This window comes from Actinokineospora baliensis (assembly GCF_016907695.1).
Lineage (GTDB): Bacteria > Actinomycetota > Actinomycetes > Mycobacteriales > Pseudonocardiaceae > Actinokineospora > Actinokineospora baliensis.
On sequence record NZ_JAFBCK010000001.1, the window covers coordinates 7,186,042 to 7,243,712 of the forward strand.

27 protein-coding genes (1 of these 27 running past the window's edge) are annotated in these 57,671 nt (G+C 71.4%); 12 read left to right on the forward strand and 15 right to left on the reverse strand.

The annotated features are described in order from the left end of the window. Positions 1-948: the 5' portion of an ATP-grasp domain-containing protein gene (locus tag JOD54_RS31675; protein WP_307860437.1), read on the reverse strand. Its footprint begins 540 nt before the window's first position; only the first 948 of its 1,488 coding nucleotides appear in the window; the start codon lies at positions 946-948; its stop codon lies off the left edge, out of view. Positions 949-1,227: 279 nt separating this feature from the next. On the opposite strand from JOD54_RS31675, the gene JOD54_RS31680 reads away from it, so the two are divergent. Genes JOD54_RS31680 through JOD54_RS31690 form a run of 4 tightly spaced genes read left to right on the forward strand, consistent with a single transcriptional unit; the run spans position 1,228 to position 5,109 of the window. Next, positions 1,228-2,520, forward strand: coding sequence for an extracellular solute-binding protein (locus JOD54_RS31680; protein WP_204455601.1), 1,293 nt, complete (start codon positions 1,228-1,230; stop codon positions 2,518-2,520). Further along, complete coding sequence (locus tag JOD54_RS34875) at positions 2,478-3,398, forward strand: carbohydrate ABC transporter permease (RefSeq protein ID WP_372440371.1); 921 nt, start codon at positions 2,478-2,480, stop codon at positions 3,396-3,398. Before JOD54_RS31680 ends, JOD54_RS34875 begins: the two co-directional genes overlap by 43 nt. Beyond that, positions 3,350-4,177: a carbohydrate ABC transporter permease gene (locus JOD54_RS34880; protein WP_307860439.1), complete on the forward strand. Its 828-nt coding sequence runs from the start codon at positions 3,350-3,352 to the stop codon at positions 4,175-4,177. Before JOD54_RS34875 ends, JOD54_RS34880 begins: the two co-directional genes overlap by 49 nt. Next, a complete protein-coding gene (locus JOD54_RS31690; protein WP_204457037.1) occupies positions 4,174-5,109 on the forward strand; it encodes a LacI family DNA-binding transcriptional regulator in 936 nt (311 codons plus the stop codon). The genes JOD54_RS34880 and JOD54_RS31690 overlap by 4 nt, the downstream gene beginning before the upstream one ends. A 38-nt stretch (positions 5,110-5,147) precedes the next feature. Here the strand turns inward: JOD54_RS31690 and JOD54_RS31695 are convergent, their stop codons facing one another. The 5 genes from JOD54_RS31695 to JOD54_RS31715 form a co-directional block, all read right to left on the reverse strand. Continuing rightward, positions 5,148-5,345: an MbtH family protein gene (locus tag JOD54_RS31695; protein WP_204455603.1), complete on the reverse strand. Its 198-nt coding sequence runs from the start codon at positions 5,343-5,345 to the stop codon at positions 5,148-5,150. After that, a complete protein-coding gene (locus JOD54_RS31700) occupies positions 5,342-6,586 on the reverse strand; it encodes an MFS transporter (protein WP_307860440.1) in 1,245 nt (414 codons plus the stop codon). Before JOD54_RS31700 ends, JOD54_RS31695 begins: the two co-directional genes overlap by 4 nt. 826 nt (positions 6,587-7,412) lie before the next feature. Continuing rightward, complete coding sequence (locus JOD54_RS31705) at positions 7,413-26,378, reverse strand: non-ribosomal peptide synthase/polyketide synthase (protein WP_204455604.1); 18,966 nt, start codon at positions 26,376-26,378, stop codon at positions 7,413-7,415. 17 nt (positions 26,379-26,395) lie between these two features. Further along, positions 26,396-33,925: a non-ribosomal peptide synthetase gene (locus JOD54_RS31710; RefSeq protein ID WP_204455605.1), complete on the reverse strand. Its 7,530-nt coding sequence runs from the start codon at positions 33,923-33,925 to the stop codon at positions 26,396-26,398. 77 nt (positions 33,926-34,002) lie between these two features. Beyond that, positions 34,003-35,331 carry a serine hydrolase domain-containing protein gene (locus JOD54_RS31715; protein ID WP_204455606.1) on the reverse strand — a complete coding sequence of 443 codons (1,329 nt, stop codon included), beginning with the start codon at positions 35,329-35,331 and terminating at the stop codon, positions 34,003-34,005. An 868-nt stretch (positions 35,332-36,199) separates the two neighbouring features. On the opposite strand from JOD54_RS31715, the gene JOD54_RS31720 reads away from it, so the two are divergent. After that, complete coding sequence (locus JOD54_RS31720; protein ID WP_204455607.1) at positions 36,200-36,481, forward strand: early set domain-containing protein; 282 nt, start codon at positions 36,200-36,202, stop codon at positions 36,479-36,481. Positions 36,482-36,493: 12 nt separating this feature from the next. On the opposite strand, the gene JOD54_RS31725 is transcribed toward JOD54_RS31720, so the two are convergent. Further along, a complete protein-coding gene (locus JOD54_RS31725) occupies positions 36,494-37,663 on the reverse strand; it encodes an MFS transporter (protein ID WP_204455608.1) in 1,170 nt (389 codons plus the stop codon). Positions 37,664-37,739: 76 nt separating this feature from the next. On the opposite strand from JOD54_RS31725, the gene JOD54_RS31730 reads away from it, so the two are divergent. Beyond that, on the forward strand, positions 37,740-38,057 hold the full coding sequence (locus JOD54_RS31730; protein ID WP_204455609.1) for an ArsR/SmtB family transcription factor: 318 nt from the start codon (positions 37,740-37,742) through the stop codon (positions 38,055-38,057). Between the two features lie 33 nt (positions 38,058-38,090). Here the strand turns inward: JOD54_RS31730 and JOD54_RS31735 are convergent, their stop codons facing one another. Beyond that, complete coding sequence (locus JOD54_RS31735) at positions 38,091-39,359, reverse strand: GTPase (protein ID WP_204455610.1); 1,269 nt, start codon at positions 39,357-39,359, stop codon at positions 38,091-38,093. Positions 39,360-39,654: 295 nt separating this feature from the next. On the opposite strand from JOD54_RS31735, the gene JOD54_RS31740 reads away from it, so the two are divergent. Further along, positions 39,655-40,983, forward strand: coding sequence for a hypothetical protein (locus JOD54_RS31740; protein ID WP_204455611.1), 1,329 nt, complete (start codon positions 39,655-39,657; stop codon positions 40,981-40,983). A gap of 635 nt (positions 40,984-41,618) precedes the next feature. Here the strand turns inward: JOD54_RS31740 and JOD54_RS31745 are convergent. Beyond that, complete coding sequence (locus JOD54_RS31745) at positions 41,619-42,317, reverse strand: Crp/Fnr family transcriptional regulator (RefSeq protein WP_204455612.1); 699 nt, start codon at positions 42,315-42,317, stop codon at positions 41,619-41,621. A gap of 234 nt (positions 42,318-42,551) precedes the next feature. Between JOD54_RS31745 and JOD54_RS31750 the strand changes: the two genes are divergently transcribed. Both JOD54_RS31750 and JOD54_RS31755 read left to right on the forward strand, forming a co-directional pair. Then, positions 42,552-42,977, forward strand: a complete 426-nt coding sequence (locus JOD54_RS31750) for a MarR family winged helix-turn-helix transcriptional regulator (RefSeq protein WP_204455613.1) — start codon at positions 42,552-42,554, stop codon at positions 42,975-42,977. Further along, entirely contained in the window at positions 42,974-44,545 is a 1,572-nt protein-coding gene (locus JOD54_RS31755) for an MFS transporter (RefSeq protein ID WP_307860441.1), read from the forward strand. The genes JOD54_RS31750 and JOD54_RS31755 overlap by 4 nt, the downstream gene beginning before the upstream one ends. Before the next feature lie 69 nt (positions 44,546-44,614). On the opposite strand, the gene JOD54_RS31760 is transcribed toward JOD54_RS31755, so the two are convergent. Both JOD54_RS31760 and JOD54_RS31765 read right to left on the reverse strand, forming a co-directional pair. Continuing rightward, positions 44,615-45,841: a S8 family peptidase gene (locus tag JOD54_RS31760; protein ID WP_307860443.1), complete on the reverse strand. Its 1,227-nt coding sequence runs from the start codon at positions 45,839-45,841 to the stop codon at positions 44,615-44,617. 126 nt (positions 45,842-45,967) lie between these two features. Then, a complete protein-coding gene (locus JOD54_RS31765; RefSeq protein WP_204455615.1) occupies positions 45,968-49,186 on the reverse strand; it encodes a S8 family serine peptidase in 3,219 nt (1,072 codons plus the stop codon). Between the two features lie 211 nt (positions 49,187-49,397). On the opposite strand from JOD54_RS31765, the gene JOD54_RS31770 reads away from it, so the two are divergent. Further along, complete coding sequence (locus JOD54_RS31770) at positions 49,398-50,078, forward strand: hypothetical protein (protein WP_204455616.1); 681 nt, start codon at positions 49,398-49,400, stop codon at positions 50,076-50,078. Here JOD54_RS31770 and JOD54_RS31775 read toward each other — a convergent pair. The 4 genes from JOD54_RS31775 to JOD54_RS31790 all read right to left on the reverse strand — a co-directional run bounded on the left by JOD54_RS31775 (position 50,047) and on the right by JOD54_RS31790 (position 56,540). Continuing rightward, positions 50,047-51,765, reverse strand: coding sequence for a cytochrome c oxidase assembly protein (locus JOD54_RS31775; protein ID WP_204455617.1), 1,719 nt, complete (start codon positions 51,763-51,765; stop codon positions 50,047-50,049). The genes JOD54_RS31770 and JOD54_RS31775 overlap by 32 nt on opposite strands. A gap of 13 nt (positions 51,766-51,778) precedes the next feature. Then, positions 51,779-52,222, reverse strand: a complete 444-nt coding sequence (locus tag JOD54_RS31780) for an MTB12 C-terminal domain-containing protein (protein ID WP_204455618.1) — start codon at positions 52,220-52,222, stop codon at positions 51,779-51,781. Continuing rightward, a complete protein-coding gene (locus JOD54_RS31785) occupies positions 52,222-55,566 on the reverse strand; it encodes a fibronectin type III domain-containing protein (RefSeq protein ID WP_204455619.1) in 3,345 nt (1,114 codons plus the stop codon). Before JOD54_RS31785 ends, JOD54_RS31780 begins: the two co-directional genes overlap by 1 nt. 215 nt (positions 55,567-55,781) lie before the next feature. Beyond that, positions 55,782-56,540 (reverse strand): hypothetical protein, encoded by a 759-nt coding sequence (locus JOD54_RS31790; protein WP_204455620.1) that lies wholly within the window; start codon positions 56,538-56,540, stop codon positions 55,782-55,784. 188 nt (positions 56,541-56,728) lie between these two features. Between JOD54_RS31790 and JOD54_RS31795 the strand changes: the two genes are divergently transcribed. Together JOD54_RS31795 and JOD54_RS31800 are read left to right on the forward strand one after the other, a co-directional pair. Then, positions 56,729-56,983 (forward strand): hypothetical protein, encoded by a 255-nt coding sequence (locus tag JOD54_RS31795; protein WP_204455621.1) that lies wholly within the window; start codon positions 56,729-56,731, stop codon positions 56,981-56,983. Further along, the gene (locus tag JOD54_RS31800; RefSeq protein WP_204455622.1) at positions 56,980-57,342 is read left to right on the forward strand and encodes a hypothetical protein; all 363 of its coding nucleotides are present in this window, start codon (positions 56,980-56,982) and stop codon (positions 57,340-57,342) included. The genes JOD54_RS31795 and JOD54_RS31800 overlap by 4 nt, the downstream gene beginning before the upstream one ends. The last annotated feature ends 329 nt before the right edge of the window (positions 57,343-57,671 follow it).

Sequence of the window (57,671 nt, forward strand, 5' to 3'; positions counted from 1 at the left end):
GAAGATCTGCCCGTCGAGCACCTGGTCGTGCGTGGTGAGGACACCGACGTCGCCACCGGCGCCCATCACCACCTGCGCCGATGGCGAGGTGACCTCGTCGCCCTCCACCAACCGCTCCACGACCGCGCCCATGGCCTCGACCTGGGTCAGGTAGTTGTCCCACTCGTCCGGCGGGGTGGCGAACTCCGCGCGGCGCGGCAGTTCCCGGCGGATCCACTCCCGCAGACCGGACACCGGTGCGCCGTCGAAGGAGAAGATGACGTTGCCGCCCGCGCCGAAGCTCTCGTTGAGCTTGATGATCGCGCGCGCCATCGTCGGATCCGCGCCCCGCAAGGACTCCAGCGCGCCGACGACGTCATCGAGGTCCCGCAGGCCCTCCGCGCCGTCGGCGACCGGCACCCCAGCGGACCGGAAGAGCCTGCGGGAGCCGGATTTCGTGCCCAACTCCGCCTGATCGGGGTCCGGCGCGTAGAGCGGAACGCCGAGCCGGACGGCCAGGGTGCGCTCGAGACCGGAGCTGGTGAAGGTCACCAAAACCGCGTCCTCGCGGGAAAGCGCGCGCAGCCGGGCCAGGACACCGGGGTGGCGCAGGATCTTCGCGGTCAGCGGGATCGGGTCGCGGCTGCCGCAGTCGAGCATCGTCAAGCGGGACTTGGCGTGCGCGCGCGGCAGCGACGGCACGAGGTCCAGCGCGTACTCGACCACTTCCGGCGCGACCGGCTCGCTGGTCACGTACACCACGCGCGTCCCGGGTTCGCGCAGCAGCTGCAGGGTGAACAGCAGCCGCTCCTCGTAGTGCTCGATGCCGGGGATCTTGACCAGCCCGGCGCTGTCCATGCTCAGGCTGGGCACCACGACCACGGTGCGCGGTGGACCCGTCCCGGCGAACAGGTCGGGGACCCGCCGCTGGGCCCGTCGGAAAGCCGTCCGCTCCAACGTGTCGTCCACCCTCGGCCCCCTTCCCCGCACGGACCCGCCGCCCTCGGCCGCGGGGCCCGCCCGCCCATGGTGGGTGCCTGCCCGACCGGCGAGCAACCTCCGGCGGCCGAACTGTAAACGAGTGGTCTAGAGCACCAACCCCCCGTAGTCGGGAGCGTTCCCAACGGTTTTCCTTTGCCCACAAGGATTTCCCGAGATCTTGACACCGATGTGTAACCCAGGCCACACTGATCACCAGCTCCGCTGTGGGAGCGCTCCCAAACCCCGACTCGACCGCTGAGGGGTCCCGTGCGCCGTCAACCGTGGAGGGTCCGCGCCCTCGCCATCGCCACCGCAACCGCCCTCATCGCCACACCGTCCGCCTGCGGCACCGGGATCGTCGCGCACGACCCGGGCGCCCCGCTGGAACTGACCATCGCCACGTTCACCGAGTTCGGCTACGAGGACCTGCTCATCGAGTACCAGCAGACCCACCCCGGGATCAAGGTCCGACACCTGCGAACGGGGCAAGGAGGCCCCTACCACCAACAATTGTTCACCCGCTTGGGTGCGGGATCCGGGCTCGCGGACGTGGTCGCGATCGAGGAGGGCTACCTCTCCGACGCGCTCGCCGCGTCCCGCCGCTTCCACGACCTGGCCGCGATCGGGCCGCGCGAGGTGACCGGTGACCGGTGGCTGGACTGGAAGTACGCCGCCGCCAAGGCCAAGGACGGCTCGCTCATCGGCTATGGAACCGACATCGGGCCGCTGGCGATGTGCTACCGGGTCGACCTGCTCGCCGCGGCGGGCCTGCCGACCGCGCCGGAGGCGGTCAAGCCGCTGTTCGCCACCTGGGAGGCCTACTTCGCCGCGGGTGACGACTACGTGGCGCGCACCGGCAAGCCGTGGTTCGACTCGACCGCGCAGATCTTCAACGCCATGCACAACCAGTTGCCCACCGGGTACTTCGACACCGACGACACGCTGGTGGTGGCGTCGAACCCGGGCATCAAGCGCAACTGGGACGCGGTGACCGCCGCGGGCGCGCGCGGCCAGTCCGCCGGGCTGACCGCGTTCTCCGCCGAGTGGGAGGCCGGGTTCCGGGCGGCGGCGTTCGCCACCAAGACGTGCCCGTCGTGGATGTTGGGCGTGATCAAGGCCCAGGCGGGCCCGCGCGGTGCGGGGCTGTGGGCGGTGACCGACGCGTTCCCCGGTGGCGGCGGCAACTGGGGCGGGTCGTACCTGGCGGTGCCCAAGCAGAGCGCCCACCCCAGGGAGGCCGCCGCGCTCGCGGCCTGGCTGACCGCGCCGGAGCAGCAGCTCAAGGCCTTCGCCAGCACCGGGAACTTCCCCAGCCAGGTCGCCGCGCTCACCTCGTCGCGGCTGGTCGGCACCGTCGACGACTACTTCGGCGGCGCCCGCACGGGTGAGCTGTTCGCCGCGCAGGCCCGCAAGGTGTCGGCCCCGCAGTACAAGGGGCCCGGCGACGGGCGCATCCAGGAGAACGTGGCGACCCCGGCGCTGCGGGCGGTGGAGCAGGGCACCGACCCGGAGCAGGGGTGGCGGCGGCTGGTCGAAGGCGCCGGGAAGATCACCAGGTGAGGTTCACGCCCTACCTGTTCATCGCGCCGTTCTTCCTGCTGTTCGTGGTCACCGGGCTGTTCCCGTTGCTCTACACGGGTTACGTCTCGCTGTTCTCCTGGGGCCTGGTCGACGACGCGCCCAGCTTCGTCGGCCTGGCCAACTACGCGGAGCTGCTCGGCGACGAGCGGCTGGGGTCCGCGGCGGTCAACACCCTGAGCATCTTCCTGCTCGCCACCGGCCCGCAGCTGGTGGCGGCGGTGGTCCTCGCGGCGCTGCTGGACGCGGCGCCGCGGGGGGCCACCGGGTGGCGGGTGGCGGTGCTGGCGCCGACGGCGATGAGCGCGGTGGCGGTGGGGGTGGTGTTCGCCAACCTGTTCGGGCCGCGCTACGGGCTGGTCAACGAGGTGCTCGGCGCGCTGGGGCTGGGCGCGGTGGACTGGCAGGCCAACCGGTTCGGCAGCCACCTGGTGGTCGCGGCCATGGTGAACTGGCGATGGACCGGGTACAACGCGCTCGTGGTGCTCGCCGCGATGCGGGCCATCCCGCCGTCGGTGCACGAAGCGGCCATTGTGGACGGTGCGGGTCGGCTGCGCCGGTTCTGGCACGTGACGCTGCCGATGCTGCGGCCGACGCTGCTGTTCGTCGTGGTCACCTCGACCATCGGCGGGCTGCAGGTGTTCACCGAGCCCAAGCTGCTCGACCCGCAACCGGGGTCGGCCAACGGCGGCGCGTCGGGGCAGTTCCAGACGGTCGCGCTCTACCTGTACCAGTCGGCGTTCGAGACGCAGCGGCTCGGCTACGCCTCGGCCGTGGCCTGGGTCCTGCTGGTCGCGGTCGGCGCGCTGGCGTGGGCGAACTACCGGCTGACCCGGCGGCTGGCGGGCCCCGACCGGTGAGGACGTGGGTGTACGGGCTGCTGGTCGCGTTCGTCGCCGGGTCGCTGTTCCCGTTCTGCTGGGCGGTGCTGGTCGGCGACCAGGCGGCGGTGTCGGCGGTGCCGCTGGCCCCCGGCGGGCACTTCCTGGCCAACGCCCGGCGGGTTTTCGACACCGTGCCCTTCTGGCGCGCTCTCGGCAATAGCGCACTCGTGGCGGGCACCGTTACCGTGTCGACGGTGCTGTTCGCCAGCCTCGCCGGGTTCGCCTTCGCGCGGGTGCGCTTCCCCGGCCGCGACCGGCTCTTCGCGTTCGTGGTGGCGACGATGGCGGTGCCGACGCAACTCGGGGTCATCCCGCTGTACCTGGCGATGGCGGAACTGGGCTGGGCTGGTGGGCCGCAAGCGGTGATCGTGCCGAACCTGGTGACCGCGCTCGGGGTGTTCTGGATGCGGCAGTACACGGTCGCGGCGGTCCCCGCCGAACTGGTCGACGCGGCCAGGGTGGACGGCTGTTCGCTGCCGCGGGTCTACTGGCACGTCTGCCTGCCCGCGGTGCGGCCCGCGCTGGCGTCGCTGGGCATGTTCACGTTCATGGCCAGCTGGAACGACTTCCTGTGGCCGCTGGTGGTGCTCGACGCCGACCACCCGACTGTGCAACTTGCACTGGAGCGGCTGCAATCGGGGCACTACGTGGACTACCCACTCGTGCTCGCGGGCGCCACACTGGCCACTGTGCCGGTACTCGTGGTGTTCGCCGTGCTCGGTCGGCGCTCGGTCGACGGGGTCGCGCTGGGGTGAACCTGGAAGCGGTCGCCCGGTTGGCCGGTGTGTCCCGGTCGACGGTCTCGCGCGTCCTCAACGGCTCGCCCGGGGTCAGCCCGCGGACCAGGGCCGCGGTGCTGGCGGCGGTGTCGGCGCTGCGGTACCGGCGCAACCAGGCCGCGCGGTCGTTGGCCAGCACCACGACCGACACCGTGGCGGTGGTGATCTCCGAGGACCCCGACCGCACCTTCGACGACGCGTTCCTGGCGGGGGTGCTGCGCGGCATCACCGCGGGACTGGCCGGTCGGCGGGTGGTGGTCGCGATGAACCCGTTCGAAGTGTCCGACGTGGACGGTGCGATAGTGCTGAGCCTCAGCGGCCACGACCCGCTACCGGGACGGCTGCCGATCCCGGTGGTCCTGGTCGGCCGCCCACTCGGCCCCGGTGTGTCCTATGTAGATTCAGACAACCTCGGCGGCGGGGCGCTGGCAGGAGCGCACCTGGTGGCACGGGGCCGTTCGCGAGTAGGCGTACTGGCCGGTCCCCCCGACGTCGCGGCCTGCGTCGACCGGGTGGCGGGCCTGCGCCGAGCCCTCGGGTCTGCGGTGCCCGCTGGGGTGGTGCCGTGCGCCCTGACAACCGAAGCAGGCGCGGCGGCGATGGCAGGCCTCCTGGCGACGACCCCGGACCTGGACGGCGTGTTCTGCGCCTCCGACACCATCGCGATCGGTGCCCTCCGCTACCTGCGGTCAGTGGGCACGGCAGTCCCCGAATCCCTCTCGGTGGTGAGCTTCGACGACACAGCCCTGGCCCAGGTGTGCACCCCAACCCTGACCACGGTCCGCCACTCCCCCGAAAACCTCGGCAGCACAGCGGCCTGGCGGCTGGCGGCGCAACTGGCGGGAGAGCAGGACCTGCCCCAGTCGATCGTGCTCCCCACGGAACTGGTGGTTCGCGAATCGAGCTAGCCCCTGGCGGCGGCCGGGTGGCCGCCGCCAGGTGTGGGTCAGGCCTGGTCCATGGCTTCGCGCAGGGACTTGGGGCGCATGTCGGTCCACACCTTGTCGACGTGGGCGGAGCACTCTTCTTTGGTGCCGGTGGTGCCCTCGGCGCGCCAGCCCGCGGGGATGTCGCGGTGGGCGGGCCACAGGGAGTACTGGTCCTCGTCGTTGACCAGGACCTGGTAGGCGATGTCGTCCCTCACTGTGCTTCCTCTCTCTTCCCTGGATACCGACGCAGCGTCGGGTTGACTGTCACGAGCAGGGTCACCGCCGCCATCCCCGCCGCGGCCACCAGCACCGCGGTGTCCGGGGACACGACTTCGACGAGCACCCCGCCCAAAGCGGGCCCCAGCGCCGCAGCGCCGCCGACGACGACGCTCATCACCCCGCTGAGCCGCCCGCGCAGGGCGTCCGGGGTGAGCAGGAGCTGGTGGGTGGTGATCGTGGTGTTCGCGGTCGGCGCGAACAGCGCCATCCCGGCGAACAGGGCGCCGAGCAGCAGGCCGCTGTCGATGAGCACGGCCAGCGGGGCGAGCAGGGTGAGCGCCCAGAACACCCCGGCGATGGACACGTACGGCGAGAGCACCCGGTGCAGGTACGGCGCCACCAACGACCCGGCGATCCCCCCGACCCCGAGCATGGCCGCCATGATCCCGATCTCGGCCGCCCCCACCCCCGCCCGCTCCGCCAACACGATGACGACGAGGTAGTACGCGCTGAAGAACAGGTTGAGCGCCAACGCGCACACGGCCGTGACCCGAACCTCGCGGTGCGCCCACACCCACCGCATACCAGCCAGGATCTCGCGCCCGAGGTGCGTCTCCTCCCGGGGAGCCGGTGGGCGGCGGGGGACGCGGATGAAGGAGATCGCGACGAGCGAGATGAAGTGGGTGATGAGGTCCAGCAGGAACGGCACCCACCTGCCCACCGCGAACAACACCCCACCCAGCGCGTTCCCCGCCATCTGCCCGATCGACGACCGAGCCGCGTTCATCGAAACGGCCGTCGCCAACTGCTCATCGGGCACCAGCGCGGGCAGGCTCGCATCCTCAGCGGGCTCAAACAACGCGCGGCAGACCCCAAGCACCACAGCCACCGCGACCATGTGCGGGATAGTAGCCACCCCAACCACAACAGCGCCCACCAACGACCCCAGCGCCACAATGTTGGCGGCCTCGCAGGCGAGCATCACCTTCCGCCGATCCCACCGGTCCACCAAAGCCCCAGCGGGCAGCCCCACCGCGAGCTGCGCAACAGCATCAGCCGCCAGCACCAGCCCAGACGCCGCCGCCGAGCCGGTCAGCGCCAGGACCAGCAGCGGGAAGGCGATCATCGAGGCACTGAACCCGACCTCGGCACACGCCTGCCCCACCCAGAGCAGCGTGTAGTTGCGATTGCGCGACAACGGCACCACCGCCGTGTCGACCTCGCGCTCAACGGTCACCGCACACCCCCGCAGACCAATCCAAGGAGCTGGCCGCCTGAGCCACCCACCCGACCCTTAACCCAGCCACCGCCCCCCGGAAGCAACGGTGCCACCCCAACCACCCGAGCCAACCCAGCTAGCCAGCCACCGCTCCCGGAAGCCGCGGTGCCAACCCAGCCCACCGAGCCGACCCAGCTAGCCAGCCACCGCCCCCGGAAGCAACGGTGCCACCCCAACCCCACCGAGCCAACCCCGCCAACCCGACCACCCGAGCCAACCCAGCTAGCCAGCCACCGCTCCCCGAAGCAACGGTGCCACCCCAGCCGCCCTACCCCGACGCCAAAAACAACCACTGGACACTCGGAAGTCGCTGGTGCCAACTGCTCGATGGGGTGGACCTGTTTTGCGTGGGGGGACGCCAGCCGTAGCGTTGTGCGCTGCAGGGCCATGCTTTTCGGCCCCAGCTTTGCGGTCCTGCCACGGGTGGCGTAGGGGCCCTGCGCAAAACAGGTCCACCGCATCGAGCTTTCGCCTTGTCGCGGATCCAGCGCAATGCCGAAGGCGAGCCGTCGATCCGACGGCGAAGCCGAAACCCGTGACCCGCGCACCAAGATCACCCGATTCACGAGCCCCCGAATGCACAGCCTACCGACGCCCACCGACAGAACCGGCGCAACGAAGGGAGCCTGTGGACGACCAGACCCGTTGTGGACAAGCCACTCGTCACCCACATGATCATCTACCCCAGCAGCCCCCGATTTCCATCCTACCGAGGCACCCCGACAATCCGACCGCACCGAACGCACCCCGTGGACAGCCAAAGCCGTTGTGGACAGCTCGCCGCTCATCGTGCGCAGTCCTGTGCGATCGCCAGCAGCGCCGACTCGAACTCCCGTGCCACCGCTTCCACCGTCCCCCGCTCAAACTGATCCGCAGCGAAGTACCACACGAACGTCATCCGCCCATCCGAGGTCTCGCCAACGATGTCGATCAAATGCCCCGTCCGATCAGCCGGATCATGATCAGCCCCGATCGCGCCCAACGTCTCCCCGAACAAGCTCTCCGACTCCGAAGCGGCTCGCGAATCGAACTGCCCCAGGTAGTTGAACGACACCGAAGGCGACACATCCGACGACAGTGAGCCCAGGTAGCGCAGCGCGCTGTACCCGAATCCGTTCCCCGGCAGTTTCCGCAACTGCTTGCGGACGTCCTTCACCACCGTCCGCCAGTTGCCCTCCGGCACGTCCAGCACCACCGGGAACATGGTCGTGAACCAACCAACGGTGCGCGAGAGGTCCACATCGGACAGAACATCCTCGCGTCCGTGTCCCTCGAGGTGCACTCCCACCCGCGAACGCCCGGTCCACCGACCCAATGACCTGGCCAGCGCGGCCAGCAGCACGTCGTTGATCCGGGTCCGATAGGCAGTCGGCGCCCCGCGCAGCAACGCGTCCGTCACCGAGGCGTCCAGTGACACCGACACCGCGTCAACCGCCGCTGTCCCAGCGGGACGGTCGACGGGGAGGGAGACGTCGCAGGATAGGGATTCCCAGTACGGGAGTTCGTCGTCGAGGCCGCCGGAGGCGACGAGGGCGGTGAGGCGGGAGGACCAGTCTTGGAACGAGGTGGTCTTGGCGCCCAGGTCGATCTCGCCGTGCAGGGCTTGGTGGTAGGCGGTGTCGAGGTCATCGAGGATGATTCGCCAGGAGACGCCATCGATTACCAGGTGGTGGGCTACTAGGAGGAGGCGGTGGCGGTCGGGGAAGGCGAGGAGAACAGCTCGGAGCAGCGGGCCGGTTTCGAGGGTGAAACCGGCGTGGATGGAGTCGGCGACCTTCTCCGCTTCGGCTTCGGAGGCCACCGGCACAACGTCCAAGATGGACTCGTTGGACACCTCCGCGTTCCACTGGCGCCAGCCTTCGGCGTCGTGGGCGTACCGCAGGCGAAGGGCGTCGTGGTGCGACATCAGGGCCGACAGGGCCGAGCGGAGGGCGTCGACGTCTGGGGCGGCGGTCAGTTCGACGTAGTGGGCCTGGTTGAAGTGTTGGTGCGCGGCGCGCGGCGACGAGAGGAACCAGCGCTGGATGGGCGTCAGTTCAACCGGGCCGGTCACCGGGGCACGATCGGTCACAATGTCTACAAAGGTCACCACGGGGGCCAGGTCGGCGATGGTCTGGTGGAGGAAGAGGTCCTTGGTGGCGACCTTCAAGCCCGCCTGACGGGCGCGAGCGGCGACCTGGATGCTCAGGATCGAGTCGCCGCCGAGGGCGAAGAAGTTGTCCGCCAAGCCCACGCGGTCCATGCCGAGGACGTCCGCCCAGACCTTGGCAAGGGCTTGCTCCACGGGGGTTGTCGGCTCGACGTAGGCGGTCGTGCTGGTGGCGAGATCGGGAGCGGGCAGCGCCTTGCGGTCGACCTTTCCGTTGGGGGAAACGGGGAGCGCGTCCATGAGAACGAAGGCCGTGGGGATCAGGTGGTCAGGCTGGGTCTCGGCCAGGAAGTCGCGCAACGCCGAGCTGTCTGGAAGGGACGGTCCAGCCGCGTAACCGACCAAGCGCTTGTGACCTGCCGGGTCGGTGTGCACGGCGGCGGCCGCGTCGAGCACCAGCGGGTGGGCGCGCAGAGCGGACTCGACCTCGCCGAGTTCGATGCGGAACCCGCGTACCTTCACCTGGTCATCAGCACGGCCGACAAACACCAACTCACCGTCGACCGTCCACCGAACCACATCACCAGTGCGGTACATCCGACCACCATCAAACGGATTCGCCACAAACCGCGACGCCGTCAACCCAGGCCGACCCAGGTACCCCCGAGCCAACCCCGCTCCTGCCACGTAAAGCTCGCCGGGCACGCCAACCGGAACCGGCCACAGGTCCGCGTCAAGAACGTACGCCCGCGTGTTCTCGATCGGGCGGCCGATCGGCGGGACCCCGCCCGGCACCAGCGGCGCACTCCAGGTGGCGACCACAGTGGACTCGGTCGGCCCGTAGGCGTTGATCATCGACCGGCCCGGCGCCCAGCGGGCCACCAGCTCCGCCGAGCACGCGTCGCCGCCGACGATCAGGGTGCGCAGGTCGGGCAGGTCGATGTCCGGGACGGTGGCCAGCGCGACCGGCGGGATCAGGGTATGCGAGATGCGCTGCTCGGCCAGGACGGCGCCGAGCTGCTCCCCCAGCAGCGGTCCTGGCGGCGGCACCACGATCGCCGCGCCCCCGCCGAGGGCCATGCCCAGTTCCAGCACCGACGCGTCGAAGCTGGGTGATGAAAAGGCCAGCACCCGGTCGTCGGGGCGCACGTCGAACCGGCGAACCTCTGCAGCGGCGAAGCTCGCCAGGCCGTAGTGGGTGACCACGACGCCCTTGGGCCGCCCGGTGGAGCCGGACGTGTAGATCACGTACGCCGGGTTGGTCAGCCCGGGTTCCACCAGCTCGCCCGAGTCGGACTCGGGCAGGTGGCCGTCGAGCACCAGAACCGGTGCGGCGTCCTCGAGCATGTAGGCGATGCGGTCGGCGGGGTAGTTGGGGTCGATCGGCAGGAACGCCGCCCCGGCCTTGGTGATCGCGAGTTCGGCGATGATCAGCTCCGGCGACCGTCCCAACCGGACGGCCACAACCTTCTCCGGCCCCGCACCCCCGGCCACGAGTGCCCGCGCGACCCGGTCGGTCCGCGCGTCGAGCTCACCCCAGCTGATCACCTTGTCACCGCTGATGATCGCGGGCGCGTCTGGCCGCAGGGATGCCTGACGGCGCACCAGCGCGGGCAACGTCCGGGGCTCGGTGAGGACGACGGTGTCGTTCCAGGTGACGAGCACCTGCTCCCGCTCGGCCTCGGTCAGCACCGGCAGCGTCCCCACCGGCGCACCGGGTCGAGCACCGGCCGCTTCGAGGAGCGTGTCCAGTCCGGCCACGAGCCTGCGGGCGGTCACCTCGTCGAACAGGTCGGTGTTGTAGTCCAGCGTGGCGTGCAGCCCGCCGTCCTCGGTCTCGTGGAACTCCACGGTGACGTCGTAGGCGGCGGTCACCACGGGGAAGCTGACGTCCGACGCCTCGACCCCCGGTAGGCCGGAGCCTCGGCCGACGGCGTTCTGCAGCACCACCATCGCCTGGAACAGCGGCGTGCGACTGGTGTCGCGCTCGGGCGCCACCGCGTCCACGACCCGCTCGAATGGCACATCCTGGTTGGCGAACGCGTCGAGCACGGTCGAGCGGACCCGGCCGACGAACCCGCTGAACGGTTCCGCCGAGTCCACAGTGGAGCGCAGGACCAGCGTGTTGACGAAGAAGCCGACCAGGTTGTGCAGGTCCGGGTGGTCGCGACCGGCGGTGACCGTGCCGACCGCGATGTCGTCCTGCCCGGTGAACCGGTGCAGCAGCGTCTGCGTGGCAGCGACCAGAACCATGAACAGCGTGGCGTCCTGCTCGCGCGCCACCTCGCGCAGCCGCTCGGCGACCGCGGCGGGCACGGTGAACGGCACCTGGGCGCCCGTAGTGGTGTGGACGGCGGGCCGCGGTCGGTCGGTCGGCAGTTCCAGCGCGGGAACGCCTGCCAGCGTTGACTTCCAGTGCGCCAACTGGGTGGCCAGCACCTCTGTGCGCCCCCGCTGCCAGGCGGCGAAGTCGCGGTAGCGCACCGGGAGTTCGGGCAGGTCGGCCTCGTCGCCGTCGACCTCGGCGCGGTAGAGCTCGGCGAGGTCGGCCATGAGCACGCCTGCCGACCAGCCGTCGGTGACGATGTGGTGCATGGTCAGCGCCAGCACGTGGTCCTCGGCGCCGACGCGGAACACCACCGGCCGTACCAGTGGACCGGCGGCCAGGTCGAACGGCTCGGTGGCGACCCGGTCCAGCGCGGCGACCAGCCCGTCCTCGGCGATGTCCACCACCGGCACGGCGATCTCGGTCGGCGGGTGCACGACCTGGGTGCCCTGCCCGTCGACACCGTGGAAGGTGGTCCGCAGGGACTCGTGCCTGGCGGTCAGCGCGGTCATCGCCGCACCCAGCGCGCCCAGGTCCAGCGCGCCGCGCAGGCGCACCGCGAGCGGCGTGACGTACTCGGTGCTGCCCGGGTCGAACTCCTGCAGGAACCACAAGCGCTGCTGCGCGAACGAAAGCGGCGACTCGGCGGCGTCGGCCAGCACTGGGATCGACTCGGCGGCAGGTGCGCCGCCGAGCGCACCGGCGAGCCCTTCCACGGTCGGGTTGTCGAACAGCACCCGCGGCGAGACGTCCGTCCCGAGCGCATCGCGCAGTCGCGCCACGACCCGGATGCTGAGGATCGAGTCGCCGCCCAGCGCGAAGAAGTTGTCCGTGGCACCAACCGCAGCGATCCCCAGCACGTCACCCCATGCGGCGGCCACGACGCGCTCAGCCTCGGTGCGCGGCGCCACGAACCCGACCGCCTCTGTCCACTCAGGAACAGGAAGTGCACTCCGGTCCAGTTTCCCGTTCGCGGTCAACGGAAGTGCGTCGAGCTCGACGAACGCAGCGGGAACCATGTGCTCGGGCAGCGCCGTCAGGAGCGCGTCGCGCAGGCCACTGGTCGACCCCACGACGTAGGCGACCAACCGCTTGACGCCGGGCTCATCCTCCCGGACCACAACAGCGACAGCGGACACCTCGTCCCGAGCCCCGATCACCGACTCGATCTCGCCGAGTTCGATACGGAAGCCACGCACCTTGACCTGGTCATCCGCCCGGCCTACGAACACCAACTCACCGTCAGCGGTCCACCGCACCACATCACCAGTGCGGTACATCCGACCACCATCAAACGGATTCGCCACAAACCTCGACGCCGTCAACCCAGGCCGGCCCAAATACCCACGAGCCAAACCAACACCCGCCACGTAGAGCTCGCCAGGGACACCGGGCGGCACCGGCAGCAGGTCTTCATCGAGCACGTACGCGCGGGTGTTCGGCAGCGGCCGCCCGATGGGCGGGGCACCGGCAGCAGGAGACAACGGCTCGGTCCACGTGGCGACCACGGTCACCTCGGTCGGCCCGTACGCGTTGATCAGCCCCGTGCGCGGCGCCCACCGCCGGACCAGGTCCGCTGACGTCGTGTCCCCACCGACGATCAGCGTCCGCAGGTGCGGCAGCTCGATCTCGGGCACGGTCGCCAGCGCGACCGGCGGGATCAGGGTGTGGGTGATCCGCAGGTCCCGCAGCGCGGCCCCCAGCGGCTCCCCCACCAGCGGACCGGCGGGCGGCACGACCAGCGTGGCCCCGGCGGGCAGAGCCATGCACAGCTCCAGCACCGAGGCGTCGAAGCTGGGCGAGGAGAACGCCAGCACCCGATCCCCAGCGCGCACGTCGAACCGCTCCACCTCGGCGGTGGCGAAGTTCGCCAGCCCCCGGTGGGTCACCACGACGCCCTTGGGCCGCCCGGTGGACCCGGACGTGTAGATCACGTACGCGGGCGAGTCGACCGCGATGTCCACCGCGGGCTCGGAGTCGGGGAAACCGGTCGCGTCGGGCAGCCGGTCGAGGGTGATCACCGGTTGGGCGTCGTCGAGCATGAACGCGATCCGCTCGGCCGGGTAGTTCGGGTCGACCGGCAGGTACGCGGCACCGGACTTGAGCACGGCCAGCTGCGCCACCACCAGGTCCACCGACCGGGGCAACCGCAGCGCGACGATCCGCTCCGGCCCGGCGCCCAGCGACACCAGCAGGTTCGCCACCCGGTTCGCTGCGGCGTCCAGCTCGGCGTACGTGAGCGCATGCCCGCCCTGTTCGACCGCGACCGCCTCAGGAGAGCCGCTCACGAGCCGAGAGAACACCGCGGGCTCGACCGCTGCGGCGGTGTCGTTCCACGACCGGACAACGAGATCCCGCTCGGCGGGCGTCAGCCACGGGAGCTCGGCCAGATCCTGTTCCGGCTGGTGGGTGAGCGCGTCGACCAAGGCGACGAGCCGGTCGACCAGCGTCTGGGCGGTGGTGTCGTCGAACAGCGCCGGGTCGTAGCCCAGTTCGAGCCGCAGCCGGTCGCCGTCGAGGTGCGCGGCGAGGCTGAGGGCGAGGGTGGTCGCCTCCGCCCCGTCCACGGTCTCCACGTCCGGCGCGCCTTCGGTCTCGGCGCCGTCGGGGAAGTTCTCGAACGCGACGACGCTGTCGAACAGCGAGCCGACCCCGCTCCAGGCCTGCGTCTGGGCCAGCGACACGTAGTCGAAGCGCCGTGACTCGGCCTGCGCGGTCTGGAGTCCCCGCAGCCACGCCAAAGCGCTGCCGCGGCCTTCGACGAGGACCCGGCTGGGCACGGTGTTGATGAACATGCCGACCATGTCCTCGACCCCGGGCAGGTCGGCGGGCCGACCGGACACGGTGGTGCCGAAGACGACGTCGCGTTCACCGCTGTAGCGGGCCAGCAGCAGCGCCCATGCGCCCTGGACGACAGTGTTGAGCGTCAGCCCGTGCCCGCCCACATCGCCGACCGGGAGGGCGGCGCGCACGTGGGAGCTGGACTGGGTGCGGTGGGCGTCGACCGGCGGCCGGTCGTAGGGCAGCGGTGTCGGTCCTTCGACGCCGTCGAGCACGGCCCGCCAGTGCCGCTCGGCGGCGGCCACGTCCTGCGAGGCCAGCCATGCGAGGTAGTCGCGGAAGGGCCTGCGCGCGGGCGGGGTGCTGCCCGCGTACCGGGCGAGGACGTCGGCGAACACCTGGGCGGTGCTCCACCCGTCGAGCAGCAGGTGGTGCGAGACCCACAGCAGGTCGACGACACCGGGTTCGACCTTGTCGATGATCACCCTGGTCAGCGGACCGGTGGCCAGGTCGATGCCGGTCTCGGCGGCGGTCCCGTACTCGACCGACACCTGCGACCGCTGGTGCACGACCTGCACGGGCTCCGAAACGCCCTGCCACACGACGCTGCTGCGCAGGACCGGGTTGTGCTCGGCGACCTCGTGCCAGGCCTGCCCGAGCCGCCGCACGTCCGCCACCCCGCGCAGCCGGACCTGGGTGCGGTTGACGTAGGCGTCGGCGTCGAGGAGACCGTGGAACAGCATCCCGGACTGCAGCGGGGTCAGCGGGTACACGTCGGCCACCGTCGATCCGTCGCCGACCAGCGTGTCCACTTCGGACTGGGTAAGCCGGGCGAGCGGGTAGTCCGACGGGGTACGACCGCCTGCGCCAGCTTGGGCGCAGTGGTCGACGATCTCGCTCAGCGCGGCCACCATCCTGTCGGCAACCGCGCGCACGGTCGTCTCGTCGTGCACCCCGGGCGCGTACTCCCAGTCCAGGGTCAGCACGCCGTCGGTGACCGCGGCGGTGACGTCGAGCAGGTGGCTGCGCGGCATCACCGGTCCGCCGCTCGCGGGCTCGGCGACCTGCTCCCGCAGGATCGAGCCGGACTCGTCCCCGGCGTCCCAGCGGCCCAGGTAGTTGAAGGCGATCTGCGGTTCGGGGGTGTGGTCGAGGCTGCCCTTGATGTAGCGCAGGGCCTCGTAGCCCAAGCCCTTGTGCGGGATCGCGCGCAGGGCTTCCTTGACGGACTTCAATGTCGAGGACCACTCCGCCGCGACGGGCAGCGCCACCGGGAACTGGCTGGTGAACCACCCGACCGTGCCGCCGGTGTCGAGACCCTCGATGATCTCCTCGCGGCCGTGGCCCTCCAGGGTGACCAGGGCGTGCTGGTGCCCGGTCCACTCGGTGACCGCGCGGGCCAGCGCGGCGAGCAGCACGTCGTTGATCTGCGTGCGGTAGGCGTCCGGCACCTGGTGGAGCAGCGCGTCGGTGGTCGCGGCGTCCAGTGAGACGCTGAGTCCGGCGGCGGCGTTGGCGTCGCCGGATCCGTCGACCGGGAGTGCGGGGGTCGCCGGGATCGCCTGCCAGTGCGGGAGATCGGCGTCGAACCCGCCGCCGAGGGTGAAGTCGGCGAGCCGGTGCGCCCAGTGTCCGAACGGGACGGTCGGGGACAGGAACTCGCCGCGGTAGGCGCGTTCCACGTCGGACAGCACGACCCGCCACGACACGGCGTCGATCACCAGGTGGTGCACCCGCAGGTGCAGGTGCCCGTCAGCGATGACCGCGCGGACCATGTGCCCAGCGTCGATCTTGATCTCGTCGGCGACGCCGGTGTCGGTGGCTTCCTGGGTCCAACCCGTGGCGGTCTCGACGAACCGGGTGCTCAGGGCGGCGTGGTGGCGCACGACCCGGTCGACCGCGGCCAGCAACGTGGAGTGGTCGACATCAGGCGCCAGCGCGAACGACATGGCCATCGTGAAGTGGTTGCGCTGCTCGGGCGTGTGGGTGGCGAAGAACCAGTGCTGGATGGGGGTCAGCGGCGCGGGCCCGGTGATCACCGGTTCCTCGGCGGCCGCGGTGGGGGCGGTGGCGACGGTGGCCAACTCGGCGACGGTCTGGCGGACGAACACGTCCTTGGAGGTGATCGCCAGCCCGGCCGCCCTGGCCCGGGACACGACCTGCATGCTCAGGATCGAGTCGCCGCCGAGGGCGAAGAAGTTGTCCGTCGCCCCCACCTCGGGCAGGCCGAGGACCTCGGCCCAGATCCCGGCGAGCGCGGTCTCGGTGCCCGGCCGCGGCGGCACGTGGTCGCTCGGGGCCGCGGTCGGCTCGGGCAGGGCCCGGTGGTCGAGCTTGCCGTTGTGGGTGACCGGGAGCCGGTCGAGCCGCACGAACGCCGACGGCACCATGTAGTCCGGCAGCGACTGCCGCAGGAAGGCCGCGAAGTCGGCGTCCTCGCCGACGACGTAGCCGACCAGCCGCAGGTGACCGCCGTGCGGGCGGGCGACGACGGCCGCGTCCCGCACGCCGTCGTGGCGCAGCAGGGCGGCGGTGACCTCGCCCGGTTCGACCCGGTGGCCGCGGATCTTGACCTGGTCGTCGGCGCGGCCGAGGTACTCCAGCGTGCCGTCGGCGAGCCAGCGCGCCCGGTCGCCCGTGCGGTACATGCGGGTGCCCGCCGCGCCGAAGGGGTCGGCGGTGAACCGGTCGGCGGTCAGGCCGGGGCGCCCGAGGTAGCCGCGGCTGACCTGCGGGCCCGCCAGGAACAGCTCCCCCGGCACGCCGATCGGCTGCTCGCGCAGGTCCTCGTCGAGGACGTGGGCGCGGGTGGTGGACAGGGGGCGGCCGATGGTGGCGCGGTCGCCGGTGATCGTGGCCCAGGTCGCGTCCACGGTGACCTCGGTCGGGCCATAGAGGTTGACCGCGAGCAGGTCGGCGGCCGCCAGGTCCCGCCACAGCGCCGGGTCGATGGCCTCGCCGCCGAGGGTGAGCGCGCGCAGACCGGCGTCGAGCAGGCCGGACTCGACCAGGCGGCGGGCGTGCGCGGGGGTCACGTCCAGCACGTCGAGGTGCGCCGAGGCGTAGTCGACCAGGGCGTGCGGGTCGAGCCGGGTGTCGTCGTCGAGCACGTGCAGGGTGTGGCCCGCGGCGAGGAACAGCAGGCCCTCGACGGCGGTGTCGAAGGAGAACACCGAGGTCTGGCCGTAGTTGAGGCCGGGGCCCAGTGGGGCGATCAGCTCGGTGTGCTGGTGGGCGGCGAGCGCGGCGAGGTTGCCGCGGTCGACGACGACGCCCTTGGGGGTGCCGGTCGAGCCGGAGGTGTGGATGACGTAGGCCGCCGAGCGGGGGTGCGGGTCGACGCCGAGGTCGGAGTCGTCCCGGCCGCGCAGGTCCGGCCAGGTGTCGAGCACGACCGTCGGTGCGGCGTCGTCGAGCAGGAAGTCGATCCGCTCGCGCGGCAGGGTGGTGTCGACCGGCAGGTAGGCGGCGCCGGACTTGAGCACGGCCAGGATCGCGACGACCACGTCCGCCGATCGGGGCAGGGCCAGCGCGACCACCCGCTCCGGGCCCGCCCCCTGCTCGACCAGGTACCGGGCCAACTGATTCGCGGTGGCCTCGACCTGGGCGAACGTGCGCCGGTCCGACCCGAAGACGACGGCGGTCGCGTCCGGGGTGCTCGCGGCGCGGTCGGCCACCAGGCCGGTGATCGGCTGGAAGCCCGCCGAGCGGGTGCCCTGCCAGGACTCGATCCGGCGGCGCTCGGCCGGGTGCCGCGGGTCGATGTCGCCCGCAACCTGGGTCGGGTCCGCCGCGACGGTGGTGAGCAGGGCGGACAGGTGCTCGACGAGCCGTTCGACGGTCGTCTGGTCGAACAGGTCGGGGTTGTACTCAACCGCGCCGCGCAGGCCGCCGGTCGACTCCTGGAACTCCAGGGTGAGGTCGTTGGTCGAGGTGGTGACCGGGATGTCGACCTCGGTGACGGTCAACCCCGGGATGACCGGGACCTCGTCGGGGGTGTTCTGCAGCAGCACCATGACGTCGAACAGCGGGCTCCGGCTGGTGTCGCGCTGGGGTGCGACGGCGTCGACGACCCGCTCGAAGGGGACGTCCTGGTGGGCGAAGGCTTCCAGCGCGGTGGCCCGCGCCCCGGCCACCAGGTCGGTGAAGGGCGACCGGAGGTCCACTGTGGAGCGCAGGACGACGGTGTTGACGAAGAACCCGACGACCCGCTCGACCTCGGACCGCTCACGGCCGGAGGCCACGGTCCCCAGGGCGATGTCGGACTGGCCGCTGTAGCGGGCGAACAGGACCTGGCAGGCGGCGAGCAGCGTGGTGAACAGGGTGCCGTCAGCGCGGCGACCCACCTCGCGCAGTGCGTCGAGGGTGGCTGCGGGCAGGGTGAACTCGTGCTTGGCACCGGAGGTGGTCCGCACGGCGGGCCGGGGCCGGTCGGTCGGCAGGTCCAGCGGTTCGACCCCGGCGAGCGCGGCCTTCCAGAAGTCGAGGTCGACGGCCTGGTCGCGCTGCCACAGGGTGAAGTCGGTGTAGCGGACGGGCAGCTCGGGCAGGTCCGCATCCACTCCGGACAGTTCCGCGCGGTAGAGGGCGGCGAGGTCCTCGGTGAGGACGGCGGTGGACCAGCCGTCGGTGATGATGTGGTGCAGGGTCAGCACGAGGACGTGCGAGGTGGCCGACTCGCGCACCAACGTGGTGCGCAGCAGCGGGCCTCGGCGCAGGTCGAAGGGCTGCGCGCTCTCCGACGCGACGACCTGCTCCGCGTCGCCATCAACGACGATGAGCTCGGCGGCGTAAGGCTCACGCACGATCTGCACGGCCTCGCCGTCGACCTCGTCGAAGGTGGTGCGCAGCGAGTCGTGCCTGGCGATGAGCGCGGTCAGAGCGGAGGTGAGCGCTGCGGTGTCGAGCGGGCCGGTCAACCGCAGCGCGGTCGGGCTGACGTACTCGGTGTCGCCGGGTTCGAACTGGTCGAGGAACCACAACCTGCGCTGCGCAAACGATTGCGGGACAGGTCCACTGTGGTCGACCACGGGAATCGCGTCGGTCCGCTCCCCCGGCACCGCGCGCGCCAGGGCCGCGACGGTCGGGTGGTCGAACACGACGCGCGGGGAGATCTGGGTGCCGAACGCCGTGCGCAGCCGCGACACGACCTGGATGCTGAGGATCGAGTCGCCGCCGAGGGCGAAGAAGTTGTCCTGCGCGCCGACCTTCGGCACACCGAGCACCTCTGCCCACGCTGCGGCCACAACCCGCTCCGCCTCGGTGCGCGGCTCAACGTGCGCGGCCGAGGCCGCGAACTCGGGGGTGGGCAGGGCGCGGCGGTCGAGCTTGCCGCTGGAGTTCACCGGGAGCACCGGCAGCACCATGACCGCGGCCGGGACCATGTAGTCCGGCAGTTCGCGCGCCAACTCGGCACGCAGGTCGCCGACCGGCTCACCCACCACGTAGGCGACGAGGCGCGTGCCGGTGGCGTCGGTGAACGGGACCACGGCGGCATCGCTGACGCCCGCCTGTTCCCGCAGCACGGCGGCGATCTCGCCGGGTTCGATGCGGAAGCCGCGGATCTTGACCTGGTCGTCGGCGCGGCCGAGGTAGTCCAGCATGCCGTTCTCGGTCCACCGGACGCGGTCGCCGGTTCGGTAGAGGCGGGTCCCGGCCGGGCCGTACGGGTCGGCGATGAACCGGGCGGCGGTCAGGCCCGCGCGGTCGAGGTAGCCGCGGGCCACCTGGACACCCGCGAGGTAGAGCTCGCCGGGGACGCCGGGCGGCAGCGGATCGAGGTTCTCGTCGAGCACGTACGCCTGGGTGTTGCGCAGCGGCCGACCGATGAGCGGGCGTTCGGCGTCACCGGAGAAGCAGACCGTCGCGTCCACTGTGGTCTCGGTGGGGCCGTAGTAGTTGACCACTCGCAGACCCTTGGCCTGCGCGTCCCGCCACAGCTTCTCCGGCAGGGCCTCACCGCCCAGCATCAGGACCTTCAGGCCGCTGTCGAGCAGTCCGGCGGCGGCGAGGTGCGCGGCGTGCGTGGGGGTGAGGTCGACGTACTCGATGCCGTTGCGGGAGACGTAGTCGACGAACGCGGCGGGGTCGATCCGCAGGTCCTCGCTGATGACGTGGACCTCGTGGCCGTCGACGAGGAAAAGCAGGCCCTCCAACGACGTGTCGAAGGAGAAGGTCGCGGTCAACGCGAACCGGGTGCGGTCGACGCCGGTGATGTCGACGCGGTGGTCCTGGTGCAGCGCGGACAGGTTGCCCTGGCTGATGACCACGCCCTTGGGGCGGCCGGTGGACCCGGAGGTGTAGATGACGTACGCGGCCTGGTCGGCGTAGATCCGCCTGCCGGGGCTGGTGTCCGGGAACCCGGCGGTGTCGGTGGTGCCGTCGAGGACCAGGACCGGCTTGGCGTCGTCGAGCAAGTAGGCGATGCGCTCGGCGGGCAGGGTCGGGTCGACCGGCAGGAAGGCCGCGCCCGCCTTGCCGACGGCGAGGATCGCGATCACGGTGTCGGCTGAACGGGGCATCGTCAGCGCGACCACGCTCTCCCGATCCGCGCCGTCGGCGATCAGCTTGTGCGCCAAGCGGTTCGCGGCGGCCTCGACCTCGGCGAAGGTCAGCGCGCGGTCGCCGAACACCAGTGCGGTCGCGTCCGGGGTGCGTGCGGCCTGCCGCTCGAACACCTCGGTCAGCGGTTCGAAGGGCAGCGGGTGGTCGGTGTCGTTGAACCCGGTGAGCACCCGGGCTCGGTCCTCTGTGGACACCCAGGGCAGGGCGCCGATGGGCCGGTCCTGGTCCTCGACCAGCTCGGTCACCAGCGTGTGCAGCCACCCCGCGACCCGCTCGGCGGTGGCCCGGTCCAGCAGGGCCGGGTCGTAGCCGAGGTCGAGGTGGACCCGGTCGTCGACGTGCGCCGAGAGGGTCAGCGGCAGGTTGGTCGTGTCGATCGCGGTGACCTCGGCGACCCGCAAGCCGCCCTCGCGGGAGGCGTCTTCGAAGGGGTAATTCTCGAACACCACGACGCTGTCGAACAACGCCGCCCCCGGGGCGACCGCGCTGTGCGACTGGATGCGCGGCAGAGCCAGGTAGTCGAAGCCGCGAGATTCACTCTGCCCGGCCTGGATCTCCCGCAACCACGCGCCCGCGGGCTGGTCGGGGTCGGCCAGCACCCGGGTCGGGACGGTGTTGATGAACATGCCGACCATCGACTCGACCCCGGCGAGCTCCGGCGGTCGGCCGGACACCGTGGTGCCGAACACGACGTCGGTGGTGCCCGCCCAGCGGGCCAGCAACAGCGCCCAGGCGCCCTGCACGACGGTATTGACGGTGAGCCCGGCGCGCTGCGCGGCTTGGCGGAGGCGCTCGGTCTCGGTGTGGTCGAGGTCGGCTCGCACCGACGCGCTCGACTCGGTGCGGTGCGCCTGCGCGGGCGCGTGGTCCCACGGCACGGCGACCGGGTCGGCGAACCCGCCGAGCACACCGGCCCAGTGCGCGTCGGCGGCCGAACCGTCCTGTTCGGACAGCCAGCGCAGGTAGTCGCGGAACGGCCTGCGCGCGGGCGCCGACGGCGTCCGGCGCTCGACCAGGTCGGTGTAGCGCTCGACGACCTCGCCGAAGACCTGCGCGGTGCTCCACCCGTCCAGCAGCACGTGGTGCGACGACCACACCAGCACGACGCGGTCGTCGGTGACCCGCAGCACGGCGACGCGCAGCAGCGGCGCTGTGTCGAGGGTGAACGCCCGGGCGCGGTCCTCGGCGAGCAGGTGGCCCATGGCCTTGTCGCGGTCGCGGTCGGACAGGTCGCGCCAGTCGCGGATGTCGGCGTCGAGCCGCACCGAGCGGCGCACGACCTGCACCGGTTCGGAGACGTCCTCCCACACCACGGCGGTGCGCAGCACCGGGGTGCGGTCGACGACGGCTTGGAACGCGGCCACCAGCGCGTTCGGGTCGCTCACCCCGTCGAGGACGAGGCGGACCTGGTCGACGTAGGCACCGCCGTCGGGGTCGACCAGGCTGTGGAAGACCATGCCGGATTGCAGCGGCGTCAACGGGTAGACGTCCTCCACCGAATCGTCGAAGGCCGCCCCGTCGCCGCCGCCCACCAGTCGGTCCACTTGGGACTGGGTGAGCCGCGCGAGCGGGAAGTCCGACGGCGTGCGGCCGCCGGAGCCTGCCGCGGTGCAGTGCTTGGCGATCTCGCGCAGCGCGGCCAGCATCGCGTCGGCGAGCCTGCGCACGGTCGCTTCGTGGTGCAGCGCGGTCGAGTACTCCCAGGTGAGCACGAGCTCGTCGGACTCGACCAGACCGATGACCTCGAGGACGAAGTCGCGCTCGGCGCTCGGGTCCACCTCGGGCCCGGCCTCGTGGCGGCCGCTGAGCAGACCGGCGGCGTCATCGGTGTCGAAGCGGCCGTGGTAGTTGAACCCGATCTGCGGCAGCGGCCGACCGGCCAGCGGGCTGTCCTGGCCCAGGTAGCGCAGCGCCTCGTAGCTCAAGCCGTTGTGCGGGACCGCGCGCAGCCGCTCCTTGACCGACTTGAGCACCTCGCCCCAGTCGCCGCCGGGCACGTCGAGCACGACCGGGAACTGGGTGGTGAACCAGCCGACGGTGCGGGTGAGGTCGGCGCCGTCGACGACGTCCTCGCGGCCGTGGCCCTCCAGGGTGATGGCGGCGGTGTCGGTCCCCGTCCACCGGGCCAAGACCCGGCCGAGGGCGCTGAGCAGGACGTCGTTGACCCGGGTGCGGTAGCGGTCGGGGACCGCCCGCAGCACCGCGTCGGTCGTGGCGGGATCGAGCCGCACGGTGATCGACGCGGTGCTCCCCGCGGTGTTGCTCCCGGTCCGGTCGACCGGCAGCGGCGCGGGGTCGGGCACCGAGGTCCAGTGCTCGAGGGCGGGGTCGAGGTCGCCACCGGCGACGAGGTCACCGAGCCGGTGGGCCCAGTCGGCGTAGGTGGTGCCGACGGGGGGCAGGTCGACGGGGCGCTGGCCGCGCAGCCGGGTGTAGGCGGTGACCAGGTCGTCGAGCAGGATGCGCCAGGAGACGCCGTCCATCACCAGGTGGTGGACGGTGAGGAAGAGCCTGCCGTCGTCGAGCAGCAGCGCTCGCAGCAGCGGGCCGTCGGCCAGGTCGATCTCGGCGCGCGCGGCTTCGATGCCGCCGCCGCGGGCGAGGGTTACCGCGACGTCGGCCGGTTCCTGCCGCCACTGGCCCTCGACCTGGCGGAACCGGGTACGCAGCGCGGCGTGGTGGTCGACGACAGCCCGCAGAGCGCCTTCCAGCGCACCCAGGTCGACGTTCTCGGCGAGGTCGAACAGCACGGACATCGTGAAGTGCGCGCGCGGGCCGTGGGCGGCGAAGAACCAGCGCTGGATCGGGGTCAGCGGGGCGGGACCTTCTGGCACGGCCCGCTCGGTCGGCGCGGTCTCGGCGGTGACGACAAGTGCGAGCTCGGCGATCGTCTGGTTGACGAACACGTCGCGGGAGGTCAGCCGCAGCCCGGCTTGGCGGGCGCGGGAGACGATCTGGATGCTGAGGATCGAGTCGCCGCCGAGGGCGAAGAAGTTGTCGGTGACCCCGACCCGGTCGGCGCCCAGGGCGTCGGCCCACAGCTGGGCCAGCAGCCGCTCGGTCTCGGTGCGCGGGGCGACGAACTCGGCTTCGGCGGCCGCGCTGAACTCGGGCGCGGGCAGGGCCTTCTTGTCGAGCTTGCCGTTGCGGGTCATGGGGAGCCGGTCGAGCTGGACGAACGCGGCGGGCACCATGTAGTCGGGCAGGGTCGCCTTCAACCCGGCGCGCAGGTCCGCGGCGTCGACCGCGTCCGCCACGAGGTAGGCGACGAGCCGCTTGTGGCCGCCGTCCTCCCTGGCGACGACGGCCGCTTCCCGGATCCCGGGGCGCCCCAGCAGCGCGGCCTCGATCTCGCCCGGCTCGATCCGGAAACCGCGGATCTTGACCTGGTCGTCGGTGCGACCCAGGTAGTCGACGGTGCCTTCGGCGGTCCAGCAGGCCAGGTCGCCGGTGCGGTACATGCGGGACCCGGGCGGGCCGAACGGGTCGGGGAGGAACCGGTCGGCGGTCAGGCCGGGGCGGTGCAGGTAGCCGCGCGCGAGCTGCGCACCGGCGATGAACAGCTCCCCGGGGACGCCGACGGGCAGCGGGCGCAGGTCGGTGTCGAGGATGTAGGCCTTGAGGTTGCGCAGCGGGCGGCCGATGGTCGGCCGATCCCCTTCGACCACAGTGGACAGTGCGTCGATGGTGGTCTCGGTGGGGCCGTAGAAGTTGTGCACGGTGGTGTCGGGCAACGCGCCCAGCTCGCGCCACAGGTCGTCGCCGAGCGCCTCGCCGCCGAGCATCAGCACGGCTGGCCGGTGGTCGGGGTGCGCCAGCAGACCGGCGGGCAGGAGTTTGCGCAGGTACGACGGGGTGAGGTCGAGGAAGTCGATCCGGTTGGCGACCACGTAGTCGACCAGCGCGTCCGGGTCGAGGCGCACGTCGTCGCCGAGCAGGTGCAGCTCGTGGCCGCCCGCCATGAGGACGGGCCCTTCGAGCGAGGTGTCGAAGGAGAACACCGCCGACAGGGCGACCCGCATCCGATCACCGCCCGCGAAGTCGGCGAGGTGGCTGCGCAGGAGGTTCACCAGCGCGCGGTGCTCGACGGCGACGCCCTTGGGCTTGCCGGTGGAGCCCGAGGTGTAGATGACGTACGCGGTGTTGTCCGGGCGCAGCCCCACCTCGGGGTTGGTGTCCGGGCCGGTGAGCGGCAGATCCCCGTCCAGGACCAGGACGGCGCCGGAGTCCTCGACCAGGGTCGCGCGGCGCTCGGCGGGCAACGCCGGGTCAACCGGAAGGTAGACCGCTCCAGCCTTGAACACCGCGAGCTGCGCGACCACGGCCTCGACCGAGCGCGGCAGCGAAACGGCCACCACCTGCTCGCGTTGGACACCCTGGCCGATCAGGTGGTGCGCGACCCGGTTGGCCCTGGCGTTGAGGTCGGCGTAGGTCAGCGACTCGCCCGCGAACACCAGCGCGGTCGCGTCGGGGGTGCGCCGGGTCTGCTCCTCGAACACGGCCGGGAAGGTGGCCGCCTCCACGGGCAGACCTGTGGCGTTCCACCCCTCGGTGACGGCGCGCAGTTCGGCACCGGTCAGCCACGGCAGCTCGGCCATCGGGCGGTCGGGGGTGGCGGCGACCGACTCGAGCAGGGTCAGCAGGTGCCCGGCGAAGCGGTCGATGGTCCCGGCGTCGAACAGGTCGGTGCTGTACTCCAGCACGCAAGCCAGCTCGCCGGTGTCGCCGCGCTCGCTGAACTCCACGCTGAGGTCGAAGTTGGCGGCCCAGCGGCGCAGGTCCACCTCCTCGACGGCGAGACCGGGGAACTCCGGCAGGCCCTTGGCGGCGTTCTGCAGCATCACCAGGACGTCGAACAGCGGGTTGCGACTCGGGTCGCGCGGCGCGCCGACGACCTCGACCAGCCGGTCGAAGGGCACCTCGTCGTGGCTGAACGCGTCGAGGGCGGTGCCGTTGACCGCGCGCAGGAACTCGGTGAAGGAGGTCCGCTGGTCCACAGTGGAGCGAAGTACGACCGTGTTGACGAAGAACCCGATGACCCGGCTCAGTTCGGCCCGGCCCCGACCCGCGGTGACCGTGCCGAGCGCGACGTCGTCGACACCGCTGTAGCGCGCGACCAGCAGCTTGCAGGCGGCCATCAGGGTGGTGAACAGCGTGGTGTCGTTGGCGCGCGCCAAAGTGGCGAGCCGGGCGGTGAGCGCGGCGGGCACGGTGATGTGGCGCGCCGCGCCCGCCGGGGTCCGAACCGGCGGGCGCGGGCGGTCGGTGGGCAGGTCCAGCGGCTCGGTCCCGGCCAGGGCGGTCCGCCAGTAGGCGAGGTGCTTGTCCATCGACGGGCCGGTGAGCCGGTTCTGCTGCCAGACGGCGATGTCGGCGTAGTGCAGGGTCGGCGCGGGCAGGTCGCGACCGGCGTAGAGCTCGGCCAGTTCCTCGGCGAGCACACCGAGCGACCAGCCGTCGACGGCGATGTGGTGCACGGTCAGCAGCAAGACGTGCTCGCGGTCGCCCAGCCGCAACAGCAGCGCGCGCAGCAGCGGCCCCTGGCGCAGGTCGAACGCCTGGGAGAACTCGGACTGAAGGGTGTCGGCAAGCGTGTCCGGCGCGCAATCGACGACCGGGACGGAGACGTCGACGTGATCGTGGACGTGCTGGACCGGGCGGCCGTCGACCTCGCTGAACGTGCTGCGCAGCGACTCGTGCCTGGCGACGAGCGCCTGGACGCCCGCGATCAGCGCCGGGGCGTCGAGCTCACCGGTGAAGCGCAGCGCGGTACCGGAGTTGTAGTCGTTGCCGCCGGGGTTGAACTCGCTGAGGAACCACAGGCGTTGCTGCGCCGAGGACAGCGGCAAGGCGCCGTCGCGGGGAGCGGCCGGGATCGCCTCGGCCTTGGCGGGCGCGCCCGCCTTGCCCGCGAGCCGCTTCTCCAACTGGGCGCGCAGGTGGGCGGGGAGGGCGTCGAGGCGGCTTCTGCGGGAGTCTGAGGTGGTCATGTCGTTCTCCTCGGGGCTCAGTGGGTCTCGCCCGCGAGGGCTTCGAGTTCGCGCAGCACGTGGTCCTCGACCACGTCCGCGAGTGCGCGCACGGTGCGGGCGGTCAGCACGTCGCGCGGGGTGAGTTCGACCGCGAACGCCTCGTTGGCGCGGGCGGTCACGTGCAGGCTCAGGATCGAGTCGCCGCCGAGGTCGAAGAAGCTGTCGGTGACCCCGACCTTGGGCACGCCGAGGACCTCGGCCCAGATCTCGGCGAGGACCTCTTCGGTGCCGGTCTCGGGTTCGACGTAACCGCCCGCCTGGCTGAAGTCCGGGTCCGGCAGCGAGCGCCGGTCGAGCTTGCCGGACGGGGTGAGCGGGAGCGAGTCCAGCGCGACCAGTGCCGCGGGCACCATGTGCTCCGGCAGTTCCCGGCCAAGAGCGTCGCGCAGGACCTGGGTATCCACATCGGACGGTGTGAGGTACCCGACGAGCCTGCCGTCGCGGGCGATCACCGCGGCCGAGGTGACCTCGGCGCGGGCGGTGAGCGCGGCCTCGACCTCACCCGGCTCGACCCGCATGCCGCGGATCTTGACCTGCTGGTCCGTGCGACCCAGGTACTCGACCGCCCCGGACCGGGTCCAGCGAACGAGGTCGCCGGTGCGGTACATCCGGGCACCCGGCGCGCCGTACGGGTCGGCGACGAACCGGTCGGCGGTCAGACCGGGGCGGTCGAGGTAGCCCCGGGCGAGCTGCACCCCGGCCAGGTACAGCTCACCGGGCGCGCCGACCGGCACAGGGTTCAGGTCGGCGTCGAGGACGTAGAGGCGGGTGTTCCACACGGGCCGCCCGATCGGGACGGTCGTCTCACCCGGCGAGCACGCCCAGTGCGTGACGTCGACGGCGGCTTCCGTTGGCCCGTAGAGGTTGTGCAGCTGCGCGCCGAGGTGCTCGTGGAACTGTTCCGCGAGCTCCGCGGGAAGGGCTTCGCCGCTGCACAGCACCCGCCGCAGGTGGTCGAGGCCGGTCAGGTCGGCGTGGGTGAGAAACGCGCGCAGCATGGACGGGACGAAGTGGACTGTCGTGACGCGCTCGGCGCGGATCAGCTCTGCCAGGTAAGCCGGGTCGCGGTGGCCGTCGGGCTTGGCGACCACGAGGGTCGAGCCGACGGTCAGCGGCCAGAAGAACTCCCACACCGACACGTCGAAGCTCGCCGGGGTCTTCTGCAGCACCCGGTCGTCGGCGCCGAGGTCGAACCGCGCCTGCGTCCACAGCAGGCGGTTGACGATCGCCTCGTGCTCGACGACCACTCCCTTGGGCCGCCCGGTCGAGCCGGACGTGTAGATGACGTACGCGGCGTTCCTCGGCGTGATCACCACCTCTGGCGCGGCCGCGGGCTGGTCCAGGGTGTCCGGCAGGGAGTCGAGCAGCAGGACGGCATCGGTGTCGGAGACGAGGAACTTGGCCCGGTCTTGGGGCAGTTCCGGGTCGACCGGCAGGTACGCGGCGCCCGCGCGCAGGACGGCGTGCAGGGCGATGACCAGGTCCGCCGAACGCGGCAGGGACACGGCGACGATCCGCTCCGGACCGGCTCCGTGGTGGATCAGCCAGTGCGCCAAGCGGTTCACGTCGACGTCGAACTCGGCGTAGGTCCACCGGCGGTCGCCGTCCACCAAGGCGGGCGCGTGCGGGGTGCGGGCCGCCTGCTCGACCAGCAGCGCGGTCAGCGTCGTGTCGGGCACCTCGACAGCGGTGTCGTTCCAGTCGACGAGCACCTGGTCGCGGTCGGCGCCGGTCACCGCCGGGATGTCGACGACCTGGCGGTCGGGGTCGGCGACCAGGTCGTCGAGGAGCCCGCTCAGGTGCGCGGCGAGCCGGTCGACCGTCTCGGCGTCGAACAGACCGGGTTCGTAGCCGAACAGCAGCCGCAGCCGAGCGCCCGGGTAGACGGTGACGCTGAGCGGGAAGGTGGTGCTCTCGACCGCCGTCAGCTCGCTCAGCCGCGGACCGTCGGCCGGGTAGTTCTCGAAGATCACGGCGCTGTCGAACAGGTCGACACCACCGGGAACCGCGCTGTAGCCGTGCATCCGGGTGAGCGGGGTGTGCTCGTGGGCACGGGACTCGACCTGCGACCGCTGCACACCCGCCAGCCAGTCGGCGACCGTTCCGTCCACTGTGGTCACCACGGGCAGCGTGTTGACGAACATGCCGGTGATGGACTCGACCTGCGGGATCTCCGCCGGGCGCCCGGAGACGGTGGCGCCGAAGCAGATCTGCTCTTCGCGGAAACCGCTGTGCTGGGCCAATAGCAGCGCCCAGGCGCCCTGAACGACGGTGCCGAGGGTGAGCCGCTGCTCCTTGGCGAACCTGGTCAGCCGCTCGGTGGCCTCGGCGCTCAGCGTCACCTCGGTGCGAGCGGAGGTGGTCGGCTGGTCGACCGATGACCGCGGCCGGTCGAACGGCAGCGGGGTGGGCGACTGGAGGTCGCCGAGCACGCCCCGCCAGTAGTCCTCGGCCGCGCTCGGCTCCTGGCGGGACAGCCACCGGTGGTACTCGGCGAAGTCCGGGCGGTCCGGCAGCGGGCGACCGGCGTATGCCTCGGTGACGTCGGAGAGCACCCCGAAGATGCTCCAGCCGTCGAGCAGCACGTGGTGGAAGGTCCACAGCACCTGGACCCGGCCGCCACCCAGATCGGCCAGGGCCAACCGCATCAGCGGCGGGGCGGCGAGGTCGAACCCGGCGCGCTGGTCGCGCCCGAGCAGGACCGACAGCAACTTCTCGCGGTCACCTCCGCGCCAGTCGAGCAGCGTGACGGGCAGGTCGACGTGCTTGTGCACCAGCGAAACCGGCTCCGGCACGCCCTCCCAGACGACCGACGACCGCAGGATCGCCGCCCGGTCCACCACCTGCCGCCACGCCGAGGCGAACCGGTCCAGGTCGTGGATGTCCTCCAGCACGAACGCGGTCTGCTGGAAGTAGGCACCCTGCCCGGCCTGCGCGAGGCCGTGGAAGATCATCCCGGCCTGCATCGGGGTCAGCGGGAGGATGTCCTCGATGTCCACAGTGGCCAGCCGGTCCACGGCGGGCTGGGTCAGGCGCACCAGCGGGAAGTCCGACGGGGTGCGCCCGCGGCCGCCCTCGGCGCAGTGGCCGATGATCTGGCGCAGCGCGTCGGCGATCGAGTCGGCGAAGGTGGCCGCCGTGGTCGAGCGGTGCAGGTTCTCGCTGTAGTACACGGTGATCTCGAGCTGGTCCCGCCGCACCTGCCCGACCACGTCGAGCACGTGCGGGCGGTGGGCATCCGGGTGCGCGTCGAGGGCGAGTTCCGCGGTGCCGTCGAACCGGCCGAGGTAGTTGAACGACACCTCGGCCGCGCCACCGAGATCGGCGCCGACCAGGTACCGCAGGGCTCCGTAGCCGATGCCTCGGCGCGGGATGGCCCGCAGGGTCTCCTTGACCGACTTGAGGGCGGTGCCCCAGTCATGCGAGCCGGGCAGCACCACCGGGAACAGGGTGGTGAACCAACCGACCGTGCGGGACAGGTCGACACCGTCGAACAGGTCCTCGCGACCGTGACCTTCCAGGTGCACAAGGGTTTCGCCGCGACCGGTCCACCGGGCGAGCGCCGCCCCGAACGCGGTCAACAGCACGTCGTTGACCTGCGTGCGGTAAGCATCCGGCACGTCCCGCAGCAGCGCGGCGGTCTCGGCCTCGGTCAGGGTCACCGTGACGGACCGCTCGGACGCGGTCACATTGGCGCCCGCGTGGTCGCGGGGGATCCTGGTCTCGGCGCGCAGGTCTGCCCAGTGCCGGAGTTCGTCGGCGAACCCGCCGGACACGGCGTGCTCGGCGAGCCGGGTCGCCCACTCGCGGAACGAGGTCGTGCGGCGCAGCAGCACCACCGGCTCCCCCGCGACGGCCTGCCGGTGCGCGGTCCGCAGGTCCTCCGCGATCACCCGCCACGACACGCCGTCGACGACGAGGTGGTGGGCCCGCAGCAGGACGGTGGTCTCGCCGTGCAGCTCGACCAGGAAGATCGGGCCGTGCTCGCCGACCCCGCCCGACTCGCCGACGGGCGCGTTCTCCTGGTGCCAGTCGGCGGCCTTCGTGAACCGCATCCGCAGCGCGTCGTGGTGTTCCAACAGCGCGAACATGGCCGTGGCCAAGGCATCCGGGTGCACCGGCTCGCCGAGGTCGGCCACGTAGGTCTGGTCGAAGTGGTGCGGGTGGGCGGTGTGGTTGTCGAAGAACCAGCGCTGGATCGGGGTCAGCGGCAAGGAGCCCGACTCCGGGCCGCGCTCGGGTCGGCTCTCGGCGGCGACCTCGGTGACGTGCGGGGCGAGCTCGGCGACGGTCTGGTGCACGAACACGTCGCGCGCGGTCAGCACCAGCCCGGCCGCCCTGGCCGCCGTGACGACCTGGATGCTGAGGATCGAGTCGCCGCCCAGGGCGAAGAAGTTGTCCCGGACACCGACCCGCGGCGCGCCGAGGACCTGCGCGAACACCGCGGCCAGGGTCGCCTCGACCGGCGTGCGCGGCGCGAGGTAGCGGTTGGGCTCGGCGGTGCGGGGCTGCGGGATCGTGGTGACCGGCCCCTCGGGGAGGTCGGCCAGGATGCCGAGTGCGGTGTCCGGGCGGGTGGCGACCAGCCGCAGCAGCGCGGTCAACTCGGCGGCCAGCGCGGCGATCCGGCCCGCGTCGAACAGGGCGGTGTCGTACTCCAGCACCATCCGCAGGCCGTCGTGGGTCGGCCAGAACTCCACGACCAGGTCGAAGCGGGCGGCCGGGCGGGGCAGCGGCTCGTCGGTCCAGCGCAGACCGGCGGCGTGCTCGGTGGCGACCAGCGGCTGCTGCAGCGCGACGACGGCCTGCACCAGCGGGGTGCGGCTGGGGTCGCGGAGCAGGGCGAGCTGGTCGGCGAGGCGGTCGAACGGGACCTCGTCGTGGTCGAAGGCGTCGAGCACGGTCTCCCGCACCGCGGTCAAGAAGTCGCTGAACGGCAGCGTCGGGTCGATCCGGGAGCGCAGCACCAGGGTGTTGACGAAGAACCCGGCGACCGCGTCGAGCTCGGCGACCGGCCTGCCCGCGCGGACGGCGCCGACGGCGATGTCGCGGGTGCGCCCGTGCGCGGCGAGCAGCACCTGGACGGCGGCGGTGAGGGTCATGAACAGCGTCGCCTCGTGCGCGGCGCCCAGGGTGGCGAGGCCCTCGACCAGGTCGGCGGGCAGTTCGTGGCGGTGCACCCCGCCGGAACCGACCCGGACCGGCGGCCGCGGCCGGTCGGTGGGCAGGTCCAGCGGCAGCAGGCCGTCGAGGCGGGCGCGCCAGTGGTCGGTGTCGACCTCCGGGCGCTTGAGCTGCCAAGCGGCGTAGTCCGGGTACTGCGCGGGCAGTTCCGGCAGGTCGGCGGCCGGGCCGCCGGTTTCCTCGGTGTAGAGCGCGGTCAGCTCTACGACCAGGACCGCGGCGGACCAACCATCGGTGACGATGTGGTGCTGGGCGATGACCAGGACGTGCTCGTCGATGCCGACGGCGAGCAGGCTGGCCCGGGTCAGCGGCCCGGCCGCGAGGTCGTAGGGCGCGGCGACCAGCTCGGTGAGAGTCGCGTCGAGGTCGGTCGGGTTCAGCTCGGTGAGCGGCAGCGTGGCGCTCGCGGCAACGACCTGGTGCTCACCGTCCACTGTGGTGCGCAGTGCGTCGTGCCTGGCAGTGAGCCGGTCCAGGGCCCGGAGCAGCGCGTCACGGTCGAGGGAACCGTTGAGGCGCAACGCGAATCCGGTGTTGTTCACCGGCCCGACCGAGGTCTGCTCCTCCAGCCAGAGCCTGCGCTGGGCCGGGGACAACGGCAGCGGCTGGTCCCGGTCGACCGCCGGGATCAGGGCACCGGCAGCGGGCTGCTCGGGCAGCAGGGCGGCGATACCAGCCACGGTGCGGGCGTCGAACAGCGCCCGACCGGACAGCGTCGTGCCGAACGCGGAGGCGATCCTGGTCTGCGCGCGCACGGCAAGGATCGAGTCGCCGCCGAGGGCGAAGAAGTCATCGGCGACGCCGATCGAGTCCAGCCCCAGGACTCCGGCGATGATGTCGGCGACCCGGCGCTCCCGCTCGTCGCGCGGGGCGAGGTGGTCCTGGGCGGCGATGCCGACGGTGGGCGCGGGCAGCGCGTCGCGGTCGAGCTTCCCGTTGGGGGTCAACGGGAACGCGTCGAGCACGACGATCGCGGCGGGCACCATGTGCGCGGGGAGCCGCTCGACGAGCAGCTCGCGCAGGGCGTGCGGCTCGGGGTGGCCGTCGCCGGGGACGACGTAGGCCACCAGCCGCTTGAGGCCGGTGTCCTCGCGCGGGACGACGACCGCGCGGCCGACCGTGGGGTCCTTGGCCAGCTCGGCCTCGATCTCGCCCGGCTCGATCCGGAAGCCGCGGATCTTGACCTGGTGGTCGGCGCGGCCGACGAACTCCAGGTTGCCGTCGGCACCGAGGCGCACCACGTCCCCGGTGCGGTACATGCGTTCGCCGTCGGGGGCGGCGAGGAAGCGCTGCGCGGTCAGGCCGGGGCGGTCGAGGTAGCCGCGGGCGACGCCGACCCCGGTGACGTACAGCTCGCCCGCGGTGCCGTCGGGGACCGGCCGCAGGTCGTCGTCGAGCACGTGCACCCGGGTGCCGGTGATCGGGCGGCCGATCACCGGCGAGTCCGGGGAGGGCACCAGCGGGTCGCTCCACGAGGTGACCACAGTGGACTCGGTCGGCCCGTAGGCGTTGATCATGTCGCGGCCGGGGGCCCAGCGGCGCACCAGGTCGGCGGAGCAGGCGTCGCCGCCGACCACCAGCGTGCGGAAGTCGGGGAGCTCAACCCCCTCGGGCACCGTGGCCAGCGCGACCGGCGGGATCAGCGCGTGGGTGACGCGCTGGTCGAGCAGGACCTGGGCGAGCTGCTCGCCCAGCAGCGGCCCCGGCGGCGGGACGACCAGCGCGGCACCACCCGCGTAAGCCATGCACAGCTCCAGCACCGAGGCGTCGAAGCTCGGCGAGGAGAACTGCAGCACCCGATCGCCGGGCCGCACGTCGAACCGCTCGACCTCGGCGAGCGCGAACGTCGCCAGGCCGCGGTGGGTGACCACGACGCCCTTGGGCCGCCCGGTGGAGCCCGACGTGTAGATCACGTACGCCGGTTGGTCCTCGTGCGGGCGGCCCGGCAGCTCGACACCGTCACCCCCGCCGTCCACTTCGGACAAGTCGGTGAGCACCAGCAGCGGCTTGGCGTCGGCGATCATGTCGGCGATGCGCTCGACCGGGTACGCGGGGTCGACCGGCAGGTAGGCCGCCCCCGCCTTGAGCACCGCCAACTGCGCCACCGCGATGTCCACCGACCGCGGCATGCGCAGCGCCACCAACCGCTCCGGTCCCGCGCCGCGCGCCACCAGGGCCCTGGCCACCCGGTCCGACCACCGGTCCACCTCGCCGTAGAAGATCTCGCGCTCGGCCGAGCGCAGGGCCGGGGCTTCGGGGTCGCGGGCGACCTGCGCGGCGAAGAGGTCCAACAGCGTCGGGTTCGCTAGCCGGGCGGACATCGGGAACCTTTCTTGAGCACGGGGACGACACGTGCGGGGGGACGGCCGCACGCTGGGGGGAGTTCGGGGGGTCGTGCTCAGGCGGCCGCGACGGCGACCGTGGTCTTGCGGGCGAGCCTGCCGCCGACCTGGAGCCAGGCGGGCGCGCCGGAGCCGTCGGCGAGGAAGCGGCCGACCTGGTCGGTCTCGCCGGTGTCGCTGTCGCGCATCGCGAACCGCAGGTCCGACATCGGGGTGAGGTCGGCGAAAGGCTCGCCGTCGACGGTCAGCCGCAGCCCCTCCGGGTGGTGCGCGACGGTGTAGACGGTGTCGCCGTTGGCGTAGTCACCCGCGCAGCCCGCTGGCGCGGGGACGGGGTCGACGACGTCGGGCACCGGGTTGAACCCGGCGACCGGGATCCCCAGGTCGGCGAGGTCGTCGGCCAGGGTGCGCCACAGGGCGAACCCGGAGCCGGAGTTGGCGGTGAAGGCGACGACCGTGCCGGTGGACGGGTGCATCCGCAGGTGCGCGGAGGTCCCGTCGCCGGTGCCGTCGTGACCGACCACGGCCCGCTCGCCCCGCCCGTAGACGGCCAGGCCCAGCCCCCAGCCGTCGGCCATGCCGAAGGGCAGCGCGTCGGGGACGGCACCGCGCATGTCCTTGAGCGAACCGGGGTCGAGCAGGTCGTTGCCCTCGGAGCCCGCGAGCGCGCGTCCCAGTCGGACCAGCTGCCATGCGCTCGTGGCGAGCGCGCCCGCTGGGGCCTCCAGCGGGGTCAGCGACTGCTCGACCGGTCGGACCAGACCGCGCGAGCGGTTGACGGTGTGCCCGGTCACCACGTCCGTCGACGCGTGGGGACCGACCACGAAGCGGGTGTCCACGCCGAGCGGGCCGAGTGCGATGGCCGTGACGGCCTCGGCCCAGTCCATCCCGGTGATCGACTCGATGGCGTGGCCGAGCAGCAGGTAGCCCACGTTGGAGTAGGAGAACGCGGTGCCGGGGGCGGCGATCGGGGTCAGCGCGGGCGCCGAGTCGTGCAGCAGCCTGCGCAGGGTGCCCGCCGAGGTCAGCGCGCTCTCCCGGGTGTCGGACGGGAGACCGGCGGTGTGGCTGAGCAGGTGCCGGGGGGTGATCCCGCCGAACGCGCCGAGCCCGGAGAGCTGCTCGGCGAGCGACTCGTCGAGTTCGAGGTCGCCGTCGGCGGCCAGGGCGAGCGCGGTGGCGGCGGTCACCACCTTGGTGATCGAACCGATCGGCACCGCGTCGTCGTCGGTCATCGACCGACCCGACCCGTGCCTGGTCTCCCCCGTGGACCAGGACCAGGTGTGCTCGTCGTGGTGGATGGCCAACTGCGCGCCGGGAACCGCGTGCTGCGCGACCAGCTCGGCGAGCCTGGTCGCGACGCGGGTTCTCGCTGATGCGTCCATGGGTCCTCAATGGTCGGTGCCGGTGGGCACGGTGGGACCACGCGCCAAAGGGTGGTCGGGCGTGGCTTGGTGGTGGGCCGTCGACCCGGGAATGAATGCCCCCGCCGGGCACTGCGACCCGCGTTGGACGTTCCCCGAGTTCGCCGCATTCAATCGTCGAACCTAATCAATGTTGACCAGCGGGGAAGCGGGCCAGCTACCGCCGAACGGAGCAATCGGCCCCCTATAGATAGAGGTCAGGGGATTACCCCAGAGCGCTCGGCGAAATCCCGACAAACTTGTTTGAACGCCCAGGCGACGCTTTTGTAAAACGGATTCGCAACCCAACGACGGGATTGCACGGCCGTTTCTGTGACCCCGGTCACAGGATTTCGGGAGCGATTCCACCGTCCACTATGGCCCATCGTCGATCCCTTTGGTACAAACATAGTCGCACGTCACCGTTAAAACGTGAACGTCGTGCGCGTTGGCCGATAAACGTACCGGACGGTAACTTGCACGTGCATCCGAAAGGGCGTATTACAGTCTCGACGATCCAGTAACAGCAGTGCGAATAAAATGGGAACACCGGACTCCGGGTAACACCCGCGAAAAAGACCGGCGAGATGCGCACCACAATCTCCCCGAGTGGACCAGCATCTGGGAAACGCGAATACCCGAATGTGGTCGAGGTCTCAGTAACCAATCCCCGGATGTCCCGTTCCGCCGGGTTCGCATTCAGCCCTGGATTGACCGCCGAACGCAGCAGGCGGACACGTCCGGGTGACGGTGGTGGTGTCGTGGGCCCCGGCCGGGCAGGCTGCGTGCTCGACGTGCGCGACCCCGGCGGTGGGTCGACGGCCGAGGACGAAACGAGGAACCGGTTCGGATGGTCAGCACCAAGGCCCTGCCCTTCGCCAAGGTGAGGGTCACCTTCACCCTCGACCGCGACACCCCGCCGGGGTCGACGAGCGTGGTCGGCTGCTTCAACGGCTGGACCCCCGGCGCGCACGTGCTGCGCGGCCGCTCGAACGGCAAGCGCTCCACATCCGTGGTGGTACCCGCAGGCAGCTCGGTGTCCTTTCGGTACCTCACCGAGGGCGGCCTGTGGTCCGACGACCCCGCCGTCCCAGGCCGCGACCCCGACGGCAACCCGCACATCACCGTCTAGCCGGGCGCGGGTCTACACCCGGACAGGTACCGCGGCGGCCACCGCCGCGTCCTTGCGGCCCGCCAGCACGAGGAGCACAAAGGACAGCGAGGCCACGGCCGCGGCGACCGGTGGGAGCGCGACCACACCCCAGCCGTCGATCACCAGCCCGCCGACCACCCCGGAGAGGCCGACGCCGAGGTAGATCGCCGACGCGTTGATCGACAGCAGCAGGCCGCTGGTGGTGGGCGCCAACTCGATCAGCCAGTTCTGGATCGGCGGGTTCACCGACCAGGTCGACAGGCCCCACAGGAAGAACACCACCCCGGCCGACACCGCGGTCACCGCGGTCAGCGGCAGCGTCGCCAGGATGGCGACGAACGCGGTGAACGACCACAGCAGTGGACGCCTGCTGCCGAAGCGGTCGGTCATCCGGCCACCGAGGGCGTTGCCGATCGCGCCGCCGACCCCGTAGCACAGCAGCAGGACGCTGATCGTCCCGCCGCGCACGCCCGCGGTGTGCGCCAACAACGGTGCGACGTAGGTGAAAACGGCGAAAGCGGACAGGCAGCCCAGCACGGTCATCCCCAGCACCATCCGCACCCGGCCGTCGGCCAGCACCGCGAACCGCTCCCGCACCCCCACTGCGGGCGGCGGCGCCACCTTGGGCAGCCCGAGCACACTGACCACCGCCGCGACCGCGGTGATCGCGGCCACGAGCGCGAACACCCCGTGGTACCCCAGCGGCGCCCCGAGCAGGCTGCCCGCGGGCACCCCGACGACCAGCGCGGTCGTGAGCCCGCCGAATACAACCGCCACCGCCCTGCCCCGCCGCTGCGGTGGGTTGATCTCCGTGGCGATGGCGGTGGCCACCGGGGTGAACACCGCCGCGCCCAGCGCCGCCACCACCCGCGAGGCCAGCAGCAACTCGAACGTCGGCGCCACCGCGGACAACGCGTTGCCCACCGCGCTGGTGACCAGGGCGGCGATCACCAGCCGCTTGCGCTCCCACCGCCCGGTGACCGCCGCCAGCACGGGCGAGGCGATGGCGTAGGCGATGGCGAACGCGGTCACGAGTTGTCCTGCCGCCGATGTGGAGACGTGCAGCTCGCGGCTCACCTCGGGCAGCAGCCCGGAGATGATGTAGCCGCTGGTTCCCACCGTGAACGCGCCCGCCGCGAGCAGGTACGTGCGTGGTGACATGCGCTCCCCCTCGGTCCGCTGTAGTACGACCCACATCGTAGTACGGCAGTACTCGAACTACGAAGCCTCTCGTACTATGGACCGCATGCCAGAGGACCTCCCGCACCCCAGCCTCGACGAGATCCGGATCGAGAGGGTCCTGCACGCCCTGGCCGACCCCGTCCGCCTGCACCTGGTCCGCGAGCTCGCCCGCCTCGACACCGGCGTGGCCTGCGGCGCCATCGACCTGCCGATCACCAAGTCGACCCGCACCCACCACCTACGCACCCTGCGGGAGGCGGGCGTGGTGACCATCCGCCCCTCGGGCACCTCGCGGATCACCACCCTGCGCCGGGCCGATCTCGACGCCCTGTACCCCGGCCTGCTCGACGGCGTCCTCAACGCGCCTCACTAGCTCTACCCCGATCGGGCCCGGCTACACCGGCGACTAGTGGGCGTTGCGCAGTGCCGCGTTGATCGTGCCCGCCAGGGCGGTCGCCGCGCGGGCGAGGGTGTACCAGTCGACGCCCGGGTCGGTCGTGGCGGGCTGGGCGGCCTCCCAGGCGGCCTGCTTCTCGGCCAGGTCGGTGAACAGCGGCTCGTAGGCCGACGCCAGCAACCGCCAGATCTGGTTGATCAGGATCGCGGTGCACCCCTCGACGGCCTTGGGCAGGCCTGCGGCCCGCTCGGGCAGCGGCACCACGGTCGAGTCGGTGGGGGTGGTGATCGTGGCCAGGCTGCTGGGCGTAGGCGGGGTGTCCACCCGCAGGACGAGGGTGCGCGGCGGGTGCCATGGCGGCGAGTCGGGCAGTTGGCCCGCCAGCCACCGCGCGTCGGTGGCGATGCCGGTGAGGATGTGGTGCTCGGCGCGCACCGCCTGGTCCATCAGCTCCGCGCGCAGCCGCCCCGGCAGCTCCGACCGCCACCACGTCCCGGCGTCGCCCGAGCGCGACAGGTCCGACGCCAGCCGCGCCGACACCGCCGCCCGGTCCGACCGCAGGTGCTCGCCAATGCGGCCGATCAGCGCCAGTTGCCGGTCCGAGAGCTGAACCCGCAGCAGCTCCCAGGTCCGCGCCCGGCTCGACCGCTCGTCGATCGACTGTCCACTGTGCACCCTGCGGGCGTCGGCGATGGTCTCTCCCGCGCTGGTGGCCATCGCGGTGCACTGGTCGGCCAACCGCGCCGCGATGCGCCGCGCGCGCAACTCGGCTCGCGCGGGCACCGGGGCGGAGTCGGCGAGGAACGCGCGCACCGCGGCCCGCGACGGGTCCTCCTCCGCCGCACCGGGACCGGACAGGACCACCACCCGGCCCACCCGCGCGCTGGTGTAGGTGAGCACCCGTCCGCGTTCGGCCGCGGTGAGCCGGTCCAGCATGGTGACCACCACCGCGACCGAGGTGACGTGCGTGGCGAGCGCGTCCTCGAGCAGCCGCGACTGCGCCGCGCCCCACACCCCGGTGGCGGGCACGGCCAGCAGCACGCCGTCGGTGTCGGTCACCGCCGCCAGCGGTGCCCCGCCGGGCTGCCAGTGCGCCTCGACCACCTCCACCCCGGGCAGCCCCTCCCGCCCGAGCACCCGGTTGACCAGCGTCGACTTGCCCACCCCCGGCTCGCCGACCACGGTCACCCGCCAGGACTGCCGTTCCCGGCCCGCGGCCAGCCGCTCGATCGCCGCGGCCGTGCGGCCGCGGCCGTGCTCGGTGGCCAGCAGTGCCACCTCGCGCAGCCACCGCGGTGTCAGCGTGATGATCTCGCGGCTGTCTATGGTGCCCGCTCCCTCGCGATCGCTGCCACTGCGCGGACATCATGGGCCGCCGCGCGCGTGCAGATGCCATCAGCGGAGGGGATTGCGCGAACTGCCCGCGATCCGGGCGCCCCAGCGGTCCACAGTGGAGGGTTCGGTGGCGGGAAACGGCCACCAGCGGCCCCAACCGTGGTTCCCGATGCCCCGTATGGCATTGTTGATGGTCGCGAACGGGGCTGCTGATAAGGGGTTCGGCGCTGATATGATCATGGGCAGACCCGGGGGGCGCGGCGCCTCCCCCACCCTGCTCGTCGCCGTCGGCGCGATAGCCGAGTTCGGGCCGCTGCGCGATGTCGTGCACCCCGTCGAGATCGCCCCCGACGTGACCGTCCGCTGGAGCGCCGTCGGCGGGGCACCCGCGGTGGAACAGGTGCTGCGCGCGGCCGGGGTGCCGTCCGTGCCGTGGTCGCGCACCGAGGGCTTCGACCTGGTCCTGGCCCGCCACACCACCGGCGAGATCGCGGGCCTCGTCGTGACCGTCACCGACGCCGACGACATCCCGGTCGCCGTGGGCGTGTCGGTGGCCGCCGACCGCGCGGCCGCCGAGGCCACCATCCCCGGGGCCGTGGGCCGCACCTTCGTGATGGGCGACCCGACGTGGTCGCGGGTCCTGGCCGTCGCCCACCGCCGCGCCGAGTTCCGGGCCTTCCTCGACGTACCGGAGCGGGCCCGCCTGGTCGGCGTCGCCTGCGCCCGCCCGGACGTCGCCGCGCGCGTGCTGTCGCGCCTGCCCTTCGACGAGTTCCGCGTGGTCAGCCTCGTCCCCGGCGCGGCGACCGACTTCGGCGGCCTGATCGCCCTGTCCCCCGATTCCGACTGGACCGCCGCCCTGATCGCCTGCGACATCGTCGTCGGCGACCCCGGCCCCCTCACCGGGTACGCCGCCGCCCTCGGCCGAGCCGTCCTCCCCGACAACGCCGTCGACGTCGACTTCCTGACCGCCGCCCGCGCCACATCGTCCACATCGGACATCCCCCGCGCGCTCCCCGCCCCCGCACACCTGCTGCGCGACAAGGTCTACGACCTCCTGGGCCTAGACCCCCCGGTCCTGTCCGCGGCGCAGCGTCCCTTCGGTCCGCTCACCCTCAACACCCACCCCGCCACCGCCTTCGCCGTCTCCACAACCCTGGAACTGGGCGCCATCACCGTCACCCGGTTCCCCTTCCCGCCCAGCCGCCGAGCAGGCGAAGACCTCCTCCTCATCGACGACGCGGAGCCGGACCCCACCCTGCGGGCCAACGCCGAGATCATCACCCGCCCCCACACCGAGGACGCCCCCACCTGGCTGGCCCAGACCATCCGCCAATCCCACTGCGCCCTGGCCGCCACCACGACGAGCACCACCCCGGATTCCCACTTCACCTGGTACACCGGCGAACACTGGACCGCCAACCTCCCCGACAACCTCCCCCTCCCCACCGCAGCCGCCGCCGTCTACCACCACCTGGTGGAACACGACCCCATCACCACCAACACCACAATCCCCATCCGCCTAGCCGACCGCGTAGAACGCCTGATCCTCCACCCGGTCACCTAAGCCCCGCCAGCCTCACCATCTCGGTGGGCTGGGTTGGCACCAGGGACTTCAGGGGTCGGCTCGCCTGCGGCATTGCGCTGGATCGTGGTGGGTGGGGTGTGCTCGATGGGGCGAACTTGGTTTGCGCGGGGCCCCTGCGCCAGCCGTGGCAGGACCGCAAAGCTGGGGCCGAAAAGCATGGCCCTGCAGCGCACAACGCTACGGATACCGCCACCCCACACAAACCAAGTCCGCCCCATCGAGCAGTGGGCGGGCGGCTTCCTAGGAGCGGTAGTCGGCTTGGGTGGGACGGCTCGGGGGGGTTGCTCTGGCACCACCGCTCACGGAACCAGCCCACCCAAACCCAACCCACCGAGCCAGCCCCGCCAGCCCAATCACCCGACTCCGACCGCATTGCCAGCCACTGGACACTCGGAAGCCGCCCGCACACTGCTCGATGGGGTGGACCTGTTTTGGGTGGGGTGGCGGCAGTCGTAGCGTTGTGCGCTGCAGGGCCATGCTTTTCGGCCCCAGCTTTGCGGTCCTGCCACGGCTGGCGCAGGGGCCCCGCGCAAAACAGGTTCGCCCCATCGAGCCCACCCGCACCACAACGGGTCCGGGTCGCGAGGTCGCCGCCAGGCGACGAGCCAGACCGATCACCACACACACTCCACCCCCACCACATCCCCCGCCACCCGCTCCACCCCCACCACATCCACCACCACCACCCGCCGATACCGCGTCTCCACCAACCCCATCCCCCGAAACTCCCGCAACACCCGCTGCACCGACGGCACCGAAGTCCCCGACAACGCAGCCAACTCCGCCTGGCTCAGCCGTACCGGAATCCCCCCATCCGGATGCCGCAAGTCCTTCTCCACCAACTCCGCCAGCACACAAGCAACCCTCCGCTGCACCGCATACCCCGCGAAATCCAGCCGCCGCGCAACCCACCGGTGCTTGGCCGACACAGCGCGCAACACCGCGCGCAACGCCGACCCGTGACAGGTGAGGAAGACGAGGAAGTCCTCGCGCTCGATCCGCCGCACGACCCCGGGTCCGCACGCGCGCACCGATACCGCCCTCGGCCGTCCTTCGAACGCGGCCAGCTCCCCGACGAGGTCGCCGCCGGAGCGGACGGCGATCAGGGCCTCGTCTCCGCTTGGTCGGTTGGCGTGCACCTTGAACCAGCCCAGCAGCAGCAGGTACACGTGGGTGGCGGGGTCCCCGGCCCGCAGCAGCCGGTCCCCGTCGCGCACCCGCACCGGTTGACCGAGCCCGAGCAGCTCCCGCCGCACCCGGTCGTCCAGACCACCGAGCAGACTCGCCCGCGGCCACCGGCTCGCAATGGTCATCGGTCCACCGTTCTGTGGTCGGACACCGGCGCAGGGCCCCACTGTCCCACCCGCGTCCCCCCTGCGGCCCCGAACGACCGACCGTCGCCTGATCGGCCGACAGTCCACATGCGCTTTCCGCGCCGCTGCGGAAAGTCCACAGCGCACCCGGTCGTGAGCCGCACCACCTTATAGTTGCGTTCTACAACCAACCTCCTTATAGTTGGCCATCCCAACCACCACCAGGAGGCGGCCATGATCGCCGGGGACACCGCGACCGGGCTCATCGAGGCGTTCCGGGCGGTCGTGCGGAGTGGGAAGGCGCTCAAGCAGGACGACCACCAGTCGGCGGCGGCGGTGCTGGCCGGGTTGAGCCGGGGTGGCGAGCAGCGGCTGGGGCGGCTGGCGTGCGGCCTGTCGGTCGACCCGTCGGTGATCAGCAGGCAGGTGGCCGCGCTGACCAGGGCCGGGCTGGTCGGGCGCAGGCCCGATCCCGAGGACGGCAGGGCCGGGCTGCTCTCGCTCACCGCGGCGGGCGCCCGGTGGCTGGCCGAACACCGGCGACGGGAGGCCGACCGGCTGGTCGGCGTGCTCGCCGGGTGGTCGGAGGACGACGCGCGGTGCCTGCTGGGGCACCTGCGCAAGCTCGAGGACGACATCAGCGAGGAGACACACCGTTGACCACCCCAGTACCGTCCGCGGAAGAAAGCGGGCGGATGGACCACAAGCACGTGATCGAGGCGCTGACCGGGCTGCTGTTGGCGATGCTGACCGCGTTCCTGTCCTCGACCATCGTGTCCAACGCGCTGCCGACGATCATCCGCGACCTGCACGGGTCGCAGCGCCAGTACACCTGGGTGATCACCGCGGCGCTGCTCGCCTCGACCGCCAGCACGCCGATCTGGGGCAAGCTCTCGGACCTGGTCAGCAAGAAGCTGCTGGTGCAACTGGCCATCGGCGTGTTCACCGCGGGCTCCGTGCTGGCCGGGCTCGCAGGCTCGGTCGACATGCTGATCGTGTGGCGGGTGCTGCAGGGCCTTGGCCTCGGCGGGCTCCAGTCGCTGGTGGTGATCGTGATCGCCGCGATGATCAGCCCCCGCGAGCGCGGCAGGTACTCCGGGCCGATCGCGGCGGTGATGTCGGTGGCCACGGTCGCCGGGCCGCTGCTGGGCGGGGTCATCGTGGACACCAGCTGGCTCGGGTGGCGGTGGTGCTTCTTCGTGTGCGTGCCGCTGGCGGTCGTGTCGGCGCTGGTGGTGCAGCGGACCCTGAACCTGCCGGTGGTCAAGCGGAAGGTGCGCATCGACTACCTCGGCGCCGCGCTGATCACCGCGGGCGTGAGCGACCTGCTGATCTGGGTGACGCTCGCGGGCAGTGAGTTCGGTTGGGGCTCCGGCACCTCCTACGCGCTGGCCGCGACCGGGGTCGTGCTGCTGGCGCTGGCCGTGTGGGTCGAGTCGCGGGCGGCGGAACCGATGATCCCGCTGCGGCTGTTCCGCGACCGGACCACCGCGCTGGCCACGGTGGCCAGCATCGCGGTCGGCACGGCGCTGTTCGGCGGCGCGGTGTTCCTCGGCCAGTACTTCCAGATCGCCCGCGGCTACTCCCCGACCGCGGCGGGCCTGCTGACCCTGCCGATGATCGTCGGGTCGGTGCTGTCGTCGACGCTGTCCGGGGTGCTGATCACCCGGCTCGGCCGCTGGAAGGCGTTCCTGGTGGTCGGTTCCGCGCTGATGGTGGCCGGGTTCGGTCTACTCGGGACGATCGACCACACGACGGACATGGTGCTGATGGGCGTGTTCCTGTTCGTCCTCGGGCTCGGCATGGGCATGACGATGCAGAACCTGGTACTGGCGGTGCAGAACACGGTCGCGCCGTCGGACCTGGGCGCAGCGAGTTCCACCGTCGCGTTCTTCCGGTCCCTGGGCGGCACGGTCGGCGTGTCCGTGCTCGGCGCGATCCTGGCCAGTCGGGTCACCACGCTGACCACCCAGGGCCTGGCTGACGCCGGGATCCAGGCGACCCCGGGCGGAGCGGGTATCGGCTCGCTCGACCAACTCCCCCCGTTCGTGGCCGACATCGTCCGCGCCGCCTACGGCGACGCGACGGCGACGATCCTGTTGGTCGCCGCGGTGCTGTCGCTGGTGACGGTGGCGGCGATCGTGGCGATCAAGGAGGTCCCGCTGCGCACCCAGTCCGGCATGCAGCGCCAAGCGGCCGAGCGCGAGGCCGAGACCGTCGCGGGGTAGGCACGCCTGACGGCCCCGGGACCGGGGTCCCGGGGCCGCGTCCTCTGTGGATCAGACGGCGATGCCGATCTAGACGGGGATGTGGTTGGCGAACAGCAGCAGGTTGGGCGATCCGGCACCCTGCAGCGTCACCACGTTGGGCGTGGCGTTGCCGGTGAGCGAGGTCGCCGTCTGCCAGGAGGTGTCACCGGGGAAGCGCTGCCGCCACAGGGCGGCGGTGCCGGTGACGTGCGGCGCGGCCATGGAGGTGCCGCTCAGCGTCGTGTAGGAGTTGTCGGCCGTGTGGTAGGCGGAGTAGATGTTGTGGCCGGGGGCGAACAGGTCGACGCAGGTGCCGATGTTGGAGAGGGGCCAGCGCTGGTCGTTGGCCTGGGTGGCCGCCACGGTCGTCGCGGCCGGGGTGCTGGCCGGGGAGTACCCGCAAGCGTTGGCGTTGGAGTTGCCCGCCGCGACCGAGTAGTGCACGTTGGCCGCGATCGAGTTGGTGACGGCGGTGTTGAGCGGCGCGTAGTTCAGGCCGCCGAGGCTCATGTTCGCGACACCCTTGCGGTTGTTGAGGATGGCGTCGTTGGTGACCCAGTCGACGCCCGCGATCACGCTGCCGCCGGTGCCGATGCCCGCACAGTTGAGCACGCGCACCGAGACCAGCTGGACCTGCTTGGCCACGCCGACGGTCGTGCCGCCGACGGTGCCCGCGACGTGCGTGCCGTGGCCGTTGCAGTCGTTGCCGGGCGGGAAAACGCCGCCGATGGTGTCGATGCCGTAGAACGCGCGACCGCCGAACTCCTGGTGGGTGTAGCGGATGCCGGTGTCGATGATGTAGGCGTAGACGTTCGGCGCGGTCTGCGGGTAGTGGTACTTGGTGTCCAGCGGCAGGGACCGCTGGTCGATCCGGTTGAGCCCCCACGACGGCGGCGCGTTCTGCACGCCGAGCGCCTGGGTCTTGTACTCCTGGTCCTGCGCGACGTACTGGTAGGCGGTGTCGGTGGACAGCTGCCTCGCCTGCTCCTCGGACGCCTTGACCAGGAAGCCCCGGATCGCGGTGTAGAACTGCGACTGCACCGTGACCCCGTACTTCGACGAGGCCTCGGCCGCGCGCCGCTTGACCACGTCCGGGGACGCCTGCTGGTCGGCGAGCACGGCGATGTAGGCGTCGGGGACCGCGTTCGCGGTGTCGGCGTAGAGGATCGCGGCCGGTTTGGTCGCCGCGGCGGGTGCCGCGGCCACCGGGACGGCACCGCCGAACCCGGCGACCGCGACGACGACGCCTGCCAGCAGCGCCGTTCTCCTGGACACCTTACGGAACCTGGCGTTCATGCGTTGGGCCTCCACTGAACTGGGACTAACAGGGAAGCCGAGCACATCGCACCGTGGTTGTGGATCGGTTGCGGATCGCTTGCAACGCCTTTCGGCGCAACGGGTTCATCCGCCGTAGGCGCGGATCACTGTCTGTTCCACCTCGTTGCCGTCGCGGTCAACCGCTTTGCCGCGCAGAGACACGAACGCAGTACCCGAAGGGTGCGTGACCGTCGCCGTTCCGTCAACAACCGGTACGTCCACCCAGGTGACACCGTCGTTGAAAGACGCGGAAAGGAGCAACTGCGTCAACGGCACCGCGGGCAGTTGCGGCTGCTTGCCAACGGAGACCGCGACCTTCGTGGTCCGACCGACCGCGTGGTTGCGCTGGTCGAGCCCGATCGGCGCGAAGCGCAGAGCCATCAGCGGCAGGATGGCCCCACCTTTGGCGCGCGGCTGGGGTCGAACGGAGGTGAACGCCCAAGAGGTCAACACCCGAGCCGACAGCGGCGCGGAGCGCTCGACCTTGGCGTCGAGGCGGTACCTCGCGGTGGCCTCCGGCACGTCCCACGTGCCCTGACCAGGCTCGGTCGAGGTCCCGACCAGCTCGCCCTCGCGGTAGAGCGAGGTCTCCGCTGTGTCCACAAGGGACGACGACCCGGTCCGGTCGGCCGAGTCGACGAGCATCGGTACGCCGACCGAGATGGTGTCGTTCACCCGAACGGCCAGCCCGTCCCTGGGCAGCGCGGGCCCGAACACCGCAGTGTTCCAGTCCTCGCGGTAGGTCTGCCCTGGCGCGTGCCGCACCACCTCGCCCGTGCTGACCGACTCGGTGACGACCTGCCCCTTGACCACGCGCCACTGCTGGAACTCCGCGGACCACTGCTCGCCGTTGGCGCCGTGGAACTCGGTCCTGGTCAGCGGTAGGGTGATGGGCAGGCCGTAGCCGGAGCCGGTCTGGAACACCGGGTCGGTGACCAGCCACAACTTCGTGCCGCTGCGCTTGGTCTGGACCTGCCGGTAGGTCGTGTCGACCCTGGCGAGGTCGGCGTCGGCGACCTGCTTGGCGAACCCGTTCGGCAGGGTTCCGCCTTGGAACCAGGCCACGTTGTAGGTCACCGGCGCGCTCTCGACCCCGCCCGCCGCGTCGGGCACGAAGAACGCGCCACCGACATCGGCGACCACGTCCTCGATGGGGCCGCCGTGCTGGACGGCGAAGATGCGTTCGAAGGTGTCGCCGAGGATGCCCGCGTAGAGCGTTCCCCAGGGCAGCCTGCGGCCGTAACCGGTGCCGACCGCACGGGACCGCACGCCTGGTCGGTCGAAGGTGACCGCGATCGGTTTGGCGTCGACGGCGTTGAGCTCCACCGTCGTGTCCGCTGCCACCTGCACGTTCGGCTGCACGACCTTCCGCGAGGTCGTCCGCCCGTCCGGCGTCGGCGCGGAGATCACCGTGTCGAGGTGGTAGGTCCCCTTGCGCACGCGGACCTTGCCCTCGCCGCCGACTGTCCAGATCGGACGGTACTGGTTCCTGCTGACGCCGAACACCAGCGTGAAGTTGCTGTCCGAGCGGTCGCCGGACGCCGTGTTGGTGTGCACGGTGAGGTCGTAGCTCTCCGGCTCCCGGTCGACCGCGACCGGTGTGGTGATCCGCTCCACCCCGCCTTCGGCGGTGATCCACGCGCTGTGCACTGATTCGGTGGCGTCGATCTTCGTGTCGACGGTGACCTCGACGTCGGCCCGGCCGCGCGCGGGCACGATGATCTCCTGCGCCGAGAGCCGGAACATGCCTGCGGGCGGGTCGCCCGCGAGCGAGAGCCGAAGCACCAGCGGGACGGCCGCAGTGTTCACATAGGACAGTTTCTTGGTCACCGGCTGGTCGTCGTCGTGCGGCCACGGCTGCCGCCCGATCGAGACCACGGGCGGATCCGTGACGCCGACCTGGTTGACGGCCCTGGCGACGTCGACCCGCCCGGCGCCCTGGTCGAACGCGGTGGCGTCGTCGAGCCGCTTGGCGGAACCGATCAGCGCGGCCTTGAGCTGCTTCGGCGTCCAGTCCGGGTGCCGTTGCACCAGCAGCGCGGCGGACCCGGCGACGTGCGGGGTGGCCATGGAGGTGCCGCTGAGGTTGGTGTACTTGTCCTTCTTGGTGCCCAGGCGCGAGTACTTCGACCTGGCGGCGACGATCCCGACACCGGGAGCGGAGATCTCCGGCTTGAGCGCGGCGTCGCCGATTCGGGGACCGCGCGAGGAGAAGCCCGCGAACCGGTCGGACTTGTCCACCGCGCCGACGGCCAACGCGGCGTCGGCGCTCGCGGGCGAGGACACGGTTTCCGCGCCGTAGCCGCCGTCATTGCCCGCCGCGATGACGAACAGCGCGCGCTCGCTGAGCCGGTTCACCGCGGCCTCCAGCGGGTCCTCGGCCGCGGTGTCGGTGCCGCCGAGGCTGAGGTTGACGACCTTGGCCCCGGAGGCCACCGCCCACTCCATGCCCGCCAGGATCGACGACTCCGAACACCCCCACCCGCCGCACACCTTGCCGACGAGCAGCTTCGCCTCGGGCGCGACGCCGACGTACTTGCCAGCCGATGCGGACCCGGTGCCCGCCACGGTCGAGGCGACGTGCGTGCCGTGGCCGTCGGAGTCGGCCAGTTCGCCGCCCTCACCGGTGAAGTCGCGGCTGCCCAGGATGCTCTTGCGCAGATCGGGGTGCGTGGCGTCGACACCGGTGTCGAGGACCGCCACCGGCACGCCCTTGCCCGTCCAGCCCGCCGCCCACGCGCTGGGCGCGCCGATCTGCCGAACACTGACATCCAGGCTCGGCTTGCGCCGCCCGTCGAGCCAGACCTTGCCCACCACCCGACTTTGGCTCAACTGAGCCCAATACGCCGCCGCGTCCGACTTGCGCACCTTGACCGCCTTGGCGTCCACACTGGACAATGCGAGACCGGCGCCTGGCGCTGCGGCCGGTGCGATCAGCGGGAGGTCGTCGCGCTCCTCATCGCCGTAGCCCTCCCGCAACAGGGTGGCGACGTCGAACAGCCGGGGATCCAGCCTGCCTGCTTGCAGCGCGGTGAGCGCGTCCGACGGGACGACGGTCATCGCGTCGCCGGTTCCGGAGGTGGCGAACTGGATGCCCTCCCGCCCCGGCCCAGGGTCGACCGCCGGTACGAGACGCCCGCCGGTCCTGCGCAGGGTGACGTGGTCACCGGTGAGGAGCGTGAGCGAGCCGAGGTAATCGGGCGGGCTCACCGCCGCCGCAGGCGGATTCGCGTTCGCGGCGGGGATCGTAAGACCGATCAGCGCGGTCGCGGTGACGGTCAGCAGGGCCAATGCTGGGCGCATCAGTTCAACCAACTCGACGCCCGCCAGCAACGTCTAGGGTCCGTTCGTAGGCAGCCATTCCCAGTCACGGCCGGTCACAGAGCTGACAGGCCTCTAAGGGGGCGTGGGTAACACTGCCCGCATGCTTCGGGGAATCTGGCGCAGCGCGCGCCCGGTGGAGCGGTGGTCCTACGCGGTGGGGGCCGCTCTCTTCGCGAGTGGCGTGGTCCACGTGGTGGTGCTGTTGGTGACAGGGTGGACGTGGATGGGTCCGCTGTCGTTGCGGAAAGCCGCGACGTTCGGGCTGTCGTTCGGCCTTACGCTCGCCACGGTGGCTTGGGCGACCTCGTTCGCCACTATCCGCGCGCGCAGGCTGCTGTTGGGCCTGTTCGCGGGTGCGAGCGTTGTCGAGGTTGTGCTGGTCAGCGTGCAGGCTTGGCGTGGTGTGCCGTCGCACTTCAACTTCGAGACGGCACTGGACACCGGGGTCTCGATGACTCTGGCCGCGGGCGGCGGGGTTCTCATCCTCACCACGGTCGCCTTCACTGTGGCGGCGGTGGTAGGAACCAGACAATCCACGCGGACTATGCGCGTTGCCATACGCTTCGGTCTTATCGCTTTATTGGCGGCCTTGGGGGCTGGCGCCGCGATGATCGCGCGAGGTGTTGTCGAGGCCCGTACCGGCGACCCACAGATCGCCTACACCACTGCGGGGGCTCTTAAGCCACTCCATGCGGTCGCGATGCACGCCATCCTTGTCGTGCCCGTGGTGGCGTGGCTGCTAGACCGGTCTGCCCTTCAGCCAGGCGTAAGGATGCGGCTGGTGTGGTGCACAGTCGTCACGTACAGCGCTCTCATCGCGCTGGCGGCCGTCGACTCTATTACGGGGATTTCGCTGCTGCCATTTCCATGACCTTGGGCCGCGCCACGCGAGTGGTCAGCACCGCGTAGGCAGCGAGTGCGACTCCTGCGGCAAGCATGACCCAACCAGCTGTGGCCTGATTCGCAACCACGTCGTTCTGCCACCCCAAGGCAAGGCGGCCATAGAACTCTCGTCCGAGAGCCGTGCCGCGCGCTAGCAGCACCACCCCCGTCACCACGTAGGCGCCGGCGACCACCAGCACCGGCCCACGGCTTACTCGCGCGAAGAGGACCAGCCCAGTCCCGATGGATGCGCCGAGGATGACCAGCCGCGCCCAGTGGAGGCCCGCGGCGGAGTCATAGAGGCCGAGCGCGTAGGTGACCAAGGGGACCGCAGCAGCGAGCTGAGCCGCAACGAGCGGCCGAGGCACCCACACCGCGACCGGACCGACGAGAGCCAGCGGCTTCCCCCGGGCAAGCAGTGCGGGCACGACCAAACCGACCAAGACCTGAACGCTTAGGTGCGCAGAGAACAGCACCGGTTCGTACTTGCCCAGGCCCGAGCTGGTCGCGATGAGCAGCAGCGCGCATCCCGCCAACCAGGCCACTGTGCGCTCCACCGGCCACGGGTCGGTCCGGCGGCGCAACCGGTCCAGGTACCAGAGGGCAGCGGCCACGGCCGCCGTGCCGAACACCAAGTCGAAGCGCCAGTCCAAGACGACCCTCATGAGGCTGAGGGGCTCGGGCAGCGGGAATCCGATCAGGACCTCAGTGGCCGACAGCCTCCGCCGCTCGCCTATAGGCCCAGAGGTGCGGCTAAGACCCACCGCCAGGCCAATGGTTGCAAGCATGACGAGCACCTCTACGGCACCAAGCTGCAATAGCGCGCGCGGGCGACCCGCGTCGATCATTCGAAGGGTCCGTGTGCGGTGCATGTAGCCGAAGAACCCAAGAAGCAAGGCCGCCGCCGTCTTGGCAACGACAAGCAGTCCGTACTGCGTGCCCAGGTCGTCGAACGACAGCCGCAGCGACGCGTTCACCACGCCGGTCGCGACTACGGCGAGCCAGCACCCCAACGCCACAGCCGAGTAGAGCCGTGCCGCAGTGGCGGCGTAAGAGCGGTTGACCAGAACAAGAAGCGCGACAAGCCCGCCGACCCACAGCGACATCGCGACCACGTGCAGCATCAGGCTGTCGCTGGCGATGTCGTGGTCTCCCCCAGCAGACGAGTGCCCCGTCAGCGCCACAGGAGCCACACCGATAAGCGAGAGCACCAACAGCGCCAGCGGCTTCACCTGAAGCCGCACACCCACCCACACCAACGCGGCCAGGTTCGCGACCACCAACCACGCCAGAGCCACCGACAGCCGCCCGACGGCAGGCCCAAGGAGAGGCAACACGCCCACTACGGTCTGCCCGAGAGCGTCAGCGACGGTCAGCACGACCATGGCCGCCGCCAGCAAGGCCCACCACCCGGCGAAGGTACCGGCGACTCGAGCGGTCTTAGCGGCATCCCGCTGCGGGACGAACACGGCGGCGGCTAGCAGTGCCCCCACCACAAGAACCGCGGCGACCTCCGCGAAGACTCTTACCGACGGCAGCCCATAGCGGACGAAGGCACCCGGATTCGGCAAGCCCAGGACCGGCACCGGCGCCACAGCCGCGATCCCGGCGGCCACGACCGCACCGGTGACCGTACCGACGGCCACCAGCGGCGCGAGCCTGGTCTGCTGCTTCACCCACGACCTCCAGTCAGGGGCGGCCGTGCCCCCGGTCCGAGGAGAGCACCTCGAACGAGGCGATCTTCCACTTCCCGTCGACCTGGACCATCGTCACCGCGTCGACCAAGGTGAGGTTCGGCCGCACCAGGGTCACGGTGACCTTGGCGCCCTCCGGCGTGGTGACCGTGTCGCCGACCTGGAACGACACCATCGTGTCGGCCTTGGCCCGCTCGCACAACCGCTCCACCGTGCCGTAGCTGCCCCGCACCGGGTCGGTCAGCAGGTCGAAGGCGGTCGGGCAGTCCTCGGCGATCGCGGCCCCGAAGTACCCCGACACCGCCGCGGCCGGGGTGTCGTCCGGGGTGCTGAAGAGCCAGAACTGGGCGGCCACCACGGCCAGTACCGCGGCGGCGACCCCGGCCAGGACACCGGGCCGCCTGGTCAGCGGCCGGGCGTCCTGGGCTGGGGTGGCCATCAGGCGTGCTTGAACACGACGGTGGTGACCATCCACGGCGTGTTCGCCACCGTGTTCACCGTCGCGTTCGGTCGGGCGCCGAGCACAGCGAGCTGGTCCTCGATCAGCATCTCCATGTCCCCGGCGGGCGAGGAGTTGAGGCGCTGGGTGAACCCGGCACCCGGCGTCAGGTTCCGCGAAAACCCGGAGTCGACGTAGAAGCCCACGGCGAGGTGGTTGTTGTCGGTGACCGCCGCGGTCTGCCCGGACGAGGCCACCGCCGTGGTGCCCTTCGCGGAGATGAAGGAGTCGACCGCGCCCGCGCCGGAGGCCAGCGACAGGCCGGAGTACTCGACGACACCCACCCCGATGTCGGCTGAGGCCGACGCCGACGCGGTCACAGTCAGCCGCTGTCCGCCACCGGCGGTGATGGGCGCGGTCCAGATGCTCTGCTCGGTGTTGTCCGTGGCGACGATGCTCGCCACCTTGGTGTAGACGTTGCCCGCCGAGTCCCGGACGCCGGTGGCCCTGGAGCCGACCGTGTTCCAGATGCCTACCTGCACCACGAGCCGGTCGCCCACCTGCACCGCGGACGGCGTGGTCACCGCGCGCTCTGCCCCCGGTCCGCGACCGGTCACCTGCTGCACGTACCCGGGGATGGGGGTGGCGGACGGGGTCACCGAGTTCGACGGGGTCGACGGGGCACTAGTGCCGATCGCGTTGGTCGCGGTGACACGGAACGTGTAGGCCGTGCCGTTGGTAAGACCCGTGACCTGAGCCGTAGTGCCAGTCACGGCCACCGGGGTCTGCGGGGTCGAACCGACGTAAGGCGTCACGGTGTAACCGGTGATGGCATTGCCGCCGTCGCCAGGGGCCGACCAGGTGACCGTCGCCGAAGCGTTGCCCGCGACCGCGGCCACCGCCGAGGGAGCGGACGGGGCGGTGATCGACGGCAGGATCCGCACGGTCTTGGCGACCGAGGGCACGCCCGCGGAGTTCACCACGAACAGCATGTAGTCACCGGGCGGGGCCAGCGTGGCGCCCGCCGGGGTCTGGATGTCGAGCTTGCCGACGCCCTTGGTGAACTGCAGCGGGACGAACCGCTGGTCCATGTCGCTCTGGTGGGTGTTGGCGCCCATCGACACCAGGTTGACCGCGCTGATGTCGGCCGCGTCCGGGGTGGACACCGAGATCGTCTGCGCGTACGCGGTGCTCGCCGGGGCCGACGTGACCGTCGGGCGGGCGCCGTTGAACAGGTACGGCGGGGAGAAGATCTGCGCGGAGAACTGGCCGGGCACGGTGGCGCTGATGTGGTGGCCACCGCCCGCGACGAGCACGCGGCCGTCGGCCATCAGCAGCGCGGTCTGGTGGTACTGGCGCGGGACGGCCATCGCGCCCGCGTTGGTCCACTTCTCGGTGGCCGGGTCCCAGATCTCGGCGTTGAGGATGCCGGTGTTGAGCTTGCTCTGGTCGCTGGTGGGCGCGCCGCCGACCGCGAGAACCTTGCCGTCGGCCATGGTGGTGAGGGTGTGGAAGTCGCGCGCGGTGTTCATCGGCGAGGTCTGCCGCCACGCCGCGGTCGGCGCGGTCAGGTCGATCACCGAGGTGTTGGCCATCGCGGGCGCGCCGTCGGAGACGGTGGTCGACCCGCCGCTGTAGAGGATCTTGCCGGGTCGGTACATGGTCGACGAGCCGTTGATGACGCCGCTGGCGCCCACCGGGGTCCAGGTCTGGTTGTTCACGTCGAGCCAGTAGGAGACGTCCTCCGACGGGCCCATCGTGAAGACCTTGCCGTTGGGGGCCAGGTAGGCGAAGGGGTACTCCACCTCGTGGATCTGCGAGGTGTTGACGTTGTTGAGGACGGTCCAGGTGTTGTTGGCCGGGTCGTAGACCTCGGGGTGCTCCGCCCAGGTGTAGGCGTCGGAGGTGTTGCCGCTGATGGTGACGTAGCGGCCGTCCGGCAGCTCGGTGATGCTCGGGTACCACCGGGGGTAGTGCATGTCCGCGACGCGGCTCCACGCGTTGGTGGCCGGGTCGAAGATGGTGGTGTCCTTGATGCCGAGCTCGCCGGTGGAGACCACGCCGTAGCCGCCGACGACGAGGACGCGGCCGTCGGGCAGGTGGGCGTTGGCGGCGCAGAAGATGCTGTCCGGCGCCATGATGGTGGTGAAGTTGTTGGTCGCCGGGTCCCACAGGTAGGTCGGCTCCGGCTGGTGCCACCCGTCCCACAGCAGGTACTTGCCGTTGTTCAACGCCACCATGTGCACCGCGACGAACGGCCAGTCCATGGCGGGCGCCCATTGGCCCTGCGGGGACGCCGTGGGCGTGACCGCGTTAGAGGGGGCGGACGGGCTACTAGTGCCGATGGCGTTGGTCGCAGCGACGGTGAAGGTGTAAGAGGTGCCGTTGGTCAAGCCGGGCACTTGCAGCGTGGAGGCGGGGCCGCTGAGGGTGATGGGTGCCTGCGCGGTGCCGTTCGCGTAAGGGATGACGGTGTAGGTCGTGATGGGGCTGCCGCCGTTGGGCGGGGCGGTCCAGTTCAGGGTCGCGCTGGCGTTGCCCGCCTGCGCGGTCACCGAGGTGGGCGTGGACGGGGCGGTCGGACCGCCGCCGCCGGTCGAGCCCGACGCCTTGAAGACGACCGTGGACATCAACCACGGCACCCCGGACCCGGTGGACACCCCGGCGCTGGGCTGCTCGCCCGCGCCGACCGGGCGGTCCTCCATCACGAACTCCATGTCGGAGGTCGGGGACACGTTGACCCGCTCGGTGAACCCGGCGCCCGCGGCGAGGGTCTTGCCGAACCCGGAGTCGGCGTAGAACCCGATGGCCAGGCCGTCACCCGTGGTCACCGGCGTCGGACCGGACGTGACCACCCCGGCGACCGTGCTGGTCCCCGTCGCCTGCGCCTTCTGGTCCACCACGGTCGCGTCGGCCACCTGGGACAGGCCGGAGTACTCGGCGACCGCGATGCCCAGGTCGGCCTTGGCGGTCGCGGTCACGGTGATGGCGGGCTTGGTGCCGCCGCCGTTGACCACCGGCGCGCTCCACACGCTGAGCTCGGTGCCGTCGGAGGCGGTGACCGAGGAGAGCAGGGTGTAGGTGTTGTTCGCCGCGTCCTTGACCGACTTGGCCTTGGCGTTGCCGCTGCTCCAGATCCCGATCTGCACGACGATCCGGTTACCGGTGGTCACGTTGCCCGGCAGGGTCACGGCCTTGCTGGCCACCACGGCCCGAGCGGTCACCTTCTGCACGAACGCGGGCGCCACCGCGGCCGCGTACCCGGGCAACCCGAACCCGACCAGCACCAACGACACCAGCGCGGCCAACACCACACGCGCCCGGCGGGGGCGAAGCAATCCCATGACCCGTCCTCGACCGAAGTTCCCAGGCCGACCACGCCGGCGTCGCTTACATCGCTACGCCCGGGTCAACGTTTCGCCTGGAGAGGGCCCGTCACACAATTACGCCCTTCGGCGGTATCGACGACAGAACCCCTGGTGAGGTGGGGATTTTCGACTCCCCCACCATTCCCGCCGCCCGGCCACCGAAATTCGGACAAAAGCGCAGAAAATGGGCGCTAGCGGTTGTGGAGGCCGCCGTGGAGGTGGCCGACCTGGATCGCGGTGCCGGTGTGGATGCCGCTCATGGTGTTGTGGACGGGGCCGGTGGTGGCGGGGGGTTGCGGGGTGGGGTCCTCGTCGTCGGGGGTGGTGGGGGCGGGGGTGGGGACCAGGCCGGTGGTGAGGAGGTCGCCGCTGGGGGTGGGGACGTGGAGGTGGGCGGTGGCGCGGTACTCCTTGATCCGCACCTCGACCGGGGAGGTGGGCAGGGAGGCGTAGGCGGTGACCACGACGTCGTCGTGGAGGCGGTCGGAGATGAGGGCGGCGAGGTAGGTGCGCTCGGGGTCGGACCGCGTGAGGGCGTCGCGCAGGGGGGCGGCGTCGAGGAGGCGGTGGGCGGTGACCAGGGCCTGGCCGCCACCGGTGGGGCGGATGGGGCCGACGTGCACGGCGGCGCGCAGCCGCAGCCGCAGAGCCCGGTTGAACCGGCGCATGTAGGCGTCGCGGGCGACTAGGACCTCCTGGAGCGCGCCGAAGAACCCCTCGAGCACGGCGGGCAGGTACCGGGTGTCGAAGGCCAGCCCCATGCCGTCGCCGGTGTCCTGCGGGAACAGCCGCCCCTCCCAGACGTGCGCCAGGCCGCTGCCGTTGAACGCCCCCTCGAGGACCTCGGGGATCGCCTCCGCGAGCTTCTGCTGACCGGGGTCGGTGTTCGAGCCGTACCGCTCGGCGTCCACCACGAGCACACCCAGGTACGGCGGCAGTTCCTCGCTCACTTCGTCCTCCCCGATCGCGTCCGCGTTCGTGCACGACCACCGTACTGGGCACGGGCGTCCCGGTTGGAGGACAAAAGCTGGTCGATTCCCCGGTGTTGCCCGAACGGGCAGGACTCGCCCGCGCGCCATCACACCCGGTGGCGACCGGGCGAGGAACCCGGAAAGCCCGTTCCCGAAAGGAGCCCCCCATGGCGACCGAGTTCAAGTTCGTGGTCGACGGCCTGGAGCTGTCGGACGCCCAGCGCGCGGTCATCGCCCAGGCGGTGGCAGAGGCGGGCACGGCGGCGGTCGACAGGGTCATCGGCCGCGACGTGCCTTACTTCGAGTTCGGCGGCACCCGGCTGCGCAAGTGGGAGCTGATCGGCCGGTACCTGCTGGCCGGTCCGCGCGCGCACGAGCTCGCCGAGCAGGTGCAGGGCTTCCTCGGCAAGCGGGAAGGGTGAAGGCCACCTGCCCGAGCGGCCAGGCGGCCCCCGGCGCCACCCTGCTCGGGATCATGGGCCCCGGCGGCCGGGTCGTGTTCACCCCGCACGGCCCGAGCCTGACCGAGGACCTGCGCACCCACCTCGAGTCCCAGGTCGACGGCCCGCTGGAGACCAGGTACCGCTTCGCCACCCCCTGCGCCACCACCGGCTGCGCCTTCTGGGACGGCGCCTGCCGAGCCCTCGACGCCGCCCACGAGGAGTACCCGACCGCCATGGCGGCCCTCCCCGAATGCGGTATCCGCGACACGTGCCGCTGGTGGTCCCAAGAGGGACCCACCGCCTGCGCGGTCTGCCCGCAGGTCCGCACGCGAGCGTGACCCGCCTATAGGCCCTCGGTCGTCGCCCAACCACGGCGATCGGGGGCCTTGGCGCGTCCCGGACCAGGCTCCTCCGTCAGCGGACCACGCCCGAGCCCGGCGGCCGTCTCTTGGGTAAGAGGTCCACTACCCCGCGCCATCGAGCTTTTCGGGAACCGAATTCCGATCGCGTTCGGTCCGAATAGTCGGATTCCCGCGCCATCGACCCGTTCCCATTCATCTTCAGCATTCCCATTCTCTACTCCTTCCGGTGGACACACGACCACCGTATCGGCGCCTGAGCAGCAGGAACAACAGCGATGTCAGAGCTGTGGACGAGATGGCGGGTT

Bases quoted from the DNA above. Each gene is read 5' to 3' on its own strand.
- JOD54_RS31725 (WP_204455608.1), bottom strand. From the start codon at position 37,663: ATGTCACCACGCACGTACCTGCTCGCGGCGGGCGCGTTCACGGTGGGA.
- JOD54_RS31780 (WP_204455618.1), bottom strand. From the start codon at position 52,222: ATGGCCACCCCAGCCCAGGACGCCCGGCCGCTGACCAGGCGGCCCGGT.
- JOD54_RS31785 (WP_204455619.1), bottom strand. From the start codon at position 55,566: ATGGGATTGCTTCGCCCCCGCCGGGCGCGTGTGGTGTTGGCCGCGCTG.
- JOD54_RS31720 (WP_204455607.1), top strand. From the start codon at position 36,200: ATGGTCAGCACCAAGGCCCTGCCCTTCGCCAAGGTGAGGGTCACCTTC.
- JOD54_RS31740 (WP_204455611.1), top strand. From the start codon at position 39,655: ATGGGCAGACCCGGGGGGCGCGGCGCCTCCCCCACCCTGCTCGTCGCC.
- JOD54_RS31730 (WP_204455609.1), top strand. From the start codon at position 37,740: ATGGACCGCATGCCAGAGGACCTCCCGCACCCCAGCCTCGACGAGATC.
- JOD54_RS31765 (WP_204455615.1), bottom strand. From the start codon at position 49,186: ATGCGCCCAGCATTGGCCCTGCTGACCGTCACCGCGACCGCGCTGATC.
- JOD54_RS31705 (WP_204455604.1), bottom strand. From the start codon at position 26,378: ATGACCACCTCAGACTCCCGCAGAAGCCGCCTCGACGCCCTCCCCGCC.
- JOD54_RS31715 (WP_204455606.1), bottom strand. From the start codon at position 35,331: ATGGACGCATCAGCGAGAACCCGCGTCGCGACCAGGCTCGCCGAGCTG.
- JOD54_RS31795 (WP_204455621.1), top strand. From the start codon at position 56,729: ATGGCGACCGAGTTCAAGTTCGTGGTCGACGGCCTGGAGCTGTCGGAC.
- JOD54_RS31710 (WP_204455605.1), bottom strand. From the start codon at position 33,925: ATGTCCGCCCGGCTAGCGAACCCGACGCTGTTGGACCTCTTCGCCGCG.
- JOD54_RS31745 (WP_204455612.1), bottom strand. From the start codon at position 42,317: ATGACCATTGCGAGCCGGTGGCCGCGGGCGAGTCTGCTCGGTGGTCTG.
- JOD54_RS31750 (WP_204455613.1), top strand. From the start codon at position 42,552: ATGATCGCCGGGGACACCGCGACCGGGCTCATCGAGGCGTTCCGGGCG.